The sequence below is a fragment of the Streptomyces sp. NPDC023541 genome (assembly GCF_055559995.1).
In genome coordinates this window covers 244,570-302,240 of record NZ_JBVHJO010000006.1, presented here as the reverse complement: position 1 = coordinate 302,240, position 57,671 = coordinate 244,570, and the positions used below count along the sequence as shown (strand labels likewise).

Annotated in this window: 43 protein-coding genes and 1 tRNA gene (2 of these 44 only partly in view); 9 read left to right on the top strand and 35 right to left on the bottom strand. The window is 73.6% G+C overall.

The features are described from left to right. The 9 genes from ACZ3X1_RS17705 to ACZ3X1_RS17665 all read right to left on the bottom strand — a co-directional run. Window positions 1-197, bottom strand: the start of a protein-coding gene (locus ACZ3X1_RS17705; protein WP_467280192.1) for a thioesterase II family protein. It extends 691 nt beyond the left edge of the window; the window shows 197 of its 888 coding nt (coding positions 1-197); its start codon is at window positions 195-197; its stop codon lies beyond the left edge, outside the window. Further along, a complete protein-coding gene (locus ACZ3X1_RS17700; RefSeq protein WP_467280191.1) occupies window positions 194-2,005 on the bottom strand; it encodes a non-ribosomal peptide synthetase in 1,812 nt (603 codons plus the stop codon). Before ACZ3X1_RS17700 ends, ACZ3X1_RS17705 begins: the two co-directional genes overlap by 4 nt. Before the next feature lie 889 nt (window positions 2,006-2,894). Next, complete coding sequence (locus ACZ3X1_RS17695; protein WP_467280190.1) at window positions 2,895-7,400, bottom strand: amino acid adenylation domain-containing protein; 4,506 nt, start codon at window positions 7,398-7,400, stop codon at window positions 2,895-2,897. A 58-nt stretch (window positions 7,401-7,458) separates the two neighbouring features. Beyond that, window positions 7,459-12,273, bottom strand: coding sequence for an amino acid adenylation domain-containing protein (locus tag ACZ3X1_RS17690; RefSeq protein WP_467280320.1), 4,815 nt, complete (start codon window positions 12,271-12,273; stop codon window positions 7,459-7,461). 209 nt (window positions 12,274-12,482) lie between these two features. Then, the gene (locus tag ACZ3X1_RS17685; protein ID WP_467280189.1) at window positions 12,483-13,757 is read right to left on the bottom strand and encodes a glutamate synthase-related protein; all 1,275 of its coding nucleotides are present in this window, start codon (window positions 13,755-13,757) and stop codon (window positions 12,483-12,485) included. Beyond that, window positions 13,754-14,782: an asparagine synthetase A gene (locus tag ACZ3X1_RS17680; protein ID WP_390073928.1), complete on the bottom strand. Its 1,029-nt coding sequence runs from the start codon at window positions 14,780-14,782 to the stop codon at window positions 13,754-13,756. The genes ACZ3X1_RS17685 and ACZ3X1_RS17680 overlap by 4 nt, the downstream gene beginning before the upstream one ends. Next, window positions 14,779-16,206, bottom strand: coding sequence for a methylaspartate mutase (locus ACZ3X1_RS17675; protein ID WP_467280188.1), 1,428 nt, complete (start codon window positions 16,204-16,206; stop codon window positions 14,779-14,781). Before ACZ3X1_RS17675 ends, ACZ3X1_RS17680 begins: the two co-directional genes overlap by 4 nt. A 35-nt stretch (window positions 16,207-16,241) precedes the next feature. Then, window positions 16,242-16,766, bottom strand: coding sequence for a cobalamin B12-binding domain-containing protein (locus ACZ3X1_RS17670; protein ID WP_356809866.1), 525 nt, complete (start codon window positions 16,764-16,766; stop codon window positions 16,242-16,244). A gap of 242 nt (window positions 16,767-17,008) precedes the next feature. After that, a complete protein-coding gene (locus ACZ3X1_RS17665) occupies window positions 17,009-18,265 on the bottom strand; it encodes a helix-turn-helix domain-containing protein (RefSeq protein WP_390073926.1) in 1,257 nt (418 codons plus the stop codon). A gap of 464 nt (window positions 18,266-18,729) precedes the next feature. Between ACZ3X1_RS17665 and ACZ3X1_RS17660 the strand changes: the two genes are divergently transcribed. Further along, the gene (locus ACZ3X1_RS17660) at window positions 18,730-19,935 is read left to right on the top strand and encodes a cellulase family glycosylhydrolase (RefSeq protein ID WP_356809870.1); all 1,206 of its coding nucleotides are present in this window, start codon (window positions 18,730-18,732) and stop codon (window positions 19,933-19,935) included. A 12-nt stretch (window positions 19,936-19,947) separates the two neighbouring features. On the opposite strand, the gene ACZ3X1_RS17655 is transcribed toward ACZ3X1_RS17660, so the two are convergent. The 10 genes from ACZ3X1_RS17655 to ACZ3X1_RS17610 form a co-directional block, all read right to left on the bottom strand. Further along, window positions 19,948-21,066: a glycosyltransferase family 4 protein gene (locus tag ACZ3X1_RS17655; protein WP_356809872.1), complete on the bottom strand. Its 1,119-nt coding sequence runs from the start codon at window positions 21,064-21,066 to the stop codon at window positions 19,948-19,950. Continuing rightward, complete coding sequence (locus ACZ3X1_RS17650) at window positions 21,063-22,307, bottom strand: polysaccharide pyruvyl transferase family protein (RefSeq protein ID WP_467280187.1); 1,245 nt, start codon at window positions 22,305-22,307, stop codon at window positions 21,063-21,065. Before ACZ3X1_RS17650 ends, ACZ3X1_RS17655 begins: the two co-directional genes overlap by 4 nt. After that, a complete protein-coding gene (locus tag ACZ3X1_RS17645; protein ID WP_467280186.1) occupies window positions 22,304-23,701 on the bottom strand; it encodes a lipopolysaccharide biosynthesis protein in 1,398 nt (465 codons plus the stop codon). The genes ACZ3X1_RS17650 and ACZ3X1_RS17645 overlap by 4 nt, the downstream gene beginning before the upstream one ends. Beyond that, on the bottom strand, window positions 23,694-24,845 hold the full coding sequence (locus tag ACZ3X1_RS17640) for a glycosyltransferase family 4 protein (protein ID WP_467280185.1): 1,152 nt from the start codon (window positions 24,843-24,845) through the stop codon (window positions 23,694-23,696). The genes ACZ3X1_RS17645 and ACZ3X1_RS17640 overlap by 8 nt, the downstream gene beginning before the upstream one ends. Beyond that, window positions 24,842-27,133: a DUF2206 domain-containing protein gene (locus ACZ3X1_RS17635; RefSeq protein ID WP_356809880.1), complete on the bottom strand. Its 2,292-nt coding sequence runs from the start codon at window positions 27,131-27,133 to the stop codon at window positions 24,842-24,844. The genes ACZ3X1_RS17640 and ACZ3X1_RS17635 overlap by 4 nt, the downstream gene beginning before the upstream one ends. Continuing rightward, a complete protein-coding gene (locus tag ACZ3X1_RS17630) occupies window positions 27,130-28,260 on the bottom strand; it encodes a glycosyltransferase family 4 protein (protein ID WP_467280184.1) in 1,131 nt (376 codons plus the stop codon). The genes ACZ3X1_RS17635 and ACZ3X1_RS17630 overlap by 4 nt, the downstream gene beginning before the upstream one ends. Then, on the bottom strand, window positions 28,260-28,685 hold the full coding sequence (locus tag ACZ3X1_RS17625; RefSeq protein WP_467280182.1) for a hypothetical protein: 426 nt from the start codon (window positions 28,683-28,685) through the stop codon (window positions 28,260-28,262). Before ACZ3X1_RS17625 ends, ACZ3X1_RS17630 begins: the two co-directional genes overlap by 1 nt. Next, window positions 28,682-29,395, bottom strand: a complete 714-nt coding sequence (locus ACZ3X1_RS17620; RefSeq protein ID WP_356809886.1) for a glycosyltransferase family 2 protein — start codon at window positions 29,393-29,395, stop codon at window positions 28,682-28,684. The genes ACZ3X1_RS17625 and ACZ3X1_RS17620 overlap by 4 nt, the downstream gene beginning before the upstream one ends. A 256-nt stretch (window positions 29,396-29,651) precedes the next feature. Then, window positions 29,652-30,515: a LamG domain-containing protein gene (locus ACZ3X1_RS17615; protein ID WP_356809888.1), complete on the bottom strand. Its 864-nt coding sequence runs from the start codon at window positions 30,513-30,515 to the stop codon at window positions 29,652-29,654. Between the two features lie 502 nt (window positions 30,516-31,017). Then, window positions 31,018-31,091: transfer RNA gene (locus ACZ3X1_RS17610), tRNA-Pro, on the bottom strand. Window positions 31,092-31,200: 109 nt separating this feature from the next. Here ACZ3X1_RS17610 and ACZ3X1_RS17605 point away from each other — a divergent pair. Next, entirely contained in the window at window positions 31,201-31,680 is a 480-nt protein-coding gene (locus ACZ3X1_RS17605) for a DUF309 domain-containing protein (protein WP_467280180.1), read from the top strand. Window positions 31,681-31,743: 63 nt separating this feature from the next. Here ACZ3X1_RS17605 and ACZ3X1_RS17600 read toward each other — a convergent pair whose 3' ends face one another. From ACZ3X1_RS17600 to ACZ3X1_RS17585, 4 genes are read right to left on the bottom strand one after another with little or no spacing between them, the layout of a single operon-like run. Continuing rightward, window positions 31,744-32,139, bottom strand: coding sequence for a VOC family protein (locus ACZ3X1_RS17600; RefSeq protein WP_362623148.1), 396 nt, complete (start codon window positions 32,137-32,139; stop codon window positions 31,744-31,746). 4 nt (window positions 32,140-32,143) lie between these two features. Continuing rightward, window positions 32,144-32,794: a LutC/YkgG family protein gene (locus ACZ3X1_RS17595; protein WP_390073920.1), complete on the bottom strand. Its 651-nt coding sequence runs from the start codon at window positions 32,792-32,794 to the stop codon at window positions 32,144-32,146. Further along, entirely contained in the window at window positions 32,791-34,254 is a 1,464-nt protein-coding gene (locus ACZ3X1_RS17590) for a lactate utilization protein B (protein ID WP_467280319.1), read from the bottom strand. Before ACZ3X1_RS17590 ends, ACZ3X1_RS17595 begins: the two co-directional genes overlap by 4 nt. A 20-nt stretch (window positions 34,255-34,274) precedes the next feature. Next, window positions 34,275-35,057, bottom strand: a complete 783-nt coding sequence (locus tag ACZ3X1_RS17585) for a (Fe-S)-binding protein (protein ID WP_467280179.1) — start codon at window positions 35,055-35,057, stop codon at window positions 34,275-34,277. Window positions 35,058-35,075: 18 nt separating this feature from the next. On the opposite strand from ACZ3X1_RS17585, the gene cobF reads away from it, so the two are divergent. Then, a complete protein-coding gene (gene cobF / locus ACZ3X1_RS17580; protein ID WP_356809896.1) occupies window positions 35,076-35,828 on the top strand; it encodes a precorrin-6A synthase (deacetylating) in 753 nt (250 codons plus the stop codon). On the opposite strand, the gene ACZ3X1_RS17575 is transcribed toward cobF, so the two are convergent. Both ACZ3X1_RS17575 and ACZ3X1_RS17570 read right to left on the bottom strand, forming a co-directional pair. Next, window positions 35,815-37,038 (bottom strand): aminotransferase class V-fold PLP-dependent enzyme, encoded by a 1,224-nt coding sequence (locus tag ACZ3X1_RS17575; protein WP_467280178.1) that lies wholly within the window; start codon window positions 37,036-37,038, stop codon window positions 35,815-35,817. The genes cobF and ACZ3X1_RS17575 overlap by 14 nt on opposite strands. Window positions 37,039-37,150: 112 nt before the next feature. Beyond that, window positions 37,151-38,821, bottom strand: a complete 1,671-nt coding sequence (locus ACZ3X1_RS17570; protein WP_467280177.1) for a glycoside hydrolase family 71 protein — start codon at window positions 38,819-38,821, stop codon at window positions 37,151-37,153. Window positions 38,822-39,480: 659 nt separating this feature from the next. On the opposite strand from ACZ3X1_RS17570, the gene ACZ3X1_RS17565 reads away from it, so the two are divergent. Further along, window positions 39,481-39,951 (top strand): hypothetical protein, encoded by a 471-nt coding sequence (locus ACZ3X1_RS17565; RefSeq protein ID WP_356809902.1) that lies wholly within the window; start codon window positions 39,481-39,483, stop codon window positions 39,949-39,951. Between the two features lie 158 nt (window positions 39,952-40,109). Here the strand turns inward: ACZ3X1_RS17565 and ACZ3X1_RS17560 are convergent, their stop codons facing one another. The 7 genes from ACZ3X1_RS17560 to ACZ3X1_RS17530 all read right to left on the bottom strand — a co-directional run bounded on the left by ACZ3X1_RS17560 (window position 40,110) and on the right by ACZ3X1_RS17530 (window position 47,342). After that, on the bottom strand, window positions 40,110-42,329 hold the full coding sequence (locus ACZ3X1_RS17560; protein WP_356809904.1) for an NADP-dependent isocitrate dehydrogenase: 2,220 nt from the start codon (window positions 42,327-42,329) through the stop codon (window positions 40,110-40,112). Between the two features lie 222 nt (window positions 42,330-42,551). Continuing rightward, window positions 42,552-42,905, bottom strand: coding sequence for a DUF805 domain-containing protein (locus ACZ3X1_RS17555; protein WP_053630303.1), 354 nt, complete (start codon window positions 42,903-42,905; stop codon window positions 42,552-42,554). 289 nt (window positions 42,906-43,194) lie between these two features. Then, a complete protein-coding gene (locus tag ACZ3X1_RS17550) occupies window positions 43,195-44,004 on the bottom strand; it encodes a chitosanase (RefSeq protein WP_467280318.1) in 810 nt (269 codons plus the stop codon). Between the two features lie 132 nt (window positions 44,005-44,136). After that, on the bottom strand, window positions 44,137-44,718 hold the full coding sequence (locus ACZ3X1_RS17545; protein WP_467280176.1) for a GNAT family N-acetyltransferase: 582 nt from the start codon (window positions 44,716-44,718) through the stop codon (window positions 44,137-44,139). Between the two features lie 87 nt (window positions 44,719-44,805). Continuing rightward, window positions 44,806-45,888: a magnesium/cobalt transporter CorA gene (gene corA / locus ACZ3X1_RS17540; RefSeq protein ID WP_467280175.1), complete on the bottom strand. Its 1,083-nt coding sequence runs from the start codon at window positions 45,886-45,888 to the stop codon at window positions 44,806-44,808. Between the two features lie 121 nt (window positions 45,889-46,009). Beyond that, window positions 46,010-46,402: a TOBE domain-containing protein gene (locus tag ACZ3X1_RS17535; RefSeq protein WP_356809912.1), complete on the bottom strand. Its 393-nt coding sequence runs from the start codon at window positions 46,400-46,402 to the stop codon at window positions 46,010-46,012. A 31-nt stretch (window positions 46,403-46,433) separates the two neighbouring features. After that, on the bottom strand, window positions 46,434-47,342 hold the full coding sequence (locus ACZ3X1_RS17530; RefSeq protein WP_362623170.1) for a LysR family transcriptional regulator ArgP: 909 nt from the start codon (window positions 47,340-47,342) through the stop codon (window positions 46,434-46,436). A gap of 69 nt (window positions 47,343-47,411) precedes the next feature. Here ACZ3X1_RS17530 and ACZ3X1_RS17525 point away from each other — a divergent pair, with 69 nt between their 5' ends. The 3 genes from ACZ3X1_RS17525 to ACZ3X1_RS17515 all read left to right on the top strand — a co-directional run bounded on the left by ACZ3X1_RS17525 (window position 47,412) and on the right by ACZ3X1_RS17515 (window position 50,438). After that, window positions 47,412-48,035, top strand: a complete 624-nt coding sequence (locus ACZ3X1_RS17525; RefSeq protein ID WP_467280174.1) for a LysE/ArgO family amino acid transporter — start codon at window positions 47,412-47,414, stop codon at window positions 48,033-48,035. 174 nt (window positions 48,036-48,209) lie between these two features. Then, complete coding sequence (locus ACZ3X1_RS17520; protein WP_467280173.1) at window positions 48,210-49,205, top strand: NUDIX hydrolase; 996 nt, start codon at window positions 48,210-48,212, stop codon at window positions 49,203-49,205. Between the two features lie 42 nt (window positions 49,206-49,247). Beyond that, complete coding sequence (locus tag ACZ3X1_RS17515) at window positions 49,248-50,438, top strand: MFS transporter (protein ID WP_356809920.1); 1,191 nt, start codon at window positions 49,248-49,250, stop codon at window positions 50,436-50,438. Between the two features lie 164 nt (window positions 50,439-50,602). Here ACZ3X1_RS17515 and ACZ3X1_RS17510 read toward each other — a convergent pair whose 3' ends face one another. From ACZ3X1_RS17510 to ACZ3X1_RS17500, 3 genes are all read right to left on the bottom strand, one after another. Further along, window positions 50,603-52,048: a glyceraldehyde-3-phosphate dehydrogenase gene (locus ACZ3X1_RS17510; protein ID WP_356809922.1), complete on the bottom strand. Its 1,446-nt coding sequence runs from the start codon at window positions 52,046-52,048 to the stop codon at window positions 50,603-50,605. Between the two features lie 127 nt (window positions 52,049-52,175). Then, window positions 52,176-53,843, bottom strand: coding sequence for a phospholipase D family protein (locus ACZ3X1_RS17505; protein WP_467280172.1), 1,668 nt, complete (start codon window positions 53,841-53,843; stop codon window positions 52,176-52,178). After that, window positions 53,840-54,985 carry a PP2C family protein-serine/threonine phosphatase gene (locus ACZ3X1_RS17500; RefSeq protein WP_467280171.1) on the bottom strand — a complete coding sequence of 382 codons (1,146 nt, stop codon included), beginning with the start codon at window positions 54,983-54,985 and terminating at the stop codon, window positions 53,840-53,842. Before ACZ3X1_RS17500 ends, ACZ3X1_RS17505 begins: the two co-directional genes overlap by 4 nt. Before the next feature lie 216 nt (window positions 54,986-55,201). Here ACZ3X1_RS17500 and ACZ3X1_RS17495 point away from each other — a divergent pair, with 216 nt between their 5' ends. Together ACZ3X1_RS17495 and ACZ3X1_RS17490 are read left to right on the top strand one after the other, a co-directional pair. Further along, window positions 55,202-56,170, top strand: coding sequence for a cyclase family protein (locus ACZ3X1_RS17495; protein WP_356809928.1), 969 nt, complete (start codon window positions 55,202-55,204; stop codon window positions 56,168-56,170). Window positions 56,171-56,302: 132 nt separating this feature from the next. Continuing rightward, window positions 56,303-57,671, top strand: partial view of a SpoIIE family protein phosphatase gene (locus ACZ3X1_RS17490; protein WP_467280170.1) — the 5' portion only. The gene runs 1,481 nt beyond the window's last position; only the first 1,369 of its 2,850 coding nucleotides appear in the window; it begins with the start codon at window positions 56,303-56,305; its stop codon lies off the right edge, out of view.

Here is a 57,671-nt window from a genome sequence, read left to right as displayed (position 1 = left end):
GGCGGGCGCAGCGCCCAGACCTCGGCCACGGGGGCCAGGGCCCGGGCGAGCGGCGTGTAGGCGGTGGCGTCACCGCCGGCGTGCGGGAAGCAGAACAGCCTTACCGGGCGGTGGGTTTGGGGTGCGGGGACGAACAGCCAGTCCCCTTCGACCCGGGGGCGCGCGGTCCGCGCGGCGGGAGTGGTGGCGGTGGTCATCGGACGGCCTCGCGGCGGGCGGTGAGGGCGGGGCGGGCGGCGGCCGGGCCGGCCGCGGCGGCGCGCCGGACCGCGGCGGTGAAGCCGGCCAGGTCGGCCGCGTCCAGCAGGTCGCGGAGCTGGAGCTCGACGTTGAGCTTGCGGCGCAGCAGGTGGACGACGCGCAGGGCGGCGAGCGAGTGGCCGCCGAGGGAGAGGAAGTCGTCGCTCTGCTCGACGTCCGGCACGCCGAGCACGGTGCGCCACACCTCGGCGACCTGCTCGTCGACCCCGCCCCGCACGGTCATCGGTTCGGCCGCGGCCGGCGCCGCCGCCGGGGCGGGCAGCGAGGCGTGGTCGACCTTGCCGTTCGGGGTGAGCGGCAGGGCGTCCAGGACGGTCACGGTGGACGGCACCAGGTGGGCGGGCAGGGTACGGCGCAGCTCGGACAGCAGGTCGGCGGGGCGGACGGCCGCTCCGGTGACGTAGCTGGCCAGCCGGTGGTCCCCGGGCGCGGCCTCGTGCAGGGTGACCGCGGCAGCGGTGACACCGGCGAGGGCGCCCAGCGCGTGCTCGACCTCGCCGAGCTCGATCCGGAAGCCGCGCAGTTTGATCTGGCGGTCCACCCGGCCGACGTACTCCAGCAGGCCGTCGGCGGAGCGGCGCACCTGGTCGCCGGTGCGGTACATGCGGGCGCCCGGCTCCGGCGCGAACGGGTCGGCGAGGAACCGGCCCGCGGTCAGGCCGGGGTGGCCCGGGTAGCCGTGCGCGAGGCCGGACCCGGCCAGGTACAGCTCGCCGACCGCGCCGGACGCCGTGACGGGGGCGAGGCGGGCGTCCAGCAGGTAGGCGCGTACGCCGGGCAGCGGTTCGCCCAGGTGCGGGCCGGGGCCGGTGATCGGGGTGGTGACGGCGTCGACGGTGCACTCGGTGGGCCCGTAGAGGTTGAGGGCGTCGATCCCGGCATCGGCCAGTTCGCGCCAGGTCCGGGTGGGGACCGGCTCGCCGCCCATGAACAGGCGTGGCACGCGGGCGCCGGCCAGCGGCTCGCGGAGCAGCTGCCAGTGCGAGGGGGTCAGGTCGAGGTCGGTGACGCCGTGTTCGGCGAGCCGCCGCACGAGGCGGGCCGGTTCGGCCCGCTGCGTGTCGTCGATCACCACCAGCGTGTCGCCCCGGCAGATCCGGATCCACTGCTGGACGGAGGCGTCGAAGGAGACGCTGGCGTTCCAGGCGACGACGCCGGGCTCCGGGCGGTAGGCGCCGCTGGTTTCCAGGGCGGCGGCGAGGTCGGCGACGGCGCCGTGCGGGACCTCCACCCCCTTGGGGCGGCCGGTGGAGCCGGAGGTGTAGATGACGTAGGCGGAGTCGAGCGGGTGCGGGGCGAACTCGGGCGACCGGTCCCCGTCGGCGTGGGCGCCGGGCCGGAGCACCGGTACGCCGGCCGGTACGGGAGGCTCGGCGTCGGAGCTGACGACGGCGGCGAGGCGGGCGTCGGAGGCCATGAAGGCGATCCGCTCGGCGGGGTAGGCCGGGTCGAGGGGAACGTACGCGGCGCCGGCCCGCCAGGCGGCGAGCAGCGCGACCGGCAGGTCGGAGGTCCGGGCGAGGTGAACCCCGACCCGGTCCCCCCGCCGTACTCCTGCCCCCCGCAAAGCGCGCGCCAGCCCGGCGGACCGCCGGTCCAGCTCGGCGAAGTCGAGGCGCCCGTCCACGGCGTGCACGGCGACCCGCCCGGGATGGGCGTCGACGACGCCGCGCAGCCGGGCCAGCAGGTCGGCGGTGGTGGAGGGGGAGGCGGAGGTGGTGGGCGGCTCGGCAAAGGTGGTCATGCGAGGCACTCCTAGCGTCTCGGTTTGGTATGAACTGGACGAATCAAGCTGTATGGGGGCACGAACTCCGCGCTCGTATCCGCAGGCGGGCGGCCTGCCGGTACGTACTCCGCACGGGCGGGCCCGGCCGGACGGCGGCGGGTGGCCACCGCCGCAGCGGTGGCCCGCTGCCACGGGCCCGACCCGGTCGGACGTACCCGGCATTGCGCAGTGCGGGGTGGTACCGACCGACCCCGGCCGGAGCGGGCGGCGCGGCCTGCGGATCCGTCCCCCGGGGGCGGGACCGGTTGCCCGGACCCGCCCCGGCCGGGATCGGCACCAACCACCGCAGGCGCGGTGCCCGCGGACGCCGGAAGGAGCACCCCACACGGAACCGCCAGGTTCCACCCGAGGGGCGACCCCCCGGTCGGGCCCCACCCGGACCGCCCGGACGGACCCGGCGTCCCCGCATTGACGGGGCGGTACCTCCCCTGCGCCGCATTGACGGGGCGGTACCGCCCCTGCGCCGCCGGCCCAGGGCCCGGCGCCACCCGCCGCCGGCGGGACGGCCCGCGGTACCGGCTCCACGTCCCCGGGCCCGCCCGAGTCCGTCCCCGCAGTGCCGGCCGGAGGCCCCGGCACGTGCCTCCCGGACTGGTTCCGCAACCCGGTCCCCTCAGGGGTCGGACGCCGCCGCCCGCAGGCGCGATGGCCCGGTGCCCCGCGGGTTCCGCACCGGCCGGTTAGCCGGACCGGCCCTGCGGGCCCGGCGGCGTAGGAGCAGTGCCCCTGGCGGTCGGCCCTGCGGGCCCGGGGCGTTGGCCCCGGGGCGGTCGGCGGCGGGTGCGCAGGGCCCCGGTACGGGCGCCCGCGGCCGGTCGGTGGAGCGGTTCGGGCGGGGGCGCGGCGGTCAGGTGGCGGAGGCCGCGAGGCGGGCCAGGGCTTCCGCGTAGTGGTCGATGAACCGGTCCGCCGTGGCGTCGTCCACCAGCGTCCGCCGGTGGTCCACCGCCAGCAGCACCCGCTGCGACACCGGGTCCTGGATCAGCGAGGCGCCGAAGGCGAAGCTGTTCGGCTCGTGCCGCAGCGTCGGCTCGCAGCCGATCCGGCCGTCCTCGATCCGGGCGGCGCTCAGCCGCCCCAGCGCATGGAACCGCAGGTAGCCGAACTGGCTGTCCAGCGCGGTGTCGGCCATCATCCGGGCCAGCCGGGCGAAGGGCACCCGGCGGTGCGGCATCATGTCCAGCTCCTCCCGGTGCACGTGCCGTACCAGCGCGGCCAGGTCGTCCCCGTCCGGCTCCGCGACCAGCGGCACGGTGTTGAGGAACAGCCCGTACACCTCCGTACCGCCCAGCCGTTCCAGCCGGCCGTTCATCGCCAGCCCGGTGGTGACCCGGCGGCGCCCGGTGATCCGGGCCAGCGCGTACAGGTGGGCGGCGAGCGCGACCGACTTGACCGGCACGCCGAGCGCGTCGGCGACCGTGCGCAGCTGCCCGGGAGCGTCCGACAACACCCGCTCCACCGTGCGCGGCAGTTCGTGGACGTCCTCGCTGCCCGGCCACAGCTGGCCGGTGGCGCCGTCGAGCCGGCTCCGCCAGTACGCGAGGGAGTCCCGGTCGGCGGCTGCCTCGCGTTCCACGGCGACGAAGTCCCGGAAGGCGGTGCGCGGCGGCGGGACGGGCGCGGAGGCCGGGTCGGCGGTGAGTGCGGTGTGCCGTTCGAGGATCTCGGTGAGCAGCGAGGTGAAGCTCCAGCCGTCGAGGATGGCGTGGTGCTCGGAGATGGTGAGCTGGAAGGCGTCGTCGGCCAGCCGCTGGACGGTGATCCGGAACAGCGGCGGTTCGGCGAGGTCGAAGGGCCGGTCCCGGTGGTGTTCGAAGACCGCGCGGACCGTGTCGTCCTGCTCGGCCGGGCCGGCTCCGCGCAGGTCCGCGAACTCGACGGGTGCGGGCAGTGTGCCGTGCACCAGCTGGAGCGGTTCGCCGTATCCGGACAGGTCCAGGCCCGTGCGCAGGACGGCGTGCCGGGCCATGGCCTCCTCGACCGAGCGCCGCAGCGCGCTCTCGTCGAGGTCGCCGGTGATCCGGTAGGAGTTGACGTTGTGGTAGCTGTCGGTGCCGCCGGCGACCTCCATGTGGAAGACCATGGAGAGCTGCATCGAAACCATCGGGTAGGCGTCGGCGATCCCCGGCGGCAGCTCGGCCCGGTCCTCCTCGGCGATCAGCGCGAACGGCCGGTCCGCGGCGGGGTCGGCGGCCACCGGCCGGGCCAGCGGCAGGAGTTCGGCGACGGTCGGTGCGTTGAAGACGTCCCGCAGGGTGACCTGCCAGCCCCTGTCGTGCAGGGCCCCGGCGAGCTGGACGGCGCGGATGGAGTCCCCGCCGAGGTGGAAGAAGTCGTCGTGGACGCCGATCCCGCCGACACCGAGCACCTCCGTCCAGACTCCGGCGAACAGCTCCTCCTCCGGTGTGCGCGGCTCGACGTGCCGGCCGGCCGTGCCGGGCGCGGCCCGGTCGGGGTCGGGCAGCGCTGCCCGGTCGACCTTGCCGTTGACGGTGAGCGGCAGCGCGTCCAGCACGGTGACGCTCGCCGGGATCATGTACTCGGGCAGCGAGCGGCCGAGGAAGGCCCGCAGGTCCGCCGGTTGCGCCCGGCAGCTCCCGGTGACGTACGCGGCGAGCCGGTCGTCGTGCACCGTGACCGCGCAGGCGTCCACCTCGGGGTGTGCGGCGACGGCGTTCTCGATCTCGCCGAGCTCGATCCGGAAGCCGCGCAGCTTCACCTGGAGGTCCGCCCGGCCGACGTACTCCAGGCCGCCGTCGGGCAGCCGCCTGGCGACGTCGCCGGTCCGGTAGAGCCGGGCGCCGGGCGGCCCGTACGGGTCGGCGACGAAGCGGCCGGCGGTGAGGCCGGGGCGGCTCCAGTAGCCGTGCGCGAGGCTGCCGCCGCCGATGTACAGCTCGCCGGGGACACCGGGCGGGCTGGGGCGCAGCCAGTCGTCGAGGACGAGAGCGGTGAGGTGCGGCATCGGTTCGCCGACGAGGCTGCGTTCGAAGCCCGCGCCGCCTTCGGCGACGTCGTGCGTCGTGACGTGCACGGTGGTCTCGGTGATGCCGTAGAGGTTGCAGAGCCGGGCGGACGGCAGCGGGTCGAGGTCGTGCCAGCGCCGGACCACGCCGGGGTCGAGCGCCTCCCCGCCGAGCATGATCCAGCGCAGCGCGGGCAGGGCGCGGGGGTGGCGGCGCAGTGCCGGTTCGAGCTGGCGCAGCGCCGAGGGGGTGAGGCAGAGGTGGGTGACCCGTTCCTCGTCGAGCAGGCCGGCGAACTCGTCGGGCGAGCGGCTGGTGAGGTGGGGTACGACGACGAGGCGGGCGCCGTGCAGCAGGGCGCCCCACAGCTCCCAGACCGTCCAGTCGAAGGCATAGCTGTGGAAGAGCGTCCAGACCGTGTCCGGGCCGAAGCCGAAGTGTTCCCGGCCGGAGTCGAGGAGGCGGCTGACGTGTTCGTGGGCGACGGCGACGCCCTTGGGGCGACCGGTGGAGCCGGAGGTGAAGATGAGGTAGGCGATGTCGCCGGGGCGGCCGGCGGCAGGGGGCCGGACGGCCGGGTGGGCGGCGATCTCGCCTGCGTCGGCGTCGAGGTCGAGGGTCTGCCAGGGGCCGTCGGGTGCGCGGTCGGGCCGGTCGGTGAGGACCAGGGTGACGGCGGTGTCGCCGAAGACCAGGGCCGCCCGGTCGGCCGGGGCGGCCAGGTCGACCGGTACGTAGGCGGCGCCGGTCTTGAGCACGGCCAGGATCGCGACGGGCACGGCGGTGGTGCGTTCCAGCAGCAGCCCGACCCGGTCGCCGGGGCGGACGCCGCGGGTGATGAGGGTGTGGGCCAGCCGGTTGGCGCGGCGGTCGAGTTCGGCGTAGTCGAGGGTGCCGTCCGGATCGCTCACGGCGGGCCGGTGCCCGTACGCGTCGGCGGCGCGCTCGAAGAGGTGGTGCAGGCAGTGGCCCGGGGCGAGCCGTGCGGGGCGGTGCGGCGGCCCGGCCGTGGTGAGCCGGAGCACGGTGGCGTCCGGGTCGGCGAGGGCGGCGTCCAGCAGGTCGGCGTAGTCGGCGGCGAGGCGGCGTACGGTGTCGGCGTCGAAGAGGTCGGTGCTGTACTCGGCTTCGCCGCGCAGGACGCCGCCGGCGGTGTCCTCGAAGACGGACCAGGTCAGGTCGAACTTGCTGGTGCCGTTGGAGCGGACGGTGCGCAGGGCGGTGACCCCGGTGCCGAGCGCGAGCGGCGTGGTGTCCTCGGTGTGGGCGCCGAACACCACCTGGACCAGCGGCGGGTGTTGCGGGGTGCGGGTGGCTCCGAGCAGGTCGACCAGTTGGTCGAAGGGGACGTCGAGGTAGCCGAAGGCGTCGAAGGCGCCGTCCTGGAGGTCGGCGAGCAGCCCGCGGAAGGTGGCGTCGGGGGCGAGCCGGACGCGCAGGGGCAGCAGGTTGACGAAGTAGCCGAGCAGGTCGGCGAGTTCGGGGCGGTTGCGGGTGGTGACGGGGGTGCCGACGAGGAGGTCGCCGCTGCCGGTCCAGCGGCCCGTCAGCAGGGCGAAGGCGGCCAGTTGGACGGTGTACGGGGTGACGCCCTCCCGTTCGGCGAGTTCCCGGACCCGGGCGGCGGTGCCGGGGGTGAGGTCGAACGGCTCGGTGGCGCCGCGGTGGCTGCGCTCGGCGGGCCTGGGCCGGTCGCCGGGCAGCTCCAGCAGGGTGGGTGCGCCGTCGAGGGCCTGCTTCCAGTGGGCGAGGTGCTCCTCGTAGGAGGTGTGCTGTTCCTCCTCGGCCCAGTCGGCGTACTGGGTGGTGAGCGTAGGCAGGACGGGGGCCCGGCGCTCGGCGGACGCACGGTAGAGCTCGGCGAGTTCGTGGTCGAAGAGTTCCGCCGACCAGCCGTCCCAGACGATGTGGTGGACCACGAACAGGAGCGTGGTGCGGTCGTCGGCGAGCCGGAACGCCTCGGCGCGCAGGAGGGGTCCGGTGGCCAGCTCGAACGGCTCGGCCGCGCGCGCGGCGACCAGCTGCTCCGCACGGTCGGCCCGTTCGTCCTCGGGCAGTGCGCGGAGGTCTGTGACGGCGAGCGGTACGGCGAGGTAGGCGTGGACGTACTGGCGCGGGCCCTCGGGGTGCAGGGCGAAGGTGGTGCGCAGCGATTCGTGCCGGGCGGTCACGCCGTCCAGGGCCCGCTGGAGCAGGACGAGGTCGAGCGGTCCGGTGACGTCGTACGTCCAGGGGGTGGTGTAGGTGGCGGCCCGCGGGTTCCACCGGTCGAGGAACCACAGGCCGCGCTGGAGGCCCGTGACCGGGGCGGTACGGAGCACACCGGCGGGCGGGACGGCACCCGGGTCGGCGGTCGCGGTGGCGGGCAGGTCGGCGGACGGGCTCACGGCCTCGTTCCCTTCGGTCGTACGGGCGGACTGGCGGGTGGGCGGGCTGCCGGTCGCGTCATCGCGGGGCCAGCCGTTCGGCGATGGCCCCGACGGTCCGGCCGCGGAAGACCACCTGCGGCGGAACCCGGATGCCGGTCTCCTGGGAGAGGCGCATGGCGACCCGTACGGCGGCCAGCGAGTTGCCCCCGATCCGGAAGAAGTCGGCGTCCGGGCCGAGGTCTTCGGCCAGCTTCAGGACATCGCGCACGGCGTCGGCGACCAGCCGCTGGTCGCGGGTCAGCGGGTCGGCAGAGCCGGCCGGCGGGCGATCGGCCGGGGCGGGCAGGGCCCGGCGGTCGACCTTGCCGTTCTGGTTGAGCGGCAGCGCGTCCAGCACGTCGAGCGTGGCCGGCACCATGTGCTCGGGCAGCAGCCCGGCCAGGTGGTCGAGCAGGGCGTCCGGGTCGGGCGCCCGGGTCGCACCGGCGGTGGCGGTGACGTAGGCGGCGAGCCGCCGGTCGCCGGGGGCGGGCTCGTGGAGGCTGACGGCGGCCTCGCCCACGGACGGGTGGCGGGTGAGGGCGTCCTCGATCTCGCCGGGTTCGACGCGGAAGCCGCGGATCTTCACCTGGTCGTCGATCCGGCCGGTGATCTCCAGCACACCCGCCGCCGTCCGGTGGCCGAGGTCGCCGGTGCGGTAGAGGCGTTCGCCGGGCGGGCCGAACGGGGACGCGACGAACCGCTCGGCGGTCAGCCCGGGCCGGCCGACGTAGCCGAGGGCGAGTCCGCCGCCGGCCGCGTACAGCTCGCCGGTGGCGCCCTCCGGGACGGGCCGCAGCCGCTCGTCGAGGACGTGGACGGCTTTGCCGTGCAGCGGGTGGCCGATCGGAATGGAGGCGCCGGCGGCGTCCTCGGGGGTGGCGCGGTGGCAGGTGGTGAGGCCGAGGCTCTCGACCGGGCCGTAGCCGTTGGCGACGACCAGGTCCGGGTACTGGTCGAGCGCCTTCCCGACGTGGGTGACGGAGGCCCGCTCGCCGGCCGTGAAGGCCACCTTGAGGTCGTCGTAGGTCTCCGGGAACTCCTCCAGCAGGAAGTTGAACAGGCTTGCCGAGAGCTGGAGCTGGGTGACGCCGTGCCGGCGGGTGAGTTCGGTGACGGCCTGCGGGTCGGGCCGCTGGCCGGGCTGGAGCACGCACACACCGCCGAAGGCCAGCGCGCCGTACAGCTCCAGGGCGAAGGCGTCCCAGGAGACCGGTGAGCACTGCAGCCAGACCTCGTCGGGTCCGAAACGGGCGTAGTCCTGGCCGAGGTAGGTGGCGGTGAGGGCACGGTGCGGGACGGCGACGCCTTTGGGGCGGCCGGTGGTGCCGGAGGTGAACATCACGCAGGCGAGGTCGGTGCCGGTGACCGGCAGGCCCGGGTCGTGGCCGGGGCGGCCCGCGACGGCGGCCGCCGCGGCGTCCAGGTCGAGGTGGCGGGCGACGGGGAACGGCGGGCTCGCCTCGCGGTGGGTGATCAGCAGCGCGGCGCCGCTCTCGGTGACCGCGGCCGCCAGCCGTTCGGCGGGGAAGTCCGGGTCGAGCAGGGTGTAGGCGGCGCCGGCCTTCAGCACGGCGAGCAGGGCGACCACCAGGTCCGGTTCGCGCTCGACCAGGACGGCGACGGTGTCGCCGCGGCCGATGCCCAAGGCCCCGAGGTGGTGGGCGAGGCGGTTGGCGCGCTCGTTCAGGGTGCCGTAGTCGAGGCGGTCCTCGCCGCAGACCAGGGCGGGGGCGTGCGGGGCGCGGGCGGCCCGGTCCTCGAACAGCGCGTGTACGGGCGCCTCGACGGCGGTGGCGAGGGTGCCGAGCCACGCCTCGCACAGCTCGGCCATGGTGGCGGGGTCGAACAGGTCGGAGTCGTACTCGAAGCGGCCGGTGAAGTCGGTGCCCCGGTCGTCGACGGAGATCGACAGGTCGAAGCGGGAGACCGGGTTGGAGTGCAGCTCGCGGGTGACCGGGGTGCCGCCGATGGTCAGCGGGCGGTCGTCCAGCGGGTGCAGTTCCAGCAGCACCTGGCACAGCGGGTTGCGGTCCTCGGTCCGGTCGTCGGGGCGCTCCTCCATGACGGCGCCCGCGATGGCGTCGAACGGCGCCTCCTGGTGCCGGTAGCCGTCGATGGCCACCTCGCGGACGTGGCGGACCAGGTCGCGGAAGTCCATTCCCTCGTCGAGCCGGACGCGCAGGGGCAGCAGGTTGACGAAGTATCCGATCAGTGCGTCGAGTTCGGCGCGGCCGCGGACGCTCACCGGGGAGCCGAGCACGAGGTCGCGCAGGCCGGTCCGCCGGTGGAGGGTGAGCGCGAGCCCGGCGAGCAGCACCATGAACGGGGTCGCGTCCTCGCTGCGGGCCAGCGCCCGGACGGCCTCGGCGACCGGCCGGGGCATCGCGAACCGGTGGAACGCGCCGCGGAAGGACTGGAGTTCGGGGCGGGGCCGGTCGGTGGGGAGCGGGGGCTCGGTGGGTGCGTCGCGCAGGTGTTCGCGCCAGTGGTCGAGTTGCCGCTCTGCGGTGGCGTCCTGTTGCTGCCAGGTGCTGTAGTCGGCGTACTGGATCGCGAGTTCGGGAAGGCCGGCGGGCCGGCCGGTGGCCAGGGATGCGTACAGGGCCGCCAGTTCGGTCTCCAGGACGGGGAGCGATCCCTCGTCCCAGACGATGTGGTGGCAGAGCAGCAGCAGGGTGGACGTCCCGCCGGTGCGGTAGAGGTGGGCGCGCAGCAGCGGCCCGTTCTCCAGGTCGAAGGGCACCAGCGCGGCCTGGGCGAGCAGGTCGTCCAGTGCTGCGGCGGTGGTCTCCTCGACGGTGAACGGCAGGTCCACGGACGGGTGGACCACCTGCCGGGGGCCGTCCTCGCCCAGCTCGAAGGTGGTGCGCAGCGCTTCGTGCCGGTCGACCACGCCGGCCAGGGCCCGGCGGAGCAGCTCGCGGTCGACGGGTCCGGCGAAGCGGAACACCCAGGGCACGATGTAGGTGGGCGCGCCGGGGTTCCACTGGTCCAGGAACCACAGTCCGCGCTGGAAGTTCGCGAGCGGCGCCTCGGTGGCACCGGTCCGGGCCAGGGCCGGTCGTTCGCCGTCCTCCGAGGCCGCGGTGACCGCGGCGGCGAACTCGGCGAGGGTCGGCGCGTCGAAGATCGTGTACGGGGAGATCATGCCGAACACGTCGAAGACGCGGCCGACCACGCGCACTGCGGTGAGCGAATCGCCGCCCAGGTGGAAGAAGTTGTCGTCGGCGCCTACCCCGGGCACCCCGAGTACGTCGGCCCAGACGGCGGCGATCAGCTGCTCGGCGGGGGTGCGAGGGGCTCGGCGGGCGGCGGGCGGCGCGGCGGCCTCGGCCCGGGGCTCGGGCAGCGCCGCCCGGTCCACCTTGCCGCCGGCGGTCAGCGGGAGGGCGTCCAGCGGGGTGACGGTCGAGGGGACCATGTGCTCGGGGAGCCGCTCGGCCAGGTGGGCGCGCAGCACGGCCGGATCGGGAGCGTCGGCGGCGCTGCCGGAGCCGGTCACGTACGCGGCGAGCCGGCCCTCGTACGCCACCACGACCGCTGCGGCAACGCCGGGGTACCCGGCCAGGACCTGTTCGATCTCGCCGGGCTCCACCCGGAAGCCGCGGACCTTCACCTGGTGGTCCGTACGGCCGACGAACTCCAGCGGGGCGTAGGTGCCGGACCGCCGGACCACGTCACCGGTGCGGTACATGCGGGCGCCCGGCTCCGGTGCGAAGGGGTCCGCGACGAACCGGCCCGCGGTCAGGCCCGGGCGGCCGTGGTAGCCGGAGGCCTGCACCGGGCCGCCGAGGTACAGCTCGCCGGAGTCGCCGGGCGCCACCGGCCGCAGCCGGTCGTCCAGCACGTACGCGCGGCGTCCGCCGAGCGGCCGGCCGATGGGCACCGTGCCGGCCTCTGCCCCGGCTTCGGCCCCGCCGGCGGCGGGGGCGGCCGGCTCGTGGACGGTGGCGGTGACGACGGTCTCGGTGGGCCCGTAGGCGTTGAGCAGCGGCACCCCGGTGGCGGCCCGCCAGCGGGCCGCGGCGGCGGGGTAGAGCCGGTCGCTGCCGGAGATCATCAGGCGGAGGGTGCGCGGCGGGCGGGCGTCCTCGCGCAGCGCGGCCACCACCTCCTGGAAGTAGCCGGCGGCGAGGTTGGCGACGGTGACCCGCTCGGCGTCCAGTAGCTCCAGCAGGGCCGCGGGAGCGAGGAGCTGCTCCTCCGGTACGACGACGCAGGCGCCGACCGAGAGTGCGGTGAGCACCTGCTCGACGGCCACGTCCACGGTCGGGCGGGCGAGGTGCAGCACCACGTCGTCCTCGGTGAGGCCGAAGGACTCGACGGCGGCGGCCAGGTGGGCGGTCAGCGCGGCGAGGGGGACGTGCACGCCCTTGGGGCGGCCGGTGGTGCCCGAGGTGTAGACGAGGTAACCCGCGGCGCAGTCGCGGCCCTGCCGGTCCGGGGCGTCGGCCGGGCTCGTGGACGGGCCTATGGCAGGGGCCGGGTCCACGGCCGGGTCCGTGGCCGGGTCCCTGGCCGGGTCGAGTTCGCCGTCGGCGTAGGCGAGGGCGGCGCCGGCGTCGGCACGGATCCAGCGGTTGCGCTCCTGCGGAGCCTCCCGGTCCAGCGGCAGGTAGGTGGCGCCGGCGCGGAGCGCGGCGAGCAGGCCGACCACGTGGTCGAGCCGGTCCCTGCCGGTGACGGCCACCGTCGCGCCGGGCGCGATCCGGGCGGCGATCCGGGCGGCGAGGGCGCCGCTCAGCTCGTCCAGCTCCCGGTAGGCGACGGTCCGGGCGCCCAGCCTCAGGGCCGGGCGGTCCGGGAACCGGCGTGCGACGGATATGAAGGGCAAACCGCGAGATTCCATCATCCAACCCCGATGAATTAACGACGCTGCGGGTAGTGGTCTCGACGATAGGCCCGCCGTTCCGGGCCGATCGGCAGATTGCCCGGAAGGCGATCGGCAGTTTCAACTGCCGATCGAATCCTGCGGATGACGTGCAGACACGACAGCCCGTCAAGGCACACAAAGGCACCTGGACGGGCTGCGGGAAAAGCCTTCTCGGCTATTCGATTCTATCCGGCGGCGGGAATTCCAGGGAAATGCGGGGCCCATACGTCGTCCCGGTCGAGCGCGGCAGGAACATATTTCCCGAGGGCGCTGATCAGCATTCGGAGTTCGAGCGCGAGGCACTCCGTGAACCGGATCAGCCCGGTCTGCGGGTCCTCGGCCGTGGCGAGCAGGGCCGCCCGGCCCAGACCCACCGCGCGGGCGCCCAGCGCCAGGCTCTTCACCGCGCGGCCGCCCTCCCACATCCGTCCGGAGACCAGCAGGCAGGGCGGCGGCCCGGCGGCCGCCAGCCGGCGCAGGCACTCCCCGAGCGGCAGGCCGACCTGGGCCGGGAAGGCCTCCGGCGCCCAGCCGGTGCCGCCTTCGGCGCCGTCCACCGTGACGGCGTCCGCCCCGGCCTCGGCGGCCACCCGGGCGGCCTCGGCGGCGTCCCGGCCCGGATGCAGCTTCACCCAGACCCGGGCCCGGGGGAAGTTGTTGCGCATCAGCCGGACCTGCTGGCGCAGGATCTCCGCCGTGAAGGTGCCGGGCGCACTGGAGCGCAGCACCCGGCCGTCGCCGAACACGTCGTCCAGCCCGTACCGGTCGCCGACCCGGGCGGCGGCTTCCGCGTCCAGTACGGTCATCCCGCCGAGGCCCGGCTTGGCCCCCTGCCCCAGCTTGAGTTCGAAGGCGAGCCGCCCGGATTCGAGGAGCGGCAGCGCCGCCGGGTCGCTGTAGACGAGGTTCCACACCTCGGCGTCGGCGTCCTCGGTGGACTGCTGCACGGCGACCCCGCCCCGCCCGTCCGGGAGCTGCTCGGCGTAGGCGCGGAGCCGGCCGAGGAGCGCCAGATCGGCCGGCTCGCCCTGTCTGCCGTAGCCGTTCACCGGGACCACGTTCTCGCCGATCACCATGGGGATGCCGAGCGCGCCCGCCTGCCGGCTGAGGGCGAGACCGAGATCGCCGCCGGCCGCACGGGTGGAGCCGAGCGCCGACACGTACACCGGCAGCGCGGAGGTGAAGCCGCCGATGGCGGTGGTGAGTTCCACGTCCCGGTAGTCGGGTTCGCGGCCGAGGTCGATCAGCCGGGCGAGCCGTTGCGGCATGAGGACCGGCGGGGTGATCCGCAGCGTGTCGAGCGGGTCGTGCCCGCCGTCCGGCCACCGGGCGCCGCCGTGCTCCGCGCCGAACAGGACCCGGCCGTACTCGCCGGGCGGGGGGAACGCCGCCGCCGCGCCGGCCCGGGCGCGCCGCCGGACCTCCTCCTCGGGGAAGCCGGGTGCCGAGAGGTCGCTCACGGCGACACCACCCCGGCGAGCTTCGGGAAGGCGCTGGCCTGCCAGACGGCGTCCAGCCCGGCGACGTAGCGGGTGAGCCGCTCGACGCCGATGCCGAAGCCGGCGCTGCCGGGCACGCCCTCGCGGACCAGGTCGAGGTACCAGCGGTACTTCTGCGGGTTCTCGCCGGTCTCCCGCATCCGGGTGACGATCTCCGCGTAGTCGTTGGTGCGCTGGCTGCCGCTGCACAGCTCGCCGTAGCCCTCTGCTGCGACCAGGTCGAAGTTGCGCAGCAGGCCGGGCTGTTCGGGATCCTCGCGGTCGTAGAAGCCGCGTGAGCCCTTGGGGTAGTCGGTGACGAAGAACGGCCGGTCCCGCCGTGCGGACAGCAACGCCTCGCCGTCCCAGTCGAGTTCTGCGTCCGGGCTCTGCGGGTGGCCGAGCCCCTGGAGTTCGGCGACGGCCTCGGCGTGCCGCATGCGGCCGAACGAGCCCTTCAGCAGTTCGGTGAAGGCGTCCACGTCCCGGCCCAGTTCGGCGAACTCCTTCGGCAGCTCACGGACCGCGCTGTCGACCATGTGCACCACCAGCTCCTCGACGAGCCGTACGGCGTCGTCCCTGGTGGCACCCGCCATCTCCACGTCGAGCTGGTGGAACTCGGCCAGGTGGCGGCTGGTGCCTGCGGTCTCCAGCGGCTCCAGCCGGACGTTGGGGGCGATGCAGAAGATCTTGTCGAAGGCGAGCAGCGAGGCCTGCTTGTAGAGGATGGCGCTCGTCATCAGCTTGTAGCGGTGTCCGTAGAAGTCGACGTCGACCTGTTTGGAGCCGCGCGAGCCGGGGTCGGTGACGGGCCCGATGATCGGCGGGAGCAACTCGGTGAAGCCGGCACCGCGCAGGAATTCGCGGGCTGCGAAGAGGAGCTGGTGCTGGATCCGGAGCGCGCTGCGCGTGGTCGGGGCGGTCAGGTGGCGCCCGGGATCCGGGATCGGTGCGGAGGCGTTGGAGGAGGCGGAGGCGGCGGGGGCCGTGGGCCCGTCGGTGGTCATGGTGTGGTCAGTCCCAACTCTCGTCGTGGCGTGGACGTCGTACGTGGCGGAACGGGCACGGGTTGCGCAGGCAGGGGTGCGCGGGCCGGGTCGGCGGCGCGGTCGTCGTAGGTCCGCCGGACGTGGGAGAGCGCCGAGATCAGCCCGGCCGAACCGAGGATCGGCGGACGCGGGCCACCGCCGTCCGCGAGTCCGGCGATCGGCATCGAGCCGACGCTCGACCAGAGCAGGCGGCCGTCGGGCGCGAGCGAGGTGCGGGCCCGGCCGGCGTTGTCGGGGTGCAGGCAGTAGGGGACGTCCAGGTAGCCGGCGGCGAAGGCCCGTACCAGCGCCCGGCCGACGTCCGCGTCCAGCTCCAGCACGGCGCCGATCAGTGCCCGCGCCTCCGCCTCGATGCCGGTGTCGGCGGCGTGCGGGCCGGGCGCGCCGGCGGTCAGCGCCGGGCGGGCGCGTTCGTCGGCGGCGGCCGCGGCCGCCGTCTCCAGGGCGCGGAGGTTCTCGGCGACGGTCGGTATGCGGTGGGCCTCGGCCGTGGTCTTGACGATCAACCGGGCCGCGCCGGCCCGTACCGCCAGCCGGGCCGCGTCCTGCAGCAGCAGGCGGGCCCCGCCGGGTGAGCGCGGGAAGACGCCCATGTAGGCGTAGAGCACGACGTGGTGGTCGATGTCCGGCAGCAGTTCGCCGGCCAGCCTCCCGAGTACGGTGAGCGCCTCCTCGTCCTGGCGCGGATCGGCCTGCTGGGCGTAACTGAGCGAGACCGAGGTCAGCCCGTGCTGCCGGAAGAACAGCGCCTCCAGCACGCTGACCGCGATCAGCAGGCTCGGCGGACAGAGCTGGCCCATCAGGCAGCCGCCGAAGGTCTCCAGGTGGGGCGAGGCGCCGTACTCACGCGTGGAGGCCAGCAGTTCGCAGCTGCGCCGCCAGGCGGTGACCGCTTCCCGCAGCGGCGTACGGCTGTACGGCAGGCAGTACGAGACCGGGCCGCCCTCGGTGGCGTCCAGGCCGACCGCCAGCAGCGCCCGGACGATGTGCTCGGGCATCGCCGAACCGTGCCGGACCTGTACCGGGAAGTGGGCGTCCGCGATGCCGTGCAGGACCGCGCGGGTGGTGTCGGCGGGGTGGGTGGCGATCGGGTAGCCGTTCAGGGCGACGCCCTCGGCGAGCGCGCGCCGGACGGCTTCGAGGTCGCCGGTACGGGTGTAGCTGTCGAGCGTGATGGTGCCGACGGAGACGGCGTCCGCGTCCCGGGTGGCCCGCAGGCCGTCGCGCATCCGCAGCGGATCGGCCATGCCCATCCGGGGCTGGACGACCAGGGCACCGGCCGCGCGGGACCGGGCGACGAAGGCGCCGAAGCCGGACGCCGGGGCGGCGGGCGCGGCGGAGGCGGCAGGGGAGGCAGGGGAGGCAGGGACTTCCGGTCGCACGGCGGGAGCGCCCCCCGCCCCGCCCCCGTAGCCGGTCACAGCAACACCCCGGACCCGGCGGGCAGCGCGGCCCTGGACCCGTCGGCCACGGCGGGCAGCGTGCGCGACGCGGCGCCGGGCAGCGAACCGACGAAGGACTGGAACTCCAGCACCGAGCCGCCCTCTTCGAAGACCCCGTCGAAGCCCGCCGCCAGCAGCGCCCGCTGCCGGGCCGGCGTGCCGGACCCGGAGATCCCGAGCTTGCCGCCGATCACGGTCGGCGTGCGGGCCAGTTCGGGGCGGGCGCGCAGCGCCTCGACCACCCGCAGTGCGTCGTTGTAGCCGTGCCCGTTGACACTGCTCAGGACGATGAGGTCCGGCTCGATCCGACGGCACTCGGCGACCAGCAGCTCGTCCGGCACGCACGCGCCCAGGTTGGTGACCCTGTGGCCGAGCTCCTCCAGCAGCAGCTGGAGGAAGACCAGGTTCCAGGTGTGCGAGTCCGAGGCCATGGTCGTCACGACGACGTCCAGACCGGTCGGCTCGGCCTTTCCGTGCTGCTCCACGGCATGCTGCTCCACGGCGCAAACCCTCTGTGTCGGTAGGTGGTGGGGAGCCCCGGTCAGGGGCGGGACTCCAGGTGCCCGGCCGGGTCGGACCTCCGCGGTACGGGTCCGGCTCGCCCGGCCGTGGACAGAACGCTAAGGAGGTTCCGGACACCGCACCGGCAGCTCGTCCGGCAGGATGCGGGCAGTATCGGCCCAGGCCGCAGCGGGCGTACGGGACGGCGGGCGCGGCCTCGCGGGAGACCGCGGGTCCGGCTTCAGCTCGCCGCCGCCAGCTCCGCGTACACGCCGGTGCCGCACAGCCGCCGGCAGAGGTTCAGCACGGTGAACCGGACGCCGTCACGGGCCGGGACGCCGCGGATCAGTCCGCTCGCCAGCAGCTCGTGCACCGCCGCCAGGCACTCCTGCGGCGGCCTGCCGCTCAGCTCGACGGCGTCCTCGCCCGACCAGTCCCCCGGGGTGGCCGCGAGCCGCTCCAGCAGGTCCCGCTGGGCCGGCGTCAGCCGGTCCACTGCGGCTCCGAGCGCCGCCCCCACGTCCGCCCTGCCGCCGAACCCCGCCGGGGGCGGCGCGAGATGGAACGGCCCGTCGGTCAGCCGCGCCACCAGCTGGCGCGGGGAGAGCACCGTCGACCAGCCCGCCACCAGCTCCAACGCCCCCGGCAGCCCGTCGAGCTGACGGCATATCGAGGCCACGGCCGGGGCCTCCTCGGGCTCCAGTCGGAAGCCGGGCCGCAGTCGGCGCAGGTGGGAGAGCAGCAGCCGTACGGCGCCCACCTCGGCCAGCGCCACCGGGTCGTGGTCGAGTTCCGGACCGGGGGTGGGCAGCGGGGCGAGCGGAATCACCTGCCCGCCGGGCAGCGGCTGCGCCACCCGGGCGGTGATCAGCACGCGCAGGCCGGGGCAGCGGTGGAACAGTTCGTCGAGCAGGGCGGTGTCCACGCCGGTGCCGGCGCCGTCGAGCACCAGCAGGGTGGGCCGCTCCCCGATCGCGCGGGCGAGGTCGGCGCGGCGTTCGAGTCCGGCGGCGGGCTGCCGGCCGCAGTCGATCCAGCGCACCGACCACCCCGGGGCGAGGTGCAGCCGTCTCGCGACCTCCAGGACCAGCCGGGTCTTGCCGACCCCGCCCAGGCCGGCCACGGTGACCAGCCGGTCGCCGTGCACGGCGAGGGCGTCGGTCAGCACCTCTGCCTCCAGCTCCCGGCCGACGATCGCGCCCCGGGCGACCGGTGGCGCGGTCGGTTCGTCGCGCGGCTCCTCCAGGAGCGCCTGCCGGCGTGCGGCCGCCTCGAAACGCGACCGGTGGTGGCCCTCCAGCCGCAGCGCGTCGGCCAGCAGGCGGACCGTCTCCTGCCGGGGGCGCTGCACCCGCCCGCTCTCCATGTCGCGGATCGCCCGCACGCTCAGGGTCGCGTGATCGGCGAGCACCTGCTGGGTCAGCCCGACACGTTCGCGCCGGACCCTGAGCAGCTCGCCGAAGCCCGTCGCCGACTGCAGAGACGTAACACCGTGCATGCCTAGTCCACCTTCCGTGGGTTGGCCAAGTACCGGGGACCGAGGGGCCCGGCGGCCGTACGGCCCACCGAGGGCGGCTGCGACCGGTGGTGACCCCGAGCCGTGCTCCCCTTGTCGCCGATGGTCGCCGCCCCGGCTCTACGACCGATCAACACGGGATCACCACCCACCCACGCGGTCGGCCCGGTTGATCCGCGAGCGCCCCGAACCGATCACGGGTCCGCTGCCCCTGTCCGCCACTTCAACGGCGCCTGCGCACCGTCAGCAGGATCTCCCTCAGTACGGCTGCCGCAGCACGACGGCGGGCCGCCGTCCGATCCGGGGCCCGGCGCACTGACACCGCAGCCGTGGCCCCTGTGGGCGCCGGCGGGGGCCCTCGATGTGCAGCAGCCGGCCGTTCCGGAACGGTCGAGGAGGGCTCGGTCGGGAAACGAGTCGCCGCACGCTTGCCTTAGGGTGACCCCATGGTGGGGCATTCGAGTACACGACAGCGGCTCGTCGTCGCCTTCGTCTCCTTCGTCCTGGCGACCGCCGCGACGGTCGTGGCGGCGGCTTCGTCGACAGGTCCTGCGTCGGACGCCGGCGCGCGGCCCGTCGGCGGGTTCCAGCGGCCGCCCGAGCCGCCCAAGCAGCACGATCTGCGACTCGGCCTCTCCTACGGTGACACCCTCACCTGGAAGTCCGACGACGGCCTGGCCGCCGCCCTCAACGACGCGGTCGGTCTGGGCACCACCTGGATCCGGGTGGACCTGTCCTGGAACAACATCCAGCCGGACAGCCCGCGCACCTACCAGTGGCAGCGCTTCGACCGGATCGTGAAAGCGGCCCGCGAACGCAACCTCGACGTCCTCGCCACCGTCGCCTACACCCCCGCATGGGCAAGGGCCGAGTCCTGCACGGGGCACCGTCCCACGTGTCCGCCTGCCGACCCCAAGAAATTCGCCGCGTTCGCGAAACTCGCCGCCCTGCGCTACGCGCCCCAGGGCGTGCACACGTGGGAGGTCTGGAACGAGCCCAACCTCCCCCAGTTCTGGTACCCCAAGCCCGACGCGAAGGCGTACACCGCCCTGCTCAACTCCACCGCCGCCTCGCTGCGCGAAGCCGACCCGACGGCGTACGTACTGATGGGTGGTCTGGCCGCCGTCGGCACCTGGGAATCCATCAAGTACGTCTCCCACCTGGACTTCCTGGAACAGGTCTGCCGGCTCGGCGGCAACAAGATGGTGGACGCGCTCAGCTACCACCCCTACGCCTGGCCCCAGCTCCCGCACGACGGCAAGGTGTTCCAGGAGGTCAGCAGCGCCGGGGAGAACCTGGTCGGCGTCGCCGAGCGGCACGGGACACCCGGCATGCCGGTGTGGCTGACGGAGACGGGCGCGCCGACCAACGGTCCGGGCAACCCCGCCGCCGACGAGAAGTCCCGGACGGAGAACATCACGCACGTCAGCGAGGAGTTCCAGGCGCGGATCGCCACCGACACCGTGCCGACCGCCGTGAAGGACAAATACGTGGCCGCCGCGTTCTGGTTCGCCCACCAGGACACGGCCACCGGCAACGACAAGAGCCATTCCAAGTACTACGGACTGCGCCGCTACGACGGTTCCGCGAAGCCCGCGTTCGCCGCGCTCCGGGCTGCGATCGAGGAGTACGCGAAGAAGCAGCCCCGCTAGCCCGGCCGGCGGTCACAGCGAGCGGAACAGGTCCACGTACCGGGCCAGGAGGCCGTCCCAGGCGTACCGCTCGCGCGCGGTGCGCAGCCCCGCCTCTCCCAGCCGGTCCGCCAGCGCACCGTCCTCCAGGAGCCGCCGGCAGGCGCCCGCCAGGGCGCCGGGGTCGCCGGGCGGCACCAGCAGACCTGTCCGCCCGTCCTCGACGACGTACGGGATGCCGCCGACCCGCGAGCCCACCACCGGGGTGCCGCAGGCCATCGCCTCGACGAGCACCATGCCGAACGACTCGGCCTCGGTGACGGAGGGCAGGACCAGCACCGCCGCCTCGCGGACCGCCCGGACGAGGGCGGGCCCGGTCAGTTCGCCGGACGCGGTGACCCGGTCCGCGAGCCCGAGGGACGCGGCCAGGGCGAGCTGGTCCGCGACCGCGTCGCCGCCGCCGACCAGGCGCAGCCGGGCACCGGGTACTTCGGCCAGGGAGCGGACGAGGACATCGACCCCCTTCCACGCCGAGGACCGGTCGATCCGGCCGACGTAGAGGAGCGTCGGCGGGCGGGTGGAGGGCGGCGGGCCCGGCGTGAAACGGCCGGTGTCGACGCCGGGGTTGATCTCCAGGGCTCCGGGCCATCCGGCGGCCAGGGAGACGGGGGACACGGCGACGAGGGCGCGGGCCCGGCCGAACACCCGGGGCAGAACCCGGCGTTCGTAGAGACCGATGAGGCGGTCCGCGGCGCCGGTGCCGGGGCCGCCCTTGAGCATCGAGCCGGCGTGGTAGGTGAGCACGGCCGGCCGGTGGCCCGCCACGGCCACGGCGATGTCGCCGAGTCCCGGTACCGGGGCGTGGACGTGGACCACGTCGGCGCCCGTACGGCGCAGCCAGTACCGCAGCTGAAACGGCCACAGGGGGCTCAGGGGGGTGTTGGAAAGCCGGAACCAGGAGCCGAGTCGGACGACCCGCACGCCGTCCTCCAGGCAGGTACGGGTGCGCAACCCGGGCCCGCTGGTGAGGACGACGGCGTCGAGGCCGGGCGCTTCGTGCACGGCCCGGGCGACCCGGGCCGCATACTGCTCGACGCCCCCGACGTGCGGCGGGTAATAGGGGGTGACGACGGCCACCGTGCGGGGGTTCACAGGGCGGCCCGCAGCAGGCCGGGGAAGCCCTCCGCCTCGGCGACGTAGCCGGGCAGGCGGCGCCGCAGCTGCTCGCGGTAGCCGGAGTCGTCCCGGAGCAGCGGTGCGACCAGCGCCCACAGCCGGGGATGGGTGACGTCCTCGATGGCCAGCACGTGGGCGCCGAGGCCGAGGTCGGCCATGATGCCGCGGGTCTTGTGCTCGTACTCGATGGCCACGCAGGGCACGCCGCTGGTCAGGGAGAAGATCACCGAATGGAAGCGGGTGCCGATCAGCAGGGCGCACTCGCGGTAGACGCCCTTCAGATCGCGGTAGTCCACCCGGTCCTCGATCACCAGGGGCGCCGCAGTGCAGTGGGCGGCGATCCGGCGCTCCACGATGCGGTCGTCGTCGCTCAGGTAGTCGGTGCTGACCTGCGGGATCAGCACGACACGCGCTCCGGTGGCCTGGACGGCGTCGATCGTCGCCGCCAGGGCCCGTTCGTACGCGTCCTGGGCGGCCGGGGCCAGCCAGCGCCTGGCCGTGACCCCGACCAGACGCTGCTCGGGTGCGATGCCGAGCCGGGTCCGCCAGTCGGAGGACGGCGGCGGGTCGAACGCGAAGCCCGAGTCGACGCCCCGTGTGACGACCGCGTCGGGCAGGCCGCAGCCGCGCAGCTCGGCCACGCTGACGTCCTCGCGGGCCAGGACGAGCGGGGACCGGCCGAGGGCGCGGGCGACCAGGCGCCGCTGGAGGGACGAGGGGAACGGGCCGTAGGACTGCGGGGCGAAGACGACGGGTACGCCGGCACGCTGGGCGAGCAGCACCGGCAACAGGACGAAGAAGACGTTCTGGTGGCCGTCGAGCCCCGGGCGGGCCAGGACGTACCCGCCTCCGGTGGACACCACCAGGTCGGCGCCGGCCAGGGCGTCCGCCTCGCGCCGGGCCTCGGCGGGCAGGACCCTGCGCAGGACACCGGCCGCGGACCGGGGCAGCAGGAGGAGGCCGGCGGAGGCCGCGCCGACGTACACCTTCCGCAGGATCCGGCGGGAACGCGAAGCGGTGCCGTCGGCGACGTGGCGGCGGATCGATCCGAGGTTCGGGGCGTCCTCGAACGCGGGGTGGACGGCGGGGTCCTCCATGCCGGCGACGCGGACGCAGGCGCCGGGGAACGCCTCGCGGACCTGTCGCAGGCAGACGGAGAGCAGCGCGGCGTCGCCCGCGTTCTCCCGGACGTAGGCGTTGATCACCACGATCTTCACGGGCGGTACCTCTCGGCAGGTGGTGCGGCGGACGGCGCGGCGGCGGAGGGCGGATCCGGGGCCGTCTGCCCGGGCAGGCGCACGGCGCGCAGTTGGAGGGTGTCGACGGGGGACCAGCCCGGTCCGGGGTCGAGGTCCGGTTCCGGCCTGCGGGGCGCGGAGGGCCGGCCGCGCAGCAGGGCGACGGTGGCGAACAGTCCGGCTGCCAGGTTGCCGAGGCCCCAGGCGCAGCCGACCCAGAGCAGCCCGTGCGGCGCCCACCACGCGGACAGGCCGATGGCGGTGCACGCAAGGACGGCGTTGGCGGTGATGAGCTGCTTCATCCGCTGGGCCAGCTTGAGCCCGAAACACGCCCAGGTGTTGAGGGCGACGGCGAGGGCGGCGACGGCGAGCACCCTGAGCAGCCCGCTCGCGGCCGCGGTGTAGCCGCCGCCGAACACCAGCAGGAGCAGCCCGCTGCCGAGCGCGACGACGGCGACGGCGGGGACCTGCACCGCGGCGATGATCTTCGCGGAGCGGCGCAGGAGTTCGCCGAACCGGGACGGGTCGGAAGAGACCTCGGCGAAGACGGCCTCGCCCACGGCGGTGGAGACGGAGTTCAGGAGGGCGGCGATCTGGAAGGCGACGAAGTAGTAGCCGGCTTCGGCGGCGCCCAGCTTCTGGAGCACGATCAGCGGAGTGACCAGGACGGGCGCCAGGTTGATCAGGCTGGAGATGTAACTGGCGACGGAGAAGCGCAGTTGCTCGCGCAGTCGGGTGCCGCGGGTGCGGAAGTCGAAGCGGAAGCCGAGGCGGCGCCGGAGCAGCAGCAGGGCCGCGGCGCCGGCGACCGCGTAGCCGATGCCCGCCGAGCCGAGGATTCCGGCCGCGCCGAACCCGACCAGGGCGACGGGCGCGGCGAGTTTGGCGAGGCCTTGGAGGATCCCGTCGAGCAGCACGTTGTACTGGGCCATGCGGGCGCTGATGAAGACCGACTTGACCAGGAGGTTCAGCGCGGCACAGGCGCAGGACAGGACGAAGAGGGCGGCGAGGTGCGCGTGGTCGCGGACGAACAGCAGCTTGTGCCCGTACCAGGGCAGCCCGAGCAGATAGATCCCGGCGGCGACGCAGGAGACCAGCAGCACCAGCACGGTGGAATGGGTGATCTGGCCGTTGCGGGCCCTGCCCTCGGCGGGGAAGCGGATCAGGGTGCTGTTGAGGCCGAACATGCTGAGGTAGGAGAGCAACGCGGTCGCGGAGATCAGCGAGGTGGCCAGCCCGACCTGCTCGGGCGGGTAGAAGCGGGCCACGACCACCCAGAAGAGGAAGCTCAGGCCGGCCGTCGTGACGGTGGACGCCAGCAGGAAGAACGAGCTCCGGAACATCTGGTCCGCGGGCCGGGCGTGCTTACCCACGGCCGGCGTCCCCGTAGTGCCCGAGCAGCGCCGTCACGTGCCGGTCCCAGCCGAAGGACGCCTCGGCGAACGCGCGGGCGGCAGCTCCCGTCGCCGCCCGCCCGGCAGGGTCCGCGACCAGGCCGTCGAGCGCGGCGCGCAGCGCGGGGACGGTACGGGGCACGAGCAGGGCGACGCCGCGGTCCAGGCCGTACGGGGCGTATCCGGGGTCGTCGGTCGTGACGACGGGCAGGCCCGAGGCCATGGCCTCCTGGACGGTCAGCGGGAAGCCCTCGGCGGTGGAGGGCAGGGCGAACACGTCGCACGCGCGGTAGGCGTCGGCGAGGTCGTCGGCGGACAGGGAGCCGAGGTAGTGGACGCCGGAGCGTCCGGCGAGGGCCGCGGCGTCCCCGTCACCGGCGAACACGAGGTCGTATGCGGCGTCGCCGGCGTGGGCGTCGAGGAGGAGGTCGTACCCCTTCTTGGGGACGAGCCGGCCCGCGAAGAGCACCAGGGTGCGTCCGGTCGGCAGGCCGAGCCGCGCGCGAGCCGCGGCGCGCTCCGCGGGGTCGGCGGGCGGCCGGAAGAGGCCGGTGTCCACGCCGTTGGCGAGGTGGTGGCGGGCCTCGGCGCGGGCGCCGAGCTTCCGGACGAAGGCGGCGACGTCGGCGTTGACGGTGAGCACCCGGCGGGCGCGGCGGAGCTGGGGCCGGCCCGCAACGGCGTAGACGGCCCGCTGGACGGCGCGTACGAGGGCCGAGGGGTGCGCCACCAGGCCGACGTGCTGGGTCACCACGGTGGGGGTGCGGGTGGCGGCCGCGGCGAGTCCGGCTGCCCAGGAGGAGGCGTAGAGGCAGTCGTGGACGTGGACGACGTCGGCGTGGCGGGCCCAGCGCAGGGCTGCGGGCAGCAGGGCCGGCGAGAACAGCGGGAAGGGGACGCCCGACCGGCGCTCCACCACGTTGGACGCGGCGACGCGTACGACGCGGACGCCGTCCTCGTGGTGGATCCCGGCATGGTCGCCACTGGTGAGGACGGTGACCTCGGCGCCGTGCCGGGCGAGGTGGAGCGCTTCGTTGCGGACGACGTTCTCGATGCCGCCCAGATGCGGCCGGTAGTAGTGGCTGACGAGCAGGACCCGGGGCCGGCGCCGGACGTGGTTCATCGGTAGACCACCGCCCCTTCGTTGCTGTAGATCAGGTTGCGTGTGGTGTCGAGGAGATCGCGCGGATACCGGTACGTCACGAGGTCGCCCCGGAAGAATATGGTGACCTCGTCCTTGCGGGTCGGCGTGGACCCGAGCAGTACGTAGGACTGGGACCGCAGCAGCGCGGGGTGGACGCTGTCCTGCGTGCGGACGGTGAAGAGGGTCTGGAGACGGCTGAAGGAGTACCGGTCGGTCTGTACGACGAGGTCGTCGCCCGCAGCCCGATGGTTGAGCCACATGGCGGCCCGCCGGTCCTCGGCGTGCGGGTAGTAGATGTCGTAGGCGGGACCGGAATTGCTGAGCGCGAGCTGCGCGGGGTAGCCGCCGAGTGCCTTGGGGACGGCCCCGGTCAGGTCGAGCAGCAGCCCGGCGACGAGGACGCACAGCAAGGGGACGGCGCGGCGGCCGGCCCGGCGCACCGCCCACAGGGCGCCGACGGCGATGAACGGGGCGAAGAACAACAGGCCCTGCTGGAAAGCGCGGAGCACGCTGTAGTCGACCGACAGCTGCGGCACCAGGGTGAACAGGCCCATCATCGCGAGGGCGCCCACGGTCAGGGTGATCTGGTCGCGGACGGGCGTGAACGGGCTGCTGCGGCCACGCAGGGCGATCACGAACCCGACCAGGACCAGGACCTGGAGCAGCAGGGCGGCGGCCTGCCGAAGCACCCCGTTGAGGGCGGGCACGCTCAAGCCGACGGTGTCCAGCGCCCGGCCGACGGGGGTGAGCGGCAGGTTCTCCTTCTCGGCCACGGGCGTGGGGTACTTCGCGAGGGCCTCCAGCGGCAGGTACTTGCCGTCGGCCCGGTCGGCCCGGGTGTGGCCGATGGTGTCCTCGCGGTATTCGGCGAGCCGCTCCTCGGGGGTGGCTCCGGCGCCGCCGAGGAGGCTGTAGCGGGTGTCGGAGGAGCCTCCGCGGGCGTCGCCTGACCCGAACAGGTCGCTCGCGACGACGCGCAACGTGCTTTCGAGCTGGCCACCGGTGTGGGTGAGGGGGCCGGCCCATAGCAGGGCGAGAACGGCCGGTACGGCCACGGTCCACCAGGTGAGGAACGTCCGCATCCGGCCTTGGCCGCCGGTGCGCTGCGGGCGGGCACGGCCCGGCCGGGAGGCCGCCCGCCAGACCTTGTCCACGGCGAACGCGCTCGCCAGGGTGCCGACGATCACGTAGATCGTCGAGTAGTGGGACAGGACCACTCCGGCGAGCAGCACGGTGAACACCGCGCGCCGCAGGGGCAGCGGGCGCCGGGAATCCGTCAGGACGAGCATCGCGCAGGCCAGGAGCAGGAAGGCGATGGCCTGCCGGCCCAGGAACGGCATGTCGGTGAAGAAGGTCGGGAACGCCATGAAGAACACGGCGGAGAGCAGCGCCACGAGCGGTGGCGCCACATTGCGCACCGCGCGATGGACGAGCACCGGGGTCAGGGCGAAAAGCAGCGGCAGGACGGCCTTGAAGACGTAGATGTCCTCGATGCCCGTGAGTCGGAAGACGCTCACCGGGAGCAGGGTGATGCTCAGGCACGCGTTGTACGGGTCGGTGTAGGCGGAGATGTCCCAGAAACCGCCGCCGAGGGTGAGCCGGAAGTAGAGGTACTCACGCTGGATGTCGTGCCCGGTGATGTACCAGCCGCGCAGGGAGGTGAGCAGCAGCAGGGTGGCGGAAGCGGCGTAGATACCGGCCTCCAGGACGATCGGGGAGCAGCGTGCGTGGCGAAGGAGCAGCAGGACGATCAGCGCCGTGACGACGACCAGAGCAGCCGTGCTGACGGCGCCGCCCAGGCCGTTGTTGAGCCTGATCGGACCGGCCACGGAGAGCAGCAGCGCGACTCCGGCCGCCCAGGCCACAGGGCGGGCGCCGCTCAGGGGTGCGCCGCGCAGCAGGGGCCGTGGTGACTGGGGGGCGAGAATGCCGAGGACGAGGAGCACGAGGGTCGTCGCCGAGGCCAGCACCAGCCGGGTCAGGGGCCGTTCCACGCCGAGCAGCGGAAGCACGGTGTTGACGCCCAGCGCCACGAGGATGTCGAGGAGCACGGCGAGGCCGGCTGCCAGCAGGAGGGAGCCGCTGCGGGTGGAGACCACTTTGTCGGTGACGCCGCGCAGCAGCAGGGCAGGCGCGGCGAAGAGCAGCCACAGGCCGACCGGCGCGAGCAGGAGGGCGGGGACGCCGGGCAGCGTCTCGACGGCGCAGGCGGGACCGAGGCTGAGCAGGACGCCGAGCCGTCCGCGCACCCAGGTGGGCGGTTTCATATGCCTGCCTTCCGGTACACGAGCTCCACCTGCCGGGTGACTTCCTCCCAGGTGTGGCGGCGGGCCCGCTCGGCGCTGCGGCCGGCCAGCCGGTCGCGCAGGCCGGGGTCGGACGCGAGGCGGTCCACGGCGGCGGCGAGCGAGGACGGGTCCGGTGCGGCCAGCAGGCCGACGCCGCGCAGCAGTTCCGCGTTGCCGGGGACATCGGTGGCCAGGACGGGCAGGGAAGCAGCCATGGCTTCCAGCGCGGCGAGGGGCATGCCCTCGCGGTCGGAGGGCAGGACGAAGACGTCGGCGTCCGCGTAGGCGGCGAGGAGGTCCCCGTCGTGCAGGGGCCCGGTGAACTCGACGCGCTCGCCGAGGCCGAGTCCGGCGGCGCGGGCCCGCAGGTCGGCGTCGAGCTCGCCGCCGCCGACGACGCGGAGCCTGAGCGGGGACTGGGCCAGGCTGATCGCGTCGAGCAGGCGCGCGATGTTCTTCTGGGCGCTGAGGCGGCCGACGTAGAGCAGCCGCAGGGGCCGGGGGACGGCGGTCGTGGTGGCCGCGTCGACAGGGGCGGTGGCAGGAGCGGGAGCGGGACGGAAGAACTCCGGGCCGACTCCGTTGGGCACCACGTGCACGCGCGCGGGCGGCACCCGGTAGGCCTCCTCGACGAAGCGGGCCTGCTGCTCGGTCAGCACGATGACCGCCGCGGCGGCGCGGGCGACGCGTCCGAAGACGTGCTTCTTGTAGGCGGGCAGGAGTCCGCCGAGGCGCCCGCTGGCGTCCACGTCGAGGTGGAAGTGGAGTACGAACGGCTGTCGGCGCAGCCGGGCGGCGAGTGCCACGGTCTCCGGCAGCAGCGCGTGCGCGCAGTGCGCGTGCAGCACGGCGCCGCGCGGTGCTGTCAGGAGCGAGCCGAGGAGCCCGGGCGCGATCGCGGTGTGGGCGAACTCGGCGGCGCGGTGCCTGCGCACGGTGACGCCGTCCTCCCGGGCCCGCCGTGGTGCGCCGCCGGAACCGAGCGTGGTGGTGACGACGCGGACGTCGTGGCGTTGGGCGAGGCGGCGCGACAGGTGCAGCACGACGCGCTCGAGGCCGCCGAGGTGCGGGGGGTAGTACGGGGTGATCTGGACAACGGTGCGCATCAGAGTTCCGGGGGCCGGCCGAAGCGGAAGTGAAGGGTCTGGGGATGCCCGGTGAGCGAGACCCGGACCAGGGCGACGTCGGTCCCCTTGGCGCGGATCCGCGCCGTGACCGGGACCGCGGCGCCCTGGTGGGGTTCGACGGGGTAGGTCTCGGTCGCCAGCACCTTGCCGTTCGCGGCCTCCACGGTGAGCGTCGCGACCAGCGACCGGGCTCCGGAGCCGTGGTCGTTCACTGCGAAGGGAACGAGGACGCTCGCTCCGTCGAAGCGCGGGTCCTCGGTGAAGTAGAGCTCGATGTAGGCGGCTTGCCGGCGGGTGAACGAGTCCAGCAGGACCGTCCGCACGGGCGGCAGCGACCAGGCGCCCGCGCACAGGACGGCCGTCACCGCGAATACCAGGGCCGCTCGGATCAGACGCTTCCTCATGCGGGGGTGTGCCGCCGTTCGTAGCGCGCGGGGCGCTCCCCGCCGGACCGGCGGAAGCGGTGCTCGAAGAGCTGGCGCAGGTTGGCCATCCCGTCGGGCAGCGCGTTGAGCTTCACCTCGCCCTGGCGGTTGCGGTACTCGATGGGCACTTCGAGGTACCGGTAGCCGGCCTGGGTCGCGGCGTTCTTGATCTCCTGGGAGAAGGCCATGCCGGTCGACTTCACCTCCACGCCGTCCCAGACGTAGCGCCGGAAGACCCACATGCCGGACTGCGAGTCGCGCAGTCCGTTGCGGAACAGGGCCCGGCTCAGGGCGCTCAGCGCGTAGTTGGCGACGGTGTGGGACCGCTTCATCGCCGAGCGGTTCTCGCGGCGGAGCCGGTTGGTCGTCATGAACTCGACGTCCGCCTCGGTCAAGGTGCCCAGCAGCTCGGGCAGCGAGTCGAACGGGTAGGTGCAGTCGGCGTCGCCGGTCGCTATGACGTCGCCCTTCGCCGCGCGGAACCCGGCGTGGTAAGCGTTGCCGTACCCCCGCTCCGGCTGGGAGACGACGGTGGCGCCGAGCGCGGCGGCCACCGCGGCGGTGTCGTCGGTGGAAGCGTTGTCGACGACGATGACCTCGGTCTCCCAGCCCAGAGCGTGGAGCGCGCCCGTGGGCACCGAGTTGACCACGGTGGGCAGGTTGGGCGCTTCGTTGAGCGCGGGAATCACGACGGAAAGCGTATTCAATTCATCCCCCGGTACCGGACCAGAACGGCGGCCGTGCGAGCGCCGCGGCAACTGAGGGCCTTCACATCGTGGAGTCTCGGCCGCACACGTCGAGCCGGGCGGTCTGCTGGGTGCTTCTGCTGCGGACGTCAACCCGGCATCCGGGCCAGCGGTGACCCTATCCGACGCGTGAGACACAGATCCACCAGGGTGACCCACCCGTACTGATCGAATTTCAGCGAATTCGGTCCGAAAGGGGCTAACCGACCAGCCATGAACCGACAGGCTTGATCTCCTTGTCGAGCTTGCCGCCCTTCAGTGCGAGAACCTGATCGGCAGTCAGCGGCTTGTCCCACACCAGCACGTGTCCGATGACGCCGGCCCAGGGCCCGCTCCAGATCCCGTGGTGGCGGGAGCGGCCCAGCTGCAGCGGCCCCTGGCCCGACCAGGCGGCCGCCACCGGGGCACGGCCGGCCTCCTTGCCGTCGACGTACAGCGTCAACGTCTTGCCCTGGGCGTCGTACACCCCGGTCAGCAGGGCCCAGGCGCGGACCGTGTTGAGACCGTCCGAGGTGGCGGCCACGGCGGTGGAGGCCGCACCCTTCTCGTCGGTCTGCATCCGGAACACCCAGGACTTCTTGCCATTGCTGTCCTCGCGGCCCAACTCGAATGAGTACGAGGTGCCGTCGCCCTGGCTGATGGCGAACCGCGAACCGCCGTCGGCCTCGTTGTAGACCCAGGCGGAGACGGTGAAGCTCTTGGACGCGTCGACGACCGGCTCGGCGGCCTGCGCGTACGAGTTGCCGTTGCTGCGCAGGCGCAGCACGTTGCCGTTGTCCACCTTGCCGAGAACCGCGTCGGGGCTGAGCGCGATGTTGACCTGGCCGGAACGGTCGCGCAACAGGTTCGGCTCGCCGGGGACGGTGGGCGCGTTGGTGTCCTGGCCGGGCGCGGCGGTCGCCGACCGCGAGGCGTCGCCGGGGCCGGGGGCCTTCCCCTCCTTGTCGCCCCTGTCCAGGATGAAGAGGCCGGCACCGACGCCGAGGGTGCACGCCGCAACCGTGATCGCGGCCATCCACATCCGCTTGCGCCTGCGCTGCTGCGACTCCGAACGGTCCGCCATCGCCTGCCAGTCGGGCTGAGGCGGAGGCGTGAACCCGGCCAACTGCGGCTCCGGTTGGGGCTGCAGGTGCGGCTGCTGGGCCTGGGGTGCCTGGGGGTGGTGCGGCGCCTCTCCGGCAGTGCCCGACTGGGACAGTGGCTGCTGGTACGGATTGGGCTGCCAAGCCTGCGGAAAACCGTAACCGCCGGGCGTCCCTTGGGGATAGCCATAGCCCGCCTGCCCCCCAGCGGGGTCCGGCTGGGCTGTGCTCGGGCGATCCGTACCGTCAGTCATGGGACGGATCGTAAAACATGACAGGCGGACCGCCACCAGACGGTACGGCACGAACTCCGACGGGCCGCCTCGGGCGGAGGACCCGGCCGCCGACCGCGTCGCAGGAACGCCGGACACGGTTCCCCGGACACCCCCGGCGCGGCCTGCACCCGACACCATGACCCCGAAAACGATCAAGGGATCGCTTCAGATTGCTCTGAAGCGATCCCTGATCTGCGACTTCGAAAAGTCGGGACGACAGGATTTGAACCTGCGACCCCTTGACCCCCAGTCAAGTGCGCTACCAAGCTGCGCCACGTCCCGATGTACCTTCGACCTGCGGGTTTCCCCGTGCTCGGCGGCACATGCAGAACATTACCCCACGCCGAGGGGTGTACATGCACGGGTAATCGGCGAGGGGGAGGATGGGGTGGTGAACGCACGGGATCGGGACGTTGAGGGGCGGGCGAGGAACGCCCGGCCGAGGGATGGGCTGGGGCGGCCGCTCGACTACGGCGCGCCCGGAGTGGAGCGGCAGCCCGAGGGGGTCGTGCGCTCGCCCGCGGAGACGGTGCGGGAGGCGCAGCGGCTGCTGGACGCCGGAATGCCGTTCCATGCGCACGAGGTGTTCGAGGACGCGTGGAAGTCGGGCCCGCAGGCCTCGGCCCCCCTGTGGCGGGGGCTCGCGCAGCTCGCGGTCGGGCTGACGCACGCCGCCCGGGGCAATGCCGGGGGCGGGGCGCGGCTGCTGCGGCGCGGGGCCGACGCGATCGAGGGGCTGGCCGGAGCCCCGTACGGGATCGACGTAGCGGGCCTGGTCCGGTGGGCCCGGGAACTGGCGGGCCGGGTGGAGGGGGCCGGCCGGGCCGTCGACGCCGCACCGGAGGCCCCGCGCCTGGGCGGCGCCCCGTAGGCCGTCTCTTTCGGATCTTGCCGGGTCCGGCCGACAAGATCCGAAGGAGACGGCCTGGAGGTTCTACGGAAGGGCGGGCTGGAGGAGGTCCCAGCGGTTGCCGTACAGGTCTTCGAAGACGGCTACGGAGCCGTACGGCTCGTGGCGCGGGGTCTCCAGGAAGCGGACGCCCTCCGCGGTCATCCGGGCGTGGTCACGGGCGAAGTCGTCGGTGTACAGGAAGAAGCCGACGCGGCCGCCGGTCTGGTCGCCGACGCGGGAGCGCTGGGCGTCGTCCTTGGCGCGGGCCAGCAGCAGGGCGGATTCGGTGGCGCCGGGCGGGCGGACGACCACCCAGCGGGAGCCGTCCGGGCGGGCCGTGTCCTCGGCCAGGTCGAAGCCGAGGGCCCGCGTGTAGAAGTCGATGGCCTCGTCGTAGTCGTGCACCACGAGGGCGGTCAGGGCGATGTGGGATGGCATGCCCTCATTGTGTGCCGACGAGGACGACCTCCAGGGTGCGGGGCCCGTGTACGCCTTCCACCCGGTCCAGCTCGATGTCGCTGGTGGCGGAGGGTCCCGAGATCCAGGTCAGGGGGCGGGCGGGGTCGAGCGCTTCCAGGGCCTGCGGTACGGAGTCCACCACCTGGTCCGGTACGCGGATCACGCAGACGTGGTGGTCCGGGATCAGGGTGATGCGGCGCCGGCCCTGGTCGGGGGCGCCGTCGAGAACGAGGGTTCCGGTCTCGGCGACGGCCAGGGCGCAGCCGGTGACCACGCTGTCGACCCGGTCCAGTTCCCGCGGGGTGGAGGCCTCGCGGTCGTGGACAGGGGTCTGGTCGGCCGCGGAGAGCCAGTACGGGGGCAGTGCGGGCGGGACGAGGACGCTGCGGGAGCCGCGTTCGTCCAGCAGTCGGGCCAGCAGGAGCGGCAGCCCCTCCTCGTCGGTGCGGTGGACCCGCGCCCGGTATTCGGCGAGGTTCGCCGCCAGCAGGTCGACGCGCTCGCGCGGGGTCCGTGTGCCGTGCACGCGCAGGTAGTCCCGCGGGATCTCCCGAGCGGCGAGGGCGTCCGGACCCGACTGCGGCTGCGGCACGGCCCGGCGGATGCGGGACAGGATGCGGTCCTTGCTGGTCATCGCCTGGTTCCCCGTTCTCGGGTCCACCAGTCGCGGAACGACTCGGCGGGTACGGACGGCAGCTCGCGCGTGTCGGTCCAGGCCCGGCCGGGGCCGGGCAGCCGGCGCGGCGCCAGCCTTCGGGCACGGGCCAGCAGGCGCTCCCCCGCACGCAGGGCCCCGGGGCGGTCCAGGAGCAGGCGCGCGGCGCGCATGGCGGCGCGTTCGGCGGTGTGCCCGTGCGCGGGGCGGATCCGGACCCGGATGCCGTCCCGGGTCACGGGGCCGCCCTGGGCCACCCGTTCGCGGAGGTGGACGAGGATCTCGGGGATGTCGATGGCGACCGGGCAGACCTCGTAGCACGCCCCGCACAGGGTGGAGGCGAAGGGCAGTGAGGCGTAGATCTCGCTGTCGGTGCCGCGCAGTTGGGGGCTGAGGACGGCGCCGATGGGGCCGGGGTAGACCGATCCGTAGGCGTGGCCGCCGGCGCGCTCGTAGACGGGGCAGACGTTGAGGCAGGCGGAACAGCGGATGCAGCGCAGGGCCTGGCGGCCGGTCTCGTCGGCGAGGGTGTCGGTGCGGCCGTTGTCGAGGAGGACGAGGTGGAAGGCGGAGGGCCCGTCGCCGTCCGCCCCTCGCGACGGGCCCAGCCCCGTCCACATCGTCGTGTACGGGTTCATGCGCTCGGCCGTCGAGGAGCGCGGCAGGGTCTGGAGGAAGATCTCCAGGTCGCGGAAGGTGGGGACGACCTTCTCGATGCCCACGACCGAGATCAGGGTCTCGGGGAGGGTCAGGCACATCCGGCCGTTGCCCTCGGACTCGACGACGACCATGGTGCCGGTCTCGGCAACCATGAAATTGGCGCCGGAGACGGCGACTTTGGCGCGCAGGAACTTCTCGCGCAGGTGCAGGCGGGCCGCCTCGGCCAGTTCCCGCGGGTCGTCGCCGAGCCGGTCGGGTGCCGGGCGGCCCCAATGGCCCATCTCGGCGCGGAAGATGTCGCGGATCTCGGCGCGGTTGCGGTGGATGGCGGGGACCAGGATGTGCGAGGGCCGGTCGTGGCCGAGCTGCACGATGAGTTCGGCGAGGTCGGTCTCGTAGGCGGCGATCCCGGCGGCTTCCAGGGCCTCGTTGAGGCCGATCTCCTGGGTGGCCATCGACTTGACCTTGACGACCTCGCGCTCGCCGGTCGCGCGGACGAGTTCCGTGACGATCCGGTTGGCCTCGTCCGCGTCGACGGCCCAGTGGACGGTGCCGCCCGCGGCCGTCACCGCCTCCTCCAGCTGGAGCAGGTAGCGGTCGAGATGGCGCAGGGTGTGGTCCTTCACGGCCGCGCCCGCCGCGCGCAGCCGGTCCCAGTCCGCCAGCTCGGCGACGGCCCGCGCCCGCTTGTCGCGGATGGTGTGCGTGGCGTGCCGGAGGTTGGCCCGCAGCACGCCGTCCCGTACCGCCTCGCGCGCGGCGACGGGGAAGGCGGGCATTGCGAGGTATGTGCCACCGGTCACGGCAGGGGACCCTCCTCCTCGGTCGCGGCGAGGATCTCGGCGAGGTGCAGGATGCGGTGCGGGGTGCGGTGCGCTGTGCCCGGCGGTGTGTCCGCCCGGCGCAGGAGGCCGTCGAGGTGGGCGAGGCAGGAGTTGTCGGCGCCGCACAGCACCTCGGCTCCGGTGGCGGCCGCGGAGGCGATCTTGTCGGCGCCCATGGCGGCGGAGACGTCCGGGTTCTTGACGGCGAAGGTGCCTCCGAATCCGCAGCACTCCTCGGCGCCCGGCAGCTCGGCCAGCCGCAGGCCCCTGACGGCGGCGAGCAGCCGCCGGGGCCGGTCCCCCAGTCCCAGGCCGCGCAGGCCGTGGCAGGAGGGGTGATAGGTGACGGTGTGCGGAAAGTACGCGCCCACGTCGGTCACGCCGAGTACGTCGATGAGGAACTCGGTGAGCTCGTACACGCGCGGCGCCAGCGAGCGTGCCGCCTCCGCCAGGTCGGCGCCCCGCCCCTCCCGTTCCGCCTTCCGGCCGATCCGCGGGTAGTGCTCACGGAGCATCGCGGCGCAGGAGCCGGAGGGGGTGACCACGTACTCGTAGCCGGCGAAGGCCGCCGCAGTGCGCCGCAGCAGCGGTTCCGTCTCGTGCCGGTAGCCCGTGTTGTACTGCGGCTGCCCGCAGCAGCTCTGGCCCGCGGGGAAGTCCACGTGGACGCCGAGGCGCTCCAGGAGGCGTACGACGGCGATGCCGGTCCGCGGGTACAGCGCGTCGTTGACGCAGGTGACGAACAGGGCGACAGGCATGGTGGGCACAATAGCCGGGTGAAGAAGTTCTCAGTGATCGGCATAGGCGCGGGCGACCCGGACCATCTGACCCTCCAGGCGGTCAGGGCGATCGGCGCGGCGGACGCATTCCTCATTCTGGAGAAGGGCGAGGAGAAGGCGGATCTGACCGGGCTGCGGCGCGCGATGCTCGACGCGCACGCCCGCCCCGGCCACCGGCTCGTGGAGGGCCGCGACCCGGACCGGGACCGGACGCCCGCCGACTACACCCCGACGGTGGACGGCTGGCGCAGTGCGAGGGCCGAGCTCTTCGAGCGGTTCATCGCGGAGGACCTGGCGGACGGCGAGACCGGGGCGTTCCTGGTGTGGGGCGACCCGTCGCTCTACGACTCCACGCTCGCGATCCTCGACGAGGTGCTGGAGCGCGGACGGGTGGCCTTCGAGCACGAGGTCGTCCCCGGCATCAGCAGCGTCTCCGCGCTGCTGGCACGCCACCGGACCAACCTGAACCGGGTCGGGCGGCCGGTCCAGATCACCACCGGGCGCCGGCTGGCCGAGGGGTGGCCGGCCGACGTGGACGACGTGGTGGTGATGCTGGACGCCCGGCACGCCTTCACCGCCCACCTGGACCAGGACCTGTACATCTACTGGGGGGCCTACGTGGGCACCCCGGACGAGATCCTGGTGCAGGGCAGGCTGGCGGAGGTCGCGGGGCGGATCGAGGAGCTCCGGACGGAGGCCCGTGCCCGCAAGGGCTGGATCATGGACACCTACCTGCTCAGGCGCGCCTGAGGTACGCCGGGAGGGCGGCGGCGAGGCGTTCGTACTCCTCGGGCCGGTTGTAGATCTGCCCGCAGATCCGGATGCCGCCGCCGCCCGGCCAGGGCCAGATCAGCACCCGGATGCGCTCGCGCGCCGCGATCTCCTCGCGCAGCGCGCGGGCGTCGTCCGGGGTCTCGGCGACGCCGGGCGGCAGGCGCAGGGTGCGCATGGCGAGGCCGGCGGTGTGCGGGAGCTGCGTGAGCCCGGGGATCCGGGCGAGCAGCGCGGCGCCGTGCGCGGCGAGGGCGCTGTTGTGGGCCCGGAGCTTGGCCGCGTCGAGGGTTTCGATGAGGTCGAGTCCCTCGGGGGCGGCGAGCCAGCCGGTGTAGTCGGCGGTGGCGCGGTTCTCGACGGAGCGCGGGAATCCGTGCCCGTCCTCCCAGGAGGGTACGAGCGCCCGAATCCGGTGGCGGTGCTGCGGGGCGACCGCGAGCAGGGCGGTACCGGACGGGGCGTAGCCCCATTTGTGCAGGTTGCCGAACCAGAAGTCGGCGCCGCCGGCGAGCGGGTCGGCGAGCATGCCCGGGGCGTGGGCACCGTCGACGACGGTGGTGACGCCGCGCTCGCGCAGTGCGGCGAGGAGCCGGGGCGAGGCGATGATCCGGGCGGTGGGCGAGCTGACGTGGTCGAGGACGGCGACCCGGGTCCGTGGCGTCACCGCGGCCAGCACGGCCTCCCGTACGGCGTCCTCGTCGGGCAGGGCCGGGTCCAGGGCGACGGTGGTGACCGGGGCGCGGCGGGCGGCGGCCGCGGTGACGGTGCCGTAGCCGTGGTCGCTGACCAGGATCTCGTCACCGTCGGCGAGCGGGACGGCGTCGAGGGCGAGGTTGGCGCCCTCGGTGGCGTTGGCGATGAAGGCGAGGCCGTCGGGGTCTGTGGCGAGGTGCGCGGCGATCCGGGCGCGGGCCTGTTCGAGGCGGTCCGGTACGGCGATGAAGAACGCGTCGGGGTCGGCGTGCACCTCGGCGCGCAGCGCGGCCTGGGCCTCCTGGACGGGCACGGGGACCGCGCCGAAGGAGCCGTGGTTGAGGTGGGCGACGCCCGGGTCCAGGCGGAACAGGGCGGGTCCGCCGGGGAACTCGCCGGGCCCCTCCCCCACCGGTTGCCCCGCGGGCGGCTCGGCCCACCGCCCTGCGGGCGGCTCGGCGGGGCGGTCTGCGGGGCGTGTCGTCTCGGTCACGGGACCTCCGGGGTGCGGCGCGGCTGTCGCCCGGATCATCCCCCGCCGCCTCCGGCCCTGGGAACACCGCCTCCACGCACCCCGGCCGCACCCGTACGGCGCCGCCCCGGGGCTACGGTCTGCGGCCGCTGGTCGCCGCGTAGTACTGCAGGTCCTGGACCTCCACCTTGGGCTCCACCCGGTACGGGAGGTCGACCTCCGCCGACGCCTTTCCGTCCCGCGTGACGTGGGCCGAGCTGGTGCCGGCCTTCAGCGGCAGCAGTTTGGAATGGATCCCGGCGGGGGCGTCGTGACTGCCTCGGGCCGTGCCGACCGTCGTGCGCACGACCGCCGGTCGGGTGAGGAAGCTGAGCACCTCCACCGTGTCCCGGGACGGGGCGCTCCCCTTGCGCAGCGACATCACCAGCGACTGGTCGCCGGTCGGGTCGGCGTCCGCGAACTGCGTGCGTGCGCTGAGGTACAGCGTGTCCCGGACGATCTCCGGCCAGCCGCCCGTCTTGAACCGGGTCAGGTAGTACGAGGTCAGGTCGAGGTAGGCGTGGCCGTTGTGCAGGGACGGCGCGAACTGGCTGCCCTCGGAGTAGTCGTTCCAGGTGGTGAGCTGGACCCAGTCGGCGTCGTCCTCGATGGCCCGCGTCCATGTGGCGCGCAGGGTGGCGGTGTTGCCGGCCTCGTCGTAGATGCCCTGGTTGGGGCGGGCGTCCTGGACCGAGACGGGCTGCATCCAGATCTTGCCCATGCCGTGGGCCCGTTGGACGTCGCGCGTGGAGCTCTCCTGGCCGACGTAGCTGCGGCTGCCCCATTCGGAGAAGCCGTAGCTGATCGGGGCGAAATCGCCGCCGTGTGCGCCGAAGTCGAGGAAGAGCGGTACGAAGGCGGTGCGGATGCCGTGGTCGGCCTTGAGGACGCGGATGACCTCGGTCCACCAGGCCACGTTCTTCGCCTCCGCCTTGAAGGGGGAGACGACGAGGCGGCCGTCGGGGAGCCGGTGCGCGGCGGAGGCGTCGGCGAGCGTGGCGATCGCCTCGGCGAGGACGCGCGGGTCGTCGGTCTTCAGCGAGGTCATGTCCGGCATCAGCATGATCTTGAAGGCCGGGTCCACCGAACGGGCCGCTGCCATCAGCAGGTTCGAGCGGTCCCAGTTCTTGCCGGAGAAGGAGAGCAGGTCGAGGGTGAAGCCGTCGATGCCGGCGGCCCGGGCGGTGCGCACCTCCTGCTGGAGGTTGGCGTATTCCCAGTCGCCGGTCTTGGGTGCCACGGGCAGGGGGCGGTCGCGCAGCAGGCCGCCGTACCGGCCGTGTTTGCCGCTCTCCCCGTCGGGGTCGAGGTAGTTGCGGGTGTAGTAGTCGTTGTCCGCGTTCGCGTTGTCGAGGGATAGCGGGTACGGGGTGAAGTAGTGGGCGAACACCAGCTTCTTGCCGGCTTCGCCGGCGCGGAGGGCGGCCGGCGGGGGCATGTCGAAGGGCAGGGCCCCGGCGGGCCGCCCGGCCCCGGAGTCCACCGCGCCCTTGGGATTGCCCTTGCCCGCCGCGCCGTTGGCGGGCGGCGGGCTCTGCTCCGGCTGCGCGGAGGCGGCCGGGCCGGTGTCGCCGGACGCTGAGCCGGGCCCGGCGGCCTGCGGGGCTGCGGGGCCGTGGGCGGTGGCGTTCTGCGCGGGGGTGCCGCCGAGCGGGTCCCAGGCGATGCCGGTGGCAGCGCAGACGCCGACGAGGAGGAAGGCGGACAGCAGCAGGGCCAGCAGCGGCCGGCCGCCGCGCACGGCCGGCCGCCGCCGGTGCGACACGGGTCGCGCCGCCCGCTCCGCTCCGCGCGTTCTTCGTCGTGCTCGCCGGTCCGTGCGCCGGTCCGCTGTCATTCTGGCCCCTCCCGCGAATATGCCCCGGTGGGGCTGGACAGCAGTAGAGCCCATTACCGGCTTCCGGACAACCGTTCCCAGGGGCCGGGGTCGGACGTGCCGTGGCACTCCACCGTGTGCGGGACCGGTGCGCCGCCTCCGGCGCGCCCGGAGGAAGGCGACGGTGGCCTTGCGGTACGCGAGGCGGCTCATCCAGGTGCGCTGCCCGGGGTCGGCGTGGTGCCGGAGGCCGGGCTCCCGTTTGCCGAGGAGCTCGGACTCCCCCCGTGTGTGCGAGGCACCCACGCCCGGGCGCGGTTGCCACTCGAAACGGCTCATCGGGCCGTCGTAGGGGCCGACGGGCCGAGCGGGGGACCGCGGGTACGGTCCCCGTTCGGCCCGGCCCGTACGCGCACACCGTAGTTCGACCGCCGACGGCGGCTCCGGGATGCCCCCGCGTGGGCCTGACCTGGGCGGCAGCGGACCCCCTGATCGGAATGCGACATTCCCCTAGCGATACGGCGCAAGTGGCGCATAATCAGCGTCACACGGCCGAAAGATCCCTGCAGCCACGGCCGCGCTGGGTCACGCATGCGATGGGGGGCATCGTGCCGATGAGGGAATCGGGGTCGACCGGACGGCTCCCGGCCACGTCCGCCGAGATGTCCCGGCTGCTCACCGCCGTCCGGCGGGGCCGGGTGCTGACCGTGGCGGGCGGTTTCCGCGAGCCGCGGAGCCTGCTGGTGCGCGAGATCGCGCGACGGCTCGCGTCCAACTTCTACGACGGGGTGGCGGTCGTCGACCTCGACCCGCTCGAGGGCGGCTACGGAGTCCGCGAACTGACGGCCGAACTGGGCTCCGTGCCCGGCGTGCCCGCACCGCCCTGCGGGACGACGACGTACGCCGCGTCGTGGCTGGCCGAGCGGGACATGCTGCTCGTCCTGGACGGTACCGAGCAGCTCGGCCAGGATGCCGTGGCCTGGCTGCGCAAGCTGCTGGCCGTGGCGCCCGGGCTGCGGATCCTGGCGGCCGGCCGGTCCCCGCTGGCGTTCGACCAGGAACGCATCCACCGTATCTGAGCGCCGCTCAGGACGATGCCGCGCAGGACGATGCCGCTCCGACCGGTGTCCGTGACGCCATCCGCTTTCCGAACCTGCGGGCGCGGGGCGGCGGGCCCGCAGACGGGTCCGCCCCGGCCGGGCACGGGGCCGGCCGGGGCGGAGCGCGTCAACGGGTGTCAGCCGAGGAGGCCGAGCGCCTCGTTGAGGGTCGCGGACGGCCGCATGATCGCCGCGGCCTTCGTGGCGTCGGGCCGGTAGTACCCGCCGATCTCGGCCGGGGAGCCCTGCACCGCGATGAGCTCGGCGACGATGGCCTGCTCGCGCTCGGCGAGGGTCTTGGCGAGCGGCTCGAAGGCCGCGGCCAGCTTCGGGTCGTCGATCTGCCGGGACAGCTCCTGCGCCCAGTACAGGGCGAGGTAGAAGTGGCTGCCGCGGTTGTCGATGCCGCCCAGCTTGCGGCTCGGCGACTTGTCCTCGTTGAGGAAGGTGCCGGTCGCGCGGTCCAGGGTGTCGGCCAGCACCTGGGCGCGGGCGTTGCCGGTGGTGACCGCGAGGTGCTCGAAGCTGGCGGCCAGCGCGAAGAACTCGCCCAGGCTGTCCCAGCGCAGGTAGTTCTCCTTGACCAGCTGCTGGACGTGCTTCGGGGCGGAGCCGCCGGCGCCCGTCTCGAAGAGGCCGCCGCCGTTCATGAGCGGGACGACCGACAGCATCTTGGCGCTGGTGCCCAGCTCCAGGATCGGGAAGAGGTCGGTCAGGTAGTCGCGCAGCACGTTGCCGGTCACCGAGATGGTGTCCTCGCCGCGGCGGATGCGCTCCAGGGAGAAGGCGGTGGCCTCGACCGGGGAGAGGATCTTGATGGTCAGACCCTCGGTGTCGTGGTCGGCCAGGTACGTCTTGACCTTGGCGATCAGCTGCGCGTCGTGCGAGCGGTTCTCGTCCAGCCAGAAGACGGCCGGGGCGCCCGTGGCGCGGGCGCGGGTGACGGCGAGCTTGACCCAGTCCTGGATCGGCAGGTCCTTGGTCTGGCAGGCGCGGAAGATGTCGCCGGCGGCGACCTCCTGCTCCAGGACCGTGTTGCCCTCGGCGTCGACGACGCGGACGGTGCCCGCGGCGGCGATCTCGAAGGTCTTGTCGTGGCTGCCGTACTCCTCGGCCTTCTGGGCCATCAGGCCGACGTTCGGCACCGAGCCCATGGTGGAGGGGTCGAAGGCGCCGTTGGCGCGGCAGTCGTCGACGACGACCTGGTAGACACCGGCGTAGCTGCTGTCCGGGAGGACGGCGAGGGTGTCGGCCTCGTTGCCGTCGGGGCCCCACATGTGGCCCGAGGTGCGGATCATGGCCGGCATGGAGGCGTCGACGATGACGTCGGACGGCACGTGCAGGTTGGTGATGCCCTTGTCGGAGTCGACCATGGCGAGGGCCGGGCCCTCGGCGATCTCGGCGTCGATGGAGGCCTTGATCGCGTCGCCGTCGGGCAGGGCGCCCAGGCCGTTCAGGATGGCGCCGAGGCCGTCGTTGGGCGAGAGGCCGGCGGCGGCGAGGGTCTCGCCGTAGCGGGCGAAGGTCTTCGGGAGGAAGGCGCGGACCACGTGGCCGAAGATGATCGGGTCGGAGACCTTCATCATCGTGGCCTTGAGGTGCACGGAGAACAGGACGTCCTCGGCCTTGGCACGCTCGATCTGGTCGTTGAGGAAGGTGCGCAGCGCGTCCACGTGCATGACGGACGCGTCGACGACCTCGCCGGCGAGGACCGGTACGGACTCGCGCAGCACGGTGACGGCGCCGTCGGCGGCGACGTGCTCGATGCGCAGGGTGCCGGCCTCGGCCATGACGGCGGACTTCTCGGTGGAGCGGAAGTCGTTCTCGCCCATGGTGGCGACGTTCGTCTTCGACTCGGGGACCCAAGCGCCCATGCGGTGCGGGTGCGTCTTGGCGTAGTTCTTGACCGAGCCGGGGGCGCGGCGGTCGGAGTTGCCCTCGCGCAGGACCGGGTTGACGGCGCTGCCCTTGACCTTGTCGTAGCGGGCGCGGACGTCGCGCTCCTCGTCGGTCTTCGGGTCGTCCGGGTAGTTGGGGAGGGCGTAGCCCTGGCCCTGGAGCTCGGCGATCGCGGCCTTCAGCTGCGGGATCGAAGCCGAGATGTTCGGAAGCTTGATGATGTTGGCTTCCGGGGTCTTCGCCAGCTCGCCGAGCTCGGCGAGGGCGTCGGCGATCCGCTGGCTCTCCTCGAGGTACTCGGGGAACAGGGCGATGATCCGACCGGCCAGGGAGATGTCACGGGTCTCGACATTCACACCGGCCGTCGACGCGTAGGCCTGGATCACAGGCAGGAAGGAATACGTCGCGAGGGCCGGGGCCTCGTCAGTGTGCGTGTAGATGATGGTCGAGTCAGTCACCGGATGCTCCGCTCCACAGTCTGCGTCTCTCGTCTGCAACATTGCTCGACATCAAGATATCTCGTGATCGGGGCGGTCAGCACAGCCCCCGGCCGCCAGTCGGCGAGACGCACGTCACGCGGGCTCCGGCGGCCCCCGGAAACGGCGAGAGCGCCGCCCACGGCTGTTTCCAGCCGGGGCGACGCTCTCGCGATCAGGCCGCGATCGGGCCTGCGCGCCTGATCAGGCGGCGAGGACCTTCGGGTTCTGGCCGTACTGGTTCGGCTGCTGCTCACCGGCGGTGGCCAGCAGGACGATCAGCCAGATGAAGCCGACGAGCGGCACGAAGTTGATGAGGACCCACCAGCCGGACTTGCCGGTGTCGTGCAGGCGGCGCACGGTCACGGCGAGGTTCGGAAGGAGGGTGCCCACCATGTACAGGAGGTACAGCCACGGGGACGTGCCGATCACGGCGTCCAGGATCGCGACCACGATGATGGCGGCAACCTGGAAGAGGAAGAACATCCAGTACTCCTGGCGGCGCGCGCGGCCGGAGAAGTCGGCGTACTTCTTCAGAACGTCGAGGTAGTAGTTCACGGGTCCCCCCAGAGGACGGTTGGTTCGGCCCGTCCTGCTGGAGCAAGCCGGGGCAGAACTTATGCCCCCCTTACGTCGGGGTCAAGCCACTTGCGGGGAAGCCAAATCGGCCGGACCGCCCGATTTCCGGCACTGGAGTTACGCGTTCGGGACACGACCGCGGCGCCATGTCCCCGGACGTCCGAATCGTCCGCACGAGAGGCCTACTTGACACCCCGGGCACCACCCGGATCGTTATTCACATCGTTACCGCGTCGCGACACCGCCGACCGCCCGCCGGCCGATGCCGTCAGCCGATGTGGAAGGAGTCGCCGTAGACCTTCCAGTCGAGCGGCGTGTCGAGGTTCAGGTTGCCCTTCCCGAGGAAGACCCGCTGCGCGGTGTCGACCCGGCTGGTGTCGCTGTGCGCCTCTTCCTGCTTCATCGCCCAGACCCGGGCGTCGAGGAAGGCGTGCAGCCAGGTGGTCTCGCTGCCGCCCCGGGAGGGGGGCTTGGCCTTGGACAGGGCGCGCGCCCGGATGTTGCGGAAGCTGGTGGAGTCGGTGCCGTCGCCGTGCATCACGATGGCGTCGTAGTAGATGAACTGGCCCAGGACACCGACCCCGTCCGACTTGCCCTGCTTGACGGAGGGGTTGAAGTAGACCCGGTCGCGCTCGCGGTCCTGGGCCTTCTTGAACGCGGCGTCCTGGGCGGCCTTCACCCAGTCCCTGGGGAAGTTCGGGTCGAGTCCGGCGTGCGAGTCGCTGCCGTCGACCTCGCGCAGGGCCGGCAGGTACTTGGCGAGGACGTTGCCCGGCTTGACCTTCGTGTAGTGCTCGACGAGGTCGAGCATGTCGCCGGTGCCGGAGCAGAAGCCGATGATGCCGGCGGTGTAGCCGCGGCCGTCACCTATGTCCTCGATGTACTTGTACTGCGCCTTCCAGTCCAGCGAGGAGTTCTCCGCACTGGAGACGATCTTCATGGCGATCTCCTTCTTCGCCGGATCGTCGAGCCCCGCGGCAGCCGCCGCGTGGGCGGGGGCGGGCGGCGCCGCGGTGGCGTGGGCGGCGACGGGTACGGCGAGGAGCGCACTGCCGAGCAGGGCTCCGGCCGCCAGCATCTTGCGGTGGGGGGTGAACACAAGGCCTCCATGTGGGGGGAGTTGAGGCGTCCCGGCTTCGTTAGGAAACTTTACTACCAGAGCTGACGGTGACTCAAGGCCCGTGCCGCTCCCGGAAATCGCCCCTTCCGCTCAGCCCCGCCGCAGCAGACGGTCCGTCAACTTACGCTTGGCAGCCGGCCATTCCGGCCGTGTGATGCTGTAGACGGCGGTGTCCCTGATGTGGCCGTCGCGCATCACCATGTGATGGCGCAGTACTCCCTCCTGGGTGGCGCCGAGTCCGGCGATCGCCGCCCGCGACCTGGCGTTGCGCACATCGGTGAGGAGCTCGACCCGGTTCATGCCCATTTCCTCGAACGCGTGGGTGAGCATGAGGAGTTTGGCCTCGGTGTTCAGCCCGGTCCCCTGCCGGGACGCCCCGAGGAAGGTGAAGCCGATCTCCAGCCGCCGGAACGGGGTGCTGATCGCCATCAGCCGCGTGGAGCCGACTATCGCGCCGGTCGCGAGGTCCACGGTCGCGTACGGGATCTGGGTGCCCGCCTCGCGCGCCGCCAGCGCGTCCTCGATGAAGGCCCGTATGCCGTCCGGGTGCGGGACGATCGTCACCGGGAGCTCCCACAGGTTCCCGTCCCGCACCGCATCGCACAGTCCGTCGTGGTGCCGGTGCGCCAGCGGCTCCAGCCGTACCTTCTCACCGAGCAGTTCGCGTTCCATGGGCGTGTGCCGTCCGCTCTGTCGATCTCCGAATGACAGGCGGACCTTACTCGGGGGGTGCTCCCCTCCTCGCCGGGTTTTCCGGGATCAGAGCCAGCCGTTGCGGCGGAAGCCCCGGTGGATGACGAAACAGGCGAGCGTCATGACGCCGAGGACGAGCGGGTAGCCGTAGGTCCAGTGCAGTTCCGGCATGTGGTCGAAGTTCATGCCGTAGACCCCGCAGACCATGGTGGGGACGGCCACGATCGCCGCCCACGCCGTGATCTTGCGCATGTCCTCGTTCTGGGCGACCGTCACCTGCGCGAGGTGGGCCTGGAGGATGGAGTCCAGGAGGTTGTCGTAGGCGCCGATCTGCTCGGTGGCCCTGGTCACGTGGTCCGCCACGTCCCTGAAGTACGCGCGGATCTCCGGCGGGATGACCGGTATCGGCTGCGTGGCCAGCTGCTGGAGCGGGCGGCTCAGCGGGGCCACCGCCCGCCGCAGCTCCAGGAGTTCGCGCTTGAGCTGGTAGATCCGGCCGGCGTCGCCGCGGCCGCCGTTCTCGCTGAACACCGCGGTCTCGACGGCGTCTATGTCGTTCTGCACGGCGTCCGTGACGGCCGTGTAGTCGTCGACCACGTGGTCGGCGATCGCGTGCAGGACCGCCGCGGGCCCCCTGAGCAACTGGTCGGGGGCGGCCTCCAGCTCCTCGCGCACCGGCCCGAGGGTGCCTCGGCCGCCGTGCCGGATGGTGATGACGAAGTCATGGCCGGTGAAGGCCATCAGCTCGCCGGTCTCCACGACCTCACTGGTCGCGGTCAGTTCCTCGTGCTCGACGTAGCGCACGGTCTTGAAGACGGAGAAGAGGGTGTCGCCGTAGCGCTCCACCTTGGGGCGCTGGTGCGCGTTCACGGCGTCCTCGACGGCGAGGGGGTGCAGGCTGAACAGTTCCGCGAGCCCGGCGAGCTCGGACTGCGCCGGCTCGTGCAGGCCGATCCAGACGAAGCCGTCGCCCGTCTTGCGGACCCGGCGCAGCGCCTCCTCGGCCTCGGCGCAGTCCTCCTGCCGTACGCCGTCGCGGTAGACCAGGCAGTTGACCACCGCGCTGCCGAGCGGGGAGCGGGCGGGGTGGCTGAGGTCGACGGCCCGCCGGTAGCCGCGGCGCACGGCCCGGCGCAGGTTGCTGAACATGGACAACGCGTACTCCCCTTCGGCGGATCAGCGGCCAGTCTGCCATCGCCGGCCGGACCGCCCGTGCCCGGGCTCACGGCCCGGCCCCCGGCGCACCGCCCGGCAGCTCCGGGGCGGGGCCTCAGACGCGGTCGATGAACACGCTGGTCGACTTCACCCGCGCCGTGGCCCGCGCGCCCACCTCCAGGCCGAGCTCCTCCACCGCCTCCCGGGTCAGCAGCGACACGATGCGGTGCGGGCCGGCCTGGATCTCCACCTGCGCGTCGACGGTGCCCAGCTTCACACGGGTGACGATCCCCGGGAAGGCGTTGCGCGCCGAGGTGTGGGCGGCCTCCTCGCCTTCGGCACCCTCCTGCGCGGCCTCGACGCAGAACGCGGCCAGGTCCGGCCCGTCCACCATCCTGCGGGTGCCCTCGCGGCGGGTGGGGAAGCGTTCGGCGTCCGCCCAGCGCCGGGCGGTGTCGATGCTGACGCCGAGCAGCCGGGCGGCCTGGCCGATCGTGTAGGACTCCATGGTCGGCAAGCCTATGCGCCGGTCCGGGCGATCACGTCGAAGGGCTGCGCAGCGCCTCCGCGGCCGCCTGCGCAACCGTCTCGGCCACCAGCGACAGGGCCGGTGAGTCCAGCTTCCACTGCTGCCAGTACAGCGGTACGTCCAGCGGCCGCCGGGGCACCACCAGCACCAGTTCCCCCGCCCGCACCAGCGGGCCGGCCTGCTGCTCGGGCACCAGCCCCCACCCGAGCCCGGCGACGACCGCGTCGCGGAAGCCCTCCGACGTCGGCACGTGGTGCCGCACCCGCCCCGCCCCGGCCGCCCCGTCCCCGGTCAGCGAGCGGACGAAGGCGTCCTGGAGGTCGTCCTTGCGGTCGAAGACGATCGTCGGCGCCTCCCGCAGGTCCCGCTCCGGCGCGCCCGTCAGGTACCGGGCGGCGAAGGCGGGGCTGGCCGTCGGCAGGTACCGGGCCAGTCCCAGCATCCGTACGCTGCACCCGGCCACGGGGTCCGGGGAGGAGGTCACCGCGGCCATCGCCTGCCCCTCGCGCAGCAGCGTGGTCGTGTGCGACTCGTCCTCGCGGTGCAGCTCGATGCAGATCGGCGGGTCCTGGGGGACCCTCGTCAGCGCCGGCAGGAACCACGTCGCGAGGGAGTCGGCGTTCACCGCGATCGGCAGCCGCACGGGGCCCCGCTCGTCGGCCATGCCCAGCTCGGCGCGCGCGTCCCGCTCCAGCCTGGCCAGCTGCCGGGCGAAGCGGACCACCACCTCGCCGGATTCCGTCGCCCGCACCGGCTTCGTCCGCATCAGGAGCACCCGGCCGGTGCGCTGTTCGAGGGCCTTGACGCGCTGGCTGACCGCCGACGGCGTCACGTGCAGGGCGGCCGCCGCCGCGTCGAAGGTGCCCTCGTCGACCACGGCGAGGAGGGTGCGTACCTGGTCCAGGGGAAGCTCGTCCATCACGAGCGCTAATGGTACGTAAAAATCTTTAGCTGTACTGAAAGCTCCTGGCTGCCTACGGTCGGACCCATGACACACGGCATCACCACCGCGGCCCTGGCGGGCTTCGGCACCGGACTCTCCCTCATCGTCGCCATCGGCGCGCAGAACGCCTTCGTCCTCCGGCAGGGCGTGCGCCGTCACGCGGTCCTCGCCGTGGTCGCCATCTGCGCCGTCTCCGACGCGCTCCTCATCGCCCTCGGCGTGGCCGGTGTCGGGGCGTTCGTGACCGCCTGGCCCGCCGCTCTGACCGTCGTGGGGCTGGCCGGGGGCGCCTTCCTCGTCTGCTACGGGGTGCTCGCCGCGCGCCGGGTGCTGCGGCCCGTCCCCGGCGCCGCCCTCACCGCGGAGGGAGCGGCCTCCCCATCCGCCCGCCGGGCCGTACTGACCTGCCTGGCCATGACCTGGCTCAACCCGCACGTCTACCTCGACACCGTTCTTCTCGTCGGATCCCTCGCCGCCGACCGCGGCGACCTGCGCTGGGCCTTCGGCGTCGGGGCCGGCCTGGCCAGCCTGGCCTGGTTCGCCGGCCTGGGCTACGGGGCCCGGCTGCTGAGCGGCATGCTCGCCCGCCCCTCGGCCTGGCGGATCATGGACGGCCTCGTCGCGGCGACGATGGTCACCATGGGCGGCCTCCTCCTGTCCCGCGCGTAGCCCCTCCCGGGGGGCAGCAGACAAGAACGGCGAGTCGCCAGGCCGCCGGGCCGCAGGTCGGCAGGGATGGGGTGTGTCGGTGGCCGGCCGGCGGGCTTCGCATGTCGGCGGTGGGGGCGGGCGGGCGAAGCGGCATAGTGCTCCTGCCGACGACCCGAGTCCCAGGAGCCCGCCGTGCCCGAACGCCCCTCCCCCGCCCGGCCCGCGCCGCTCGTGGCCGCCACCGGGATCGTCCTGGACACCCGCGGGCGGGTCCTCGTAGTGACCGCCCCGTCCCTCACGGAGGACCTGCCGGGCGGCACGGTCGAGGTGACCGAGACGCCGGAGCAGGGGCTGGCCCGCGGCCTGCGGGAGGGGCTGGGTCTCGCCGTGCCGGTCGGCCGGCTGCTGGCGGTGGACTCGCGGCCGCCCGGCCCGCCCGGCCCGCCCGGCCGCTCCCTGATCGTGCACGTCCACCTCGTGGGACCGCTCGCGCCCCAGGAGGCCGCGGCCCTCACGGGGGCGCGCTGGCTGCGTCCGGAGGAGGCCTGCGCGGTCCTGCCCGCCCGGGTCGCGCCCCGGCTGCGCGCCGGACTGGCCGCCCTGCACACCGGCTCCTTCGCCCACCTGGTCGACGGTGTGCCCCAGCCGGGCTCGCCCGCCGGTCTGGATCCGGCCCGGCGGGCGGCCCTGGAGCACGCGGGCGAACTCGACGCGGCCAGCCACCGGGCCAACAGGCCGAAAGCCCTGACCGCGGCGAGCGTGCTGTTCACCGACGCCGACGGCGGGATCCTGCTGGTGCAGCCCGCGTACGGCCGCACCGACCGCTGGAACCTGCCGGGCGGCGGCATCGACAGCGACCTCGGCGAGATCCCGCGGGCCGCCGCCCGGCGGGAGGTCCGCGAGGAGCTCGGCCTCGACCTGGCCCCCGGCCGCCTGCTCGCCGTGAACTGGTCGCACAAGCCCGGCCGTCCGGCCCGCATCCGCTTCCTCTACGACGGCGGCGTCCTCGACGCCCCGACCCTCGCCCGGATCCGGCTGGACCCCACCGAGCTCCTCCAGTGGCGCACCGTCCCGCGCGAGGAACTCCCCGCCCTGGTCAAGGGCGCCCTCCGGCGCCAGATCACCGCCTGCCTCGACGCCCGGGCGAGCGGCGCCGGCCCGCTGGAACTCCACGCGGGCCGCCCCTGACCCGCCCTGCGGGGCCGCGGAGCCCGGGTTACCGTCGGCGGCATGGACGGTGATCGCGGAGGGTGGCGCCAGTGCTTGCTCAGCGGGGCGGTGTTCGCCGTGTGCATGGCCGGCACCACGCTGCCGACCCCGCTCTACGGCCTCTACCAGGAGAAGTTCGGGTTCTCCGAGCTGGTGGTGACCGTCGTGTACGCCGTGTACGCCTTCGGGGTGATCGGCGTGCTCCTGCTGGCGGGCAACGCCTCGGACGCCGTCGGCCGGCGGCCGGTGCTCCTGGCCGGCCTGGGGTTCTCCGCGGCCAGCGCCGTCTGTTTCCTGTGCGCCACCGCGATGGGATGGCTGTACGCCGGACGGCTGCTGTCGGGACTGTCCGCCGGACTGTTCACCGGAGCCGCCACGGTCTACGTGATGGAACTCGCGCCGCCCGGCGGGGCCTCCCGGGCCACGTTCGTGGCGACGGCCGCCAACATGGGCGGGCTGGGCTGCGGGCCCCTCCTCGCCGGTGTGCTCGCGCAGTACGCCCCCTGGCCGCTGTACCTGCCGTTCGCCGTGCACCTGCTCCTGGTCGCCGTCTCCGCCGCCGTCGTGCTGGGGCTGGACGAGACCGTACGGGAGCGGCGTCCGCTGAGCACCGTACGGCCGCAGCGGCCCGGCGTGCCCCCACAGGTGCGGTCGGTGTTCGGGCCCGCGGCGATCGCCGCGTTCGCGGGCTTCGCGCTGTTCGGGGTGTTCACCTCGGTCAGTCCGGCCTTCCTCGCGCAGTCCCTCGACGTGACCGATCACGCCGTGAGCGGGCTGGTCGTCGCGCTGGCCTTCTTCGCCTCGACGGCCGGACAGCTGGCCGTGGGCCGGGTCGGGGTGGGGCGGTCGCTGCCGCTGGGCTGCGCGGGGCTGCTCGCCGGGCTGGCGCTGCTCGCGGGCGCTCTGGTGTGGGACCTGCTGGCGCTGGTGGTGGCGAGCGCGCTGGTCGGCGGGGTCGGGCAGGGGCTGGCGTTCCGCGGGGCGCTGTCGGCGGTGGCCGCGGCCTCGCCGCCGGACCGGCGCGCGGCGGTGGTCTCGACGCTGTTCGTCGTGGCCTACGCGGGCATTTCCGTACCCGTGATCGGCGTCGGACTGCTCGTGGACCCGATCGGCCTGGAGGGCGCCGGGCTGGTGTTCATCGTCTGCATGGCCGCCCTGGTCGGGGCCGCCGCCGTCTACCTGCTGCGGCGGCCGGTGCCCGCGGACGCCTGAGCGGGCAGGCAGGCGGGAGGACCGGCGGGCGGGAGGACCGGCGGGCGGGAGGACCGGCGGGCGGGAGGACCGGCGGGGGACCGAGGGGGGCCGGGGGCGACGAACACCGCCGCCCCGCGGCGCGGGAGCGGCGGGGCGGCGGTGCGTACGCGGGTCGGGCGGGATCAGACCGCCGGAACCGGGTAGGTCGGGTACTCCACGCCTGAGACGTGCTGGACGACGCGGATGACCTGGCACGAGTAGCCGAACTCGTTGTCGTACCAGAGGTAGAGGATCGCGTTGTCGCCGTCGACCTTGGTCGCGCCGGCGTCGACGATGGACGCGTGGCGCGAGCCGACGAAGTCCATGGAGACGGCGTCGGGAGCGGTGGTGAAGTCGATCTGGCGCTTGAGCGGGGAGTTCAGCGAGACGTCGCGCAGGTAGTCGAGGACTTCCTCGCGGGTGGTCTCGCGGCCCAGGCGCAGGCTGAGGATGGCGATCGAGACGTCCGGGACGGGGACGCGGATCGAGCTGCCGGTGATCGGCGCCTTGAGGTCGGGCAGCGCCTTCGCGACGGCGGAGGCGGCGCCGGTCTCGGTGATGACCATGTTCAGCGGCGCGGAGCGGCCGCGGCGGTCGGCCTTGTGGTAGTTGTCCAGCAGGTTCTGGTCGTTCGTGAACGAGTGGACGGTCTCGACGTGGCCGCGCAGGACGCCGTACTCGTCGTCCATGGCCTTCAGCGGCGGGACGATCGCGTTGGTGGTGCAGGACGCGCAGGACAGGACCCGCTCGTCCGGCTTGACGGTGTCGTGGTTGACGCCGTGCACGATGTTCGGGACGTCGCCCTTGCCCGGGGCGGTCAGGACGACCTTGTCGATGCCGGGACGCAGGTGCTTGGACAGTCCCTCGCGGTCGCGCCACTTGCCCGTGTTGTCGATGAGGATGGCGTCCTTGATGCCGTACGCCGTGTAGTCGACCTCGGAGGGGTCGTTGGCGTAGATCACCTTGATCGCGTTGCCGTTGGCGACGATGGTGCTGTTGGCCTCGTCCACGGTGATCGTGCCCTGGAACTGGCCGTGGATCGAGTCGCGGCGCAGCAGCGAGGCACGCTTGACCAGGTCCTGGTCGCCGCCGCCGCGGACGACGATGGCCCTCAGTCGCAGGCCCTTGCCGGAGCCGGCCTTCTCGATGAGCAGGCGGGCGACCAGGCGGCCGATGCGGCCGAAGCCGTACAGGACGACGTCGCGGCCGCCGCTGCGCTCCAGCTTGTTCTCGCCCGTGGCGCCGGCGACGGCCTGGGCGGTGAACTCCTCCACCGACAGGCCGTGGTCGTCGGCCTTGTACGTGGCGGCGAGCATGCCGAGGTCGATCTGCGAAGGACCGAGGTCGAGCGCGGTGAGCGCCTGCAGGAACGGCATGGTCTCGGTGACCGACAGCTCCTCGCCGTCGATCTGCCGGGCGAAGCGGTGGGTCTTGAGGATGCTGACCACCGATTTGTTCACCAGGGAGCGGCTGTGGAGCAGGATGTTGACGTCCCGCTCCCGGTGCAGCTTCCCGATGATCGGGATCATCGCCTCCGCGATCTCCTCGCGGTGGTTCCAGTTGGTGAACGAGTCCTCGTTGACAGTCACAGGCTTTATCTTTCGAGCTAGGCGGCGCTCATATGCTAACCCCACCACTCATTGGCCGCTTAAGGGGTACCCGCCCACGGGGACGGCGCCCCGGTTTGCCGGTGTTCACCCCGGTACGGGTCCCCGATCAGAACCGCTTGCGCAACCTCAGCCCCATCGGGCGGCCGTCGGGGTCGACCAGGACCCGGTGCAGCGGGCGGGCCAGCAGTTTTCGCCCCGCGGGCAGGGCCGGAGGACCGTAGCGGCGCAACCGCCCGGCCGGGCGGGGGCCGCGGCGGCCGTCCTCGTACCAGGCGTCGAGCGCCGCGGCCGCCGCCCGGAAGGCCTCGAAGGCGGCGACGGGATCGCACAGCGAGCCGCCGTGCCCCTCACCGTCGGCGCCGTCCCCGTCGCCGTCTCCCTCTCCGTCGCCGTCACCGTTCCCGTCTCCGCCCGGAAGGTCCAAGTGCTCGCGCATGAGCTCCAGGCGCAGCTCACGGGCGAAGACGCGGGCGCCGTCCCCCAGGCCGCCCGGGTCCCGCGGACTGCGCGGGTCGAGGCTCTCGTCGAGGACGACGCAGCCGAGTTCGGAGTCGTGGGTCCACGAACGGAGGTTGATGTTGTCGGACCCGACCGAGGCCCACACGTCGTCGATCACGCACACCTTGGCGTGGACGTAGACGGGGGTCCCGGCATGGTTCTCCAGGCCGTACACCGCGACCCGGTCGCCGCCGGCGCGGCGCAGCTCGGCCAGCGCGTTGATCCGCCCGATCAGGTTCATCGGCAGGGTGAGCGGTCCGTCCTGGTCGGGATGGGTGGGGACGACGCCGATCATCCGCAGCTCCGGATTCCGGCGCAGCGCCTCCGCGAAGCCGGCCACCACGCGGGGCGACCACAGGTACTGGTCCTCCAGGTAGATCAGCGCCCGCGCCCGTCGCAGCGACTTGAGGTAGCCGCGGGCGATGCTGCGCTCGCCGTCGGGGGCGAAGGGGTAGCCGTGCAGCAGCCGGTTCGGGTAGGTCCGCAGCAGCTGGACGGTGTGGGTGCCGCAGGGCGCCGGATCTGCGGTCTGGGGCGGCAGCCGGTCGGCGTTGATGTCCTCGCGGTGCATCCGCTCCCGCAGGCGGGTGAGGGGGCTGCGGCTGAGCGGCGCCGGGTCGTCCCAGCGTTCGCGGAAGACGGCCTCGACGTCACCGACCACCGGCCCGCGCAGGGCGAGCTGGACGTCGTGCCACGGCGGGTGCGGCCCGTAAGGGGCGGCCAGGGGCAGCGCCTGGCGATCGCCGCGGTGCTCGGCGTCGTCGTTGCGGTTGTGGCACAGGTCGATGCCGCCGACGTACGCGACGTCCCGCTCGGGGTGGGCGCGGTGGCGCAGCACCACCAGCTTCTGGTGGTGGGAGCCGCCGGGCCGGACCCGCATGTCGAGCAGGCATTCGCCGCCAGCCCGCGCGATCTCCCGGCCGAAGTGGAGGTTCTCCTGCTCGCTGAAGTGGAGGCTGTCCAGGTGTGAGCGCCACAGCAGTCCTTTGACCATGACGCCGCGCTCGGCCGCCCGGCACAGGACCGCGCCGATCTCGGTGCCGGGCCCGTCGAGCCGCTCGTCGGGGTCGCCGCGCCAGTCGGTGAACAGGAGCAGGTCGCCCTCGTTCATCGCCTCGACGGCCGCCAGGAGCTCGGCGAAGTACGAGGCGCCGTGGACCAGCGGCCGCGCCTCGTTGCCCCAGGACCAGGCGGCGCCGTCCGCGCGCCGGTCGTCCAGGCGGGTCGCGGGGTTGCCGCGTTCGCCGCGCACCAGGAGCCACTGCACACGGGTCATCGGGCCGGGCCTCCGCGTTCGTCCCGCCGGTCGACGAGGATCATCGCCACGTCGTCCGCCAGCCGGTCCTCGGTGTGGCGCACCAGTGCCCGGCACAGCCGGTCCAGGAACTCCCGGGGCCCGCGGTCGGGCAGCGCCTCCATGGCCTCCGGCAGGGCGAAGAAGGCGTTGTCCCGGTCGCGGGCCTCGTTGACTCCGTCGGTGTGGAGCAGCAGGCGGTCGCCGGGCAGGAAGGCATAGCTGTCCCGGGTGCCGGGCGGGCCGGCGATGAACTCGCCCAGGCCGAGCGGCGGCAGCGGAGTGCTGGGCATCAGGGCCTGCACCTTGCCGTCGCGCAGCAGCAGCGGCGGCGGATGGCCGCGATTGACCACCTCGACCACGTGCGCGTCGGGCACCTGGGCCACCACCGCGGTGACGAAGCCCTCCACGAGCGCCTCCTCGTCCACCGCCCCCGGCACGGCGGCGTCCCGGCGCATCGCCGCCTCGCAGTGCCGGATGACGTCCACCAGGTCGTCCTCGTAGTACACCGCCTCCCGGAAGGCCCCCAGGACGGCCGCGGCCGTCCGTACGGCGGGCAGGCCCTTGCCCCGTACGTCTCCGACGATCATCCGGATCCCGTACCGGGTCTCCATGGCCTCGTAGAGGTCCCCGCCGATCTGGGCGCCCTTCTCGGCCGCCACGTAGAGGCTGGCCGCGCGCAGGGGGCCCAGCCGCTCGGGTACGGGCCGCAGCAGGACCTTCTGCGCCGCGACCGCGATCCGCCGGACCTGGTTCAGCTCGGTCGCGCTGCGTGCGCGGGCCATGCGGCTGGTCGTCACGCTGGCCACCGACACCAGGAAGAGGGCGAGGAAGTTGCTGTAGACCTGCTGGTTGCCCCACGCCTGGTTGTACGTGGCCGTGGCGATGCTGACCGCCACGGCCAGGGCCGCCGCGGCGACGGTGCCCCTGGGGCCCATGGTCACCGCCGCCAGCGCCGGGGTGGCCACCAGGAAGGGCCCGGTGTACAGGACGTGTGCGGGCGTGAACTCCATGACCAGCACCAGGAGCGCGATCACGAAGGGCACGCACTCCGCGAGGACGAAGAGGACCTGGTGGTGACCGCCGCCTCCCGGTCGGGGAGAGGAGCGGATGGGCACCCGCATGCATACAGCCTGCGCCGTAGGGGCTCGTCCCCGCCACTCGCCGCGAGGCCGGGGGCCGGGGCCGGTCCGCGCCTCCGTACGGCCCAGCTTGCGGCGTCCCCGGCGTAGAGCCAGGGACCGGCGGGCATGTGCTTGCGTGCGCACACCGGGGAACGCGTCCCGGCCGTGGAGCACCGCAGCCGCACGCGCAGTTGAGGAGCAGCAGGTGAACAGCAGGTGAGCAGCAGTCCGGAGGACGGCCGCGCCGCCCCGCCGGACCCAGTCGGCCGCGGGCCCGGGGTGTCGCGCGCGGAGTTCGACTCCCTCTTCGCCTCGGTCAGCACATGGGACCGGTGGTCCCCGGCCGACCGCGGCGCCTGGAACCGGGTCACCGGGGATCACGTGCTGCGAGCCGCCGCCCTGGTGCGGTCCGGCACGACGGTGCCGCTGGGCCTGCCGTGGAACACCCGCGCCGGACCGGACAACGGCAGACCGGCCCTGCACTACATGTCCGACCTCGGCGACGTGGAGCCCGCGGAGCCCGCCACGTACAAGGACTTCCTCGCCGCCGACTACCACGGCAAGGGCGTGAGCCACCTCGACGCGCTGTCCCACGTCGCCTACCGGGGCCGGCTCTACGGCGGCCGTCCGGCGCGGGAGGCCGTCGACGCCGGGGGCGCCCGATTCGGTTCGGTGGAGGCCCTCGGCCCGCTCGTCACCAAAGGCGTGCTCCTCGACCTGCCGGCCGTCCTCGGGACGGACTGGCTGGAGCCGGGCCACGCGGTCCGCGCGCGCGACGTGCTCGCCGCTGAGCGGGCGCTCGGGGTGTCGATCGACGAGGGCTGCGCGGTGCTGCTGCGCTCCGGCCGCTTCCGGCGGCGGCGGGAACTCGGTCCCTGGGACGCCGGCGCGGCCTGCGCGGGCTTCCACGTGGACGCCGTGCCGCTGCTGGCCGAGCGCGCGATCGCCCTGCTCGGCGGCGACGGGGACAGCGACGTACGCCCCTCGCCGGTCGAGGGCGTGCACTCCCCCGTCCACGCGCTGGCGGTCGCCGCCATGGGGGTGCCGCTGCTGGACAACCTGGACCTGGAGGCCCTCTCGGCGGCCTGCGCCGAGGCGCGGCGGCACGAATTCATGATCGTCGTATCGCCGCTCCGAGTGCCCGGCGGGACGGGTTCGCCGGTCAATCCGGTCGCGGTCCTGTGATGAAGGGGCAACACTGCAAGAACGGATCTTTCCAACCATATTCATTCAAAAGGGGGGAATATACTCAACAGCACTCGCTCGGTGCGAACGTCCCGGTGCAGGCAGGCGGCACGGCAAGGGGAAGTGGTGCAGATGGGGGTCACGGGAGGCCAGATCAGCCCCGTACGCTCCCGTGAGCGGTTCCTGCTGGGCGAGTCGGTCGAGGGCAGCGTCCGCGGCCCCATCCTGAACTCGTGGATGCGCAGCCGAATGCTGGGGCTCTCACCGGAGCAGACGGACCTCCCGTACACGGACGACTTCGACCCCGACAGCCGGCTCGTCCGGGCGGCCGAACCGGTCCTCGACCAGCTCCAGTCCAGGTTCTCGGGCAGCCAGATGAACGTCTCCCTCGCCGACGGGAACGGGACCGTACTGCAGCGCCGGTTCGGGGAGCCCGCCCTGGCCGGCCGGCTGCCGCCGATCCAGAGCGTGCCCGGCTTCGTCTTCGCCGAGCGCTACGCGGGCACCAACGGCATCGGTCTCGCGCTCGCCGAGAGGCGGCTGTGCCAGGTGTACGGCGCCGAGCACTTCGCCGAGCGGTCCCAGTCGAACGCCTGCTCCGCGACGCCGATCCGCGACCAGTTCAGCGGCCACATCGTCGGCGTCCTCTGCTTCGGGTACCCGCGCAGCTACGAGGACCCGGCCCTGCCCGTCCTGGTCCGCCGGGCGGCGGAGTCCATCGAGCGGCGGCTCATGGAGCAGAGCTCGGCGCGTGAGCGCGCCCTCCTGCGGACCTACCTCGACGCCCGGCTCCGCGCCCGCGGCGGGGAGGCCGCCGACGACGGCCAGCTGATCGGACTGGACGAACTCACCGACGGCGGGCTGGACCGGCAGGACCAGATGGTCCTCAAGGCGAAGGCCACCGAGCTCATCTGCTCCCCCCAGCGGGCCGCCGTCGAGGTGTCCCTGTCCCACGGGCGCGGGGTCACCCTCCTGAGCAGCCCGGTCACGAGCACGGCCGGGGTGGAGGGCGTCGTCGTCGAGGCGGTCCTCACCGGGGACTCACCGCCGGCGCACCACCTCGCCGCCTCGAAGCCGACCGCCTCCGCCCTCGCCTCGCTGGCCCTGGCCGCCACGGAACGGGCCGAGTCGCTGCCCTGGCACCTCGCAGAGGCCTCCGCTCCGGGCAGCGCGCCGGCCGGCCCGGCCGCCGGCCAGACCGCCGGCCCGAGTCCCGGCCCGACCACCGCCGGGGACGAGGCGACCGAGGCCTCCGGCGCAGTCCGGGGCCTGGTGCTGGTGGGCGAGCCCGAGGTGGGCAAGTACGCCGTCGCCGCGCGCCGCCGCCTGGAACTGCTGGCCGAGGCCAGCACCCGGATCGGCACCACCCTGGACGTGAGCCGCACCGCCCGGGAACTCGCCGAGACGGCCGTGCCGCGCCTGGCCGACTACGTCACGGTCGACCTGGCCGGGGCCGTGCTGCGCGGCGAGGAATCCGCCGACCCGCAGGCCGAGCTGCACC

Excerpts from the sequence above, each read along its gene's own strand:
- ACZ3X1_RS17530 (WP_362623170.1), bottom strand. The coding sequence starts at position 47,342 with ATGGACGAGCTTCCCCTGGACCAGGTACGCACCCTCCTCGCCGTGGTC.
- ACZ3X1_RS17690 (WP_467280320.1), bottom strand. The coding sequence starts at position 12,273 with ATGGAATCTCGCGGTTTGCCCTTCATATCCGTCGCACGCCGGTTCCCG.
- ACZ3X1_RS17505 (WP_467280172.1), bottom strand. The coding sequence starts at position 53,843 with ATGACCCGTGTGCAGTGGCTCCTGGTGCGCGGCGAACGCGGCAACCCC.
- ACZ3X1_RS17515 (WP_356809920.1), top strand. The coding sequence starts at position 49,248 with ATGGACGGTGATCGCGGAGGGTGGCGCCAGTGCTTGCTCAGCGGGGCG.
- ACZ3X1_RS17500 (WP_467280171.1), bottom strand. The coding sequence starts at position 54,985 with ATGCGGGTGCCCATCCGCTCCTCTCCCCGACCGGGAGGCGGCGGTCAC.
- ACZ3X1_RS17615 (WP_356809888.1), bottom strand. The coding sequence starts at position 30,515 with ATGGCGGACCGTTCGGAGTCGCAGCAGCGCAGGCGCAAGCGGATGTGG.
- ACZ3X1_RS17525 (WP_467280174.1), top strand. The coding sequence starts at position 47,412 with ATGACACACGGCATCACCACCGCGGCCCTGGCGGGCTTCGGCACCGGA.
- ACZ3X1_RS17535 (WP_356809912.1), bottom strand. The coding sequence starts at position 46,402 with ATGGAGTCCTACACGATCGGCCAGGCCGCCCGGCTGCTCGGCGTCAGC.
- ACZ3X1_RS17660 (WP_356809870.1), top strand. The coding sequence starts at position 18,730 with ATGGTGGGGCATTCGAGTACACGACAGCGGCTCGTCGTCGCCTTCGTC.
- corA (WP_467280175.1), bottom strand. The coding sequence starts at position 45,888 with ATGTTCAGCAACCTGCGCCGGGCCGTGCGCCGCGGCTACCGGCGGGCC.
- ACZ3X1_RS17665 (WP_390073926.1), bottom strand. The coding sequence starts at position 18,265 with ATGCACGGTGTTACGTCTCTGCAGTCGGCGACGGGCTTCGGCGAGCTG.
- ACZ3X1_RS17545 (WP_467280176.1), bottom strand. The coding sequence starts at position 44,718 with ATGGAACGCGAACTGCTCGGTGAGAAGGTACGGCTGGAGCCGCTGGCG.
- ACZ3X1_RS17600 (WP_362623148.1), bottom strand. The coding sequence starts at position 32,139 with ATGCCATCCCACATCGCCCTGACCGCCCTCGTGGTGCACGACTACGAC.
- ACZ3X1_RS17585 (WP_467280179.1), bottom strand. The coding sequence starts at position 35,057 with ATGCCTGTCGCCCTGTTCGTCACCTGCGTCAACGACGCGCTGTACCCG.
- ACZ3X1_RS17680 (WP_390073928.1), bottom strand. The coding sequence starts at position 14,782 with ATGACCACCGACGGGCCCACGGCCCCCGCCGCCTCCGCCTCCTCCAAC.
- ACZ3X1_RS17700 (WP_467280191.1), bottom strand. The coding sequence starts at position 2,005 with ATGACCACCTTTGCCGAGCCGCCCACCACCTCCGCCTCCCCCTCCACC.
- ACZ3X1_RS17635 (WP_356809880.1), bottom strand. The coding sequence starts at position 27,133 with ATGAAACCGCCCACCTGGGTGCGCGGACGGCTCGGCGTCCTGCTCAGC.
- ACZ3X1_RS17590 (WP_467280319.1), bottom strand. The coding sequence starts at position 34,254 with ATGCCCGCCTTCCCCGTCGCCGCGCGCGAGGCGGTACGGGACGGCGTG.
- ACZ3X1_RS17640 (WP_467280185.1), bottom strand. The coding sequence starts at position 24,845 with ATGAACCACGTCCGGCGCCGGCCCCGGGTCCTGCTCGTCAGCCACTAC.
- ACZ3X1_RS17595 (WP_390073920.1), bottom strand. The coding sequence starts at position 32,794 with ATGACCAGCAAGGACCGCATCCTGTCCCGCATCCGCCGGGCCGTGCCG.
- ACZ3X1_RS17625 (WP_467280182.1), bottom strand. The coding sequence starts at position 28,685 with ATGAGGAAGCGTCTGATCCGAGCGGCCCTGGTATTCGCGGTGACGGCC.
- ACZ3X1_RS17550 (WP_467280318.1), bottom strand. The coding sequence starts at position 44,004 with ATGCTGGCGGCCGGAGCCCTGCTCGGCAGTGCGCTCCTCGCCGTACCC.
- ACZ3X1_RS17630 (WP_467280184.1), bottom strand. The coding sequence starts at position 28,260 with ATGCGCACCGTTGTCCAGATCACCCCGTACTACCCCCCGCACCTCGGC.